55 protein-coding genes and 1 pseudogene are annotated in these 52622 nt (G+C 70.9%); 38 read left to right on the top strand and 18 right to left on the bottom strand.

The window, feature by feature from the left end; genetic code table 11:
* The first annotated feature begins 326 nt into the window (after positions 1-326).
* Positions 327-779 carry a VOC family protein gene (locus tag G6039_RS15780; RefSeq protein WP_029546253.1) on the top strand — a complete coding sequence of 151 codons (453 nt, stop codon included), beginning with the start codon at positions 327-329 and terminating at the stop codon, positions 777-779.
* Between the two features lie 9 nt (positions 780-788).
* Here G6039_RS15780 and G6039_RS15785 read toward each other — a convergent pair whose 3' ends face one another.
* Positions 789-1784 (bottom strand): sigma-70 family RNA polymerase sigma factor, encoded by a 996-nt coding sequence (locus tag G6039_RS15785; RefSeq protein ID WP_006947344.1) that lies wholly within the window; start codon positions 1782-1784, stop codon positions 789-791.
* A gap of 168 nt (positions 1785-1952) precedes the next feature.
* Here G6039_RS15785 and G6039_RS15790 point away from each other — a divergent pair, with 168 nt between their 5' ends.
* Positions 1953-3353 (top strand): ABC1 kinase family protein, encoded by a 1401-nt coding sequence (locus tag G6039_RS15790; protein WP_006947345.1) that lies wholly within the window; start codon positions 1953-1955, stop codon positions 3351-3353.
* A 127-nt stretch (positions 3354-3480) separates the two neighbouring features.
* Here the strand turns inward: G6039_RS15790 and G6039_RS15795 are convergent, their stop codons facing one another.
* Positions 3481-4179, bottom strand: coding sequence for an SDR family NAD(P)-dependent oxidoreductase (locus G6039_RS15795; RefSeq protein WP_029546250.1), 699 nt, complete (start codon positions 4177-4179; stop codon positions 3481-3483).
* A 180-nt stretch (positions 4180-4359) separates the two neighbouring features.
* The gene (gene thiD / locus G6039_RS15800) at positions 4360-5172 is read right to left on the bottom strand and encodes a bifunctional hydroxymethylpyrimidine kinase/phosphomethylpyrimidine kinase (RefSeq protein ID WP_029546248.1); all 813 of its coding nucleotides are present in this window, start codon (positions 5170-5172) and stop codon (positions 4360-4362) included.
* A gap of 260 nt (positions 5173-5432) precedes the next feature.
* Between thiD and G6039_RS15805 the strand changes: the two genes are divergently transcribed.
* Positions 5433-6140, top strand: a complete 708-nt coding sequence (locus G6039_RS15805; protein WP_029546246.1) for an SOS response-associated peptidase — start codon at positions 5433-5435, stop codon at positions 6138-6140.
* A 98-nt stretch (positions 6141-6238) separates the two neighbouring features.
* Entirely contained in the window at positions 6239-6472 is a 234-nt protein-coding gene (locus tag G6039_RS15810) for an alpha/beta fold hydrolase (RefSeq protein ID WP_029546243.1), read from the top strand.
* Positions 6473-6511: 39 nt separating this feature from the next.
* Here the strand turns inward: G6039_RS15810 and G6039_RS15815 are convergent, their stop codons facing one another.
* Positions 6512-6988 (bottom strand): hypothetical protein, encoded by a 477-nt coding sequence (locus G6039_RS15815; RefSeq protein WP_029546241.1) that lies wholly within the window; start codon positions 6986-6988, stop codon positions 6512-6514.
* 54 nt (positions 6989-7042) lie between these two features.
* Positions 7043-7381: a hypothetical protein gene (locus tag G6039_RS15820; RefSeq protein ID WP_029546239.1), complete on the bottom strand. Its 339-nt coding sequence runs from the start codon at positions 7379-7381 to the stop codon at positions 7043-7045.
* A 210-nt stretch (positions 7382-7591) separates the two neighbouring features.
* Here G6039_RS15820 and G6039_RS15825 point away from each other — a divergent pair, with 210 nt between their 5' ends.
* From G6039_RS15825 to G6039_RS15900, 16 genes are all read left to right on the top strand, one after another.
* Positions 7592-8050, top strand: coding sequence for a hypothetical protein (locus G6039_RS15825; RefSeq protein ID WP_029546237.1), 459 nt, complete (start codon positions 7592-7594; stop codon positions 8048-8050).
* A gap of 96 nt (positions 8051-8146) precedes the next feature.
* Positions 8147-8398: a hypothetical protein gene (locus G6039_RS15830; RefSeq protein WP_006947358.1), complete on the top strand. Its 252-nt coding sequence runs from the start codon at positions 8147-8149 to the stop codon at positions 8396-8398.
* A gap of 142 nt (positions 8399-8540) precedes the next feature.
* Positions 8541-8903, top strand: coding sequence for a PadR family transcriptional regulator (locus tag G6039_RS15835; RefSeq protein WP_006947362.1), 363 nt, complete (start codon positions 8541-8543; stop codon positions 8901-8903).
* Entirely contained in the window at positions 8903-10246 is a 1344-nt protein-coding gene (locus G6039_RS15840) for a permease prefix domain 1-containing protein (RefSeq protein ID WP_043802752.1), read from the top strand. The genes G6039_RS15835 and G6039_RS15840 overlap by 1 nt, the downstream gene beginning before the upstream one ends.
* Before the next feature lie 129 nt (positions 10247-10375).
* Positions 10376-11185 carry a crotonase/enoyl-CoA hydratase family protein gene (locus G6039_RS15845; RefSeq protein ID WP_006947364.1) on the top strand — a complete coding sequence of 270 codons (810 nt, stop codon included), beginning with the start codon at positions 10376-10378 and terminating at the stop codon, positions 11183-11185.
* A 46-nt stretch (positions 11186-11231) separates the two neighbouring features.
* Positions 11232-12389 (top strand): acyl-CoA dehydrogenase family protein, encoded by a 1158-nt coding sequence (locus G6039_RS15850; RefSeq protein ID WP_043802748.1) that lies wholly within the window; start codon positions 11232-11234, stop codon positions 12387-12389.
* Positions 12390-12421: 32 nt separating this feature from the next.
* Complete coding sequence (locus tag G6039_RS15855) at positions 12422-13972, top strand: acyl-CoA synthetase (protein ID WP_029546230.1); 1551 nt, start codon at positions 12422-12424, stop codon at positions 13970-13972.
* Positions 13969-14592, top strand: a complete 624-nt coding sequence (locus tag G6039_RS15860) for a TetR/AcrR family transcriptional regulator (protein WP_043802744.1) — start codon at positions 13969-13971, stop codon at positions 14590-14592. Before G6039_RS15855 ends, G6039_RS15860 begins: the two co-directional genes overlap by 4 nt.
* A 23-nt stretch (positions 14593-14615) precedes the next feature.
* Positions 14616-15764 (top strand): acyl-CoA dehydrogenase family protein, encoded by a 1149-nt coding sequence (locus G6039_RS15865; RefSeq protein ID WP_006947369.1) that lies wholly within the window; start codon positions 14616-14618, stop codon positions 15762-15764.
* Complete coding sequence (locus G6039_RS15870) at positions 15764-16840, top strand: acyl-CoA dehydrogenase family protein (protein ID WP_043802741.1); 1077 nt, start codon at positions 15764-15766, stop codon at positions 16838-16840. The genes G6039_RS15865 and G6039_RS15870 overlap by 1 nt, the downstream gene beginning before the upstream one ends.
* A 96-nt stretch (positions 16841-16936) precedes the next feature.
* Entirely contained in the window at positions 16937-17716 is a 780-nt protein-coding gene (locus G6039_RS15875) for a tyrosine-protein phosphatase (RefSeq protein WP_037201173.1), read from the top strand.
* A complete protein-coding gene (locus G6039_RS15880; RefSeq protein WP_006947372.1) occupies positions 17713-18930 on the top strand; it encodes a CaiB/BaiF CoA transferase family protein in 1218 nt (405 codons plus the stop codon). The genes G6039_RS15875 and G6039_RS15880 overlap by 4 nt, the downstream gene beginning before the upstream one ends.
* Before the next feature lie 44 nt (positions 18931-18974).
* A complete protein-coding gene (locus G6039_RS15885; protein ID WP_029546220.1) occupies positions 18975-19619 on the top strand; it encodes an FMN-dependent NADH-azoreductase in 645 nt (214 codons plus the stop codon).
* A 420-nt stretch (positions 19620-20039) separates the two neighbouring features.
* Complete coding sequence (locus G6039_RS15890) at positions 20040-20183, top strand: hypothetical protein (RefSeq protein WP_006947375.1); 144 nt, start codon at positions 20040-20042, stop codon at positions 20181-20183.
* Position 20184: 1 nt separating this feature from the next.
* On the top strand, positions 20185-21111 hold the full coding sequence (locus tag G6039_RS15895) for an ATP-binding cassette domain-containing protein (RefSeq protein ID WP_029546218.1): 927 nt from the start codon (positions 20185-20187) through the stop codon (positions 21109-21111).
* Complete coding sequence (locus tag G6039_RS15900) at positions 21108-21920, top strand: ABC transporter permease (protein WP_029546215.1); 813 nt, start codon at positions 21108-21110, stop codon at positions 21918-21920. Before G6039_RS15895 ends, G6039_RS15900 begins: the two co-directional genes overlap by 4 nt.
* Positions 21921-22101: 181 nt before the next feature.
* Here G6039_RS15900 and G6039_RS15905 read toward each other — a convergent pair whose 3' ends face one another.
* Both G6039_RS15905 and G6039_RS15910 read right to left on the bottom strand, forming a co-directional pair.
* On the bottom strand, positions 22102-23496 hold the full coding sequence (locus tag G6039_RS15905) for an amidohydrolase family protein (protein WP_043802737.1): 1395 nt from the start codon (positions 23494-23496) through the stop codon (positions 22102-22104).
* Positions 23493-24719: a CoA transferase gene (locus G6039_RS15910; RefSeq protein WP_043802734.1), complete on the bottom strand. Its 1227-nt coding sequence runs from the start codon at positions 24717-24719 to the stop codon at positions 23493-23495. Before G6039_RS15910 ends, G6039_RS15905 begins: the two co-directional genes overlap by 4 nt.
* A gap of 44 nt (positions 24720-24763) precedes the next feature.
* On the opposite strand from G6039_RS15910, the gene G6039_RS15915 reads away from it, so the two are divergent.
* Positions 24764-25834, top strand: coding sequence for an enoyl-CoA hydratase/isomerase family protein (locus tag G6039_RS15915; RefSeq protein WP_043802732.1), 1071 nt, complete (start codon positions 24764-24766; stop codon positions 25832-25834).
* A 101-nt stretch (positions 25835-25935) separates the two neighbouring features.
* On the opposite strand, the gene G6039_RS15920 is transcribed toward G6039_RS15915, so the two are convergent.
* The 3 genes from G6039_RS15920 to G6039_RS15930 are packed head-to-tail and all read right to left on the bottom strand — an operon-like array spanning position 25936 to position 28127.
* The gene (locus G6039_RS15920; protein ID WP_043802729.1) at positions 25936-26277 is read right to left on the bottom strand and encodes a WhiB family transcriptional regulator; all 342 of its coding nucleotides are present in this window, start codon (positions 26275-26277) and stop codon (positions 25936-25938) included.
* A 13-nt stretch (positions 26278-26290) separates the two neighbouring features.
* On the bottom strand, positions 26291-27298 hold the full coding sequence (locus G6039_RS15925; RefSeq protein ID WP_043802726.1) for a MaoC family dehydratase: 1008 nt from the start codon (positions 27296-27298) through the stop codon (positions 26291-26293).
* 1 nt (position 27299) lies between these two features.
* Positions 27300-28127 carry an HpcH/HpaI aldolase/citrate lyase family protein gene (locus G6039_RS15930; protein WP_037201171.1) on the bottom strand — a complete coding sequence of 276 codons (828 nt, stop codon included), beginning with the start codon at positions 28125-28127 and terminating at the stop codon, positions 27300-27302.
* Between the two features lie 259 nt (positions 28128-28386).
* Between G6039_RS15930 and G6039_RS15935 the strand changes: the two genes are divergently transcribed.
* Genes G6039_RS15935 through G6039_RS15945 form a run of 3 tightly spaced genes read left to right on the top strand, consistent with a single transcriptional unit; the run spans position 28387 to position 30792 of the window.
* On the top strand, positions 28387-29538 hold the full coding sequence (locus G6039_RS15935; protein ID WP_006941441.1) for an acyl-CoA dehydrogenase family protein: 1152 nt from the start codon (positions 28387-28389) through the stop codon (positions 29536-29538).
* 19 nt (positions 29539-29557) lie between these two features.
* Positions 29558-30322, top strand: a complete 765-nt coding sequence (locus G6039_RS15940) for a GntR family transcriptional regulator (protein ID WP_029546198.1) — start codon at positions 29558-29560, stop codon at positions 30320-30322.
* A 17-nt stretch (positions 30323-30339) separates the two neighbouring features.
* Positions 30340-30792, top strand: a complete 453-nt coding sequence (locus G6039_RS15945; protein WP_043802723.1) for a MaoC family dehydratase — start codon at positions 30340-30342, stop codon at positions 30790-30792.
* Here G6039_RS15945 and G6039_RS15950 read toward each other — a convergent pair.
* Positions 30720-31415: a pyridoxamine 5'-phosphate oxidase family protein gene (locus tag G6039_RS15950; protein ID WP_043802719.1), complete on the bottom strand. Its 696-nt coding sequence runs from the start codon at positions 31413-31415 to the stop codon at positions 30720-30722. The genes G6039_RS15945 and G6039_RS15950 overlap by 73 nt on opposite strands.
* Positions 31416-31434: 19 nt before the next feature.
* Here G6039_RS15950 and pdxR point away from each other — a divergent pair, with 19 nt between their 5' ends.
* Positions 31435-32937 (top strand): MocR-like pyridoxine biosynthesis transcription factor PdxR, encoded by a 1503-nt coding sequence (pdxR, locus tag G6039_RS15955; RefSeq protein ID WP_206531093.1) that lies wholly within the window; start codon positions 31435-31437, stop codon positions 32935-32937.
* 32 nt (positions 32938-32969) lie between these two features.
* Here pdxR and G6039_RS15960 read toward each other — a convergent pair whose 3' ends face one another.
* Positions 32970-34040 (bottom strand): alanine racemase, encoded by a 1071-nt coding sequence (locus G6039_RS15960; RefSeq protein WP_043802717.1) that lies wholly within the window; start codon positions 34038-34040, stop codon positions 32970-32972.
* A 117-nt stretch (positions 34041-34157) separates the two neighbouring features.
* Here G6039_RS15960 and G6039_RS15965 point away from each other — a divergent pair, with 117 nt between their 5' ends.
* The 5 genes from G6039_RS15965 (at position 34158) to G6039_RS15985 (ending at position 38545) form a co-directional block, all read left to right on the top strand.
* The gene (locus G6039_RS15965) at positions 34158-35963 is read left to right on the top strand and encodes an N-acyl-D-amino-acid deacylase family protein (protein ID WP_029546190.1); all 1806 of its coding nucleotides are present in this window, start codon (positions 34158-34160) and stop codon (positions 35961-35963) included.
* Entirely contained in the window at positions 35960-36592 is a 633-nt protein-coding gene (locus G6039_RS15970; RefSeq protein ID WP_006941449.1) for a TetR/AcrR family transcriptional regulator, read from the top strand. Before G6039_RS15965 ends, G6039_RS15970 begins: the two co-directional genes overlap by 4 nt.
* Positions 36593-36612: 20 nt before the next feature.
* Complete coding sequence (locus G6039_RS15975; protein WP_043802714.1) at positions 36613-37491, top strand: alpha/beta fold hydrolase; 879 nt, start codon at positions 36613-36615, stop codon at positions 37489-37491.
* Positions 37492-37505: 14 nt separating this feature from the next.
* Entirely contained in the window at positions 37506-37961 is a 456-nt protein-coding gene (locus G6039_RS15980) for a nitroreductase/quinone reductase family protein (protein WP_231772428.1), read from the top strand.
* A gap of 86 nt (positions 37962-38047) precedes the next feature.
* Positions 38048-38545, top strand: coding sequence for a GNAT family N-acetyltransferase (locus G6039_RS15985; protein WP_231385953.1), 498 nt, complete (start codon positions 38048-38050; stop codon positions 38543-38545).
* 141 nt (positions 38546-38686) lie between these two features.
* Here the strand turns inward: G6039_RS15985 and G6039_RS31270 are convergent, their stop codons facing one another.
* From G6039_RS31270 to G6039_RS16010, 4 genes are all read right to left on the bottom strand, one after another.
* Positions 38687-39673 (bottom strand): monooxygenase family protein, encoded by a 987-nt coding sequence (locus G6039_RS31270; RefSeq protein WP_308936529.1) that lies wholly within the window; start codon positions 39671-39673, stop codon positions 38687-38689.
* Positions 39674-39908: 235 nt separating this feature from the next.
* Positions 39909-40538: an antibiotic biosynthesis monooxygenase gene (locus G6039_RS16000; RefSeq protein ID WP_006941464.1), complete on the bottom strand. Its 630-nt coding sequence runs from the start codon at positions 40536-40538 to the stop codon at positions 39909-39911.
* Between the two features lie 421 nt (positions 40539-40959).
* Complete coding sequence (locus G6039_RS16005; RefSeq protein WP_043802819.1) at positions 40960-42642, bottom strand: PHA/PHB synthase family protein; 1683 nt, start codon at positions 42640-42642, stop codon at positions 40960-40962.
* A gap of 88 nt (positions 42643-42730) precedes the next feature.
* A complete protein-coding gene (locus G6039_RS16010) occupies positions 42731-42955 on the bottom strand; it encodes a hypothetical protein (protein WP_043802711.1) in 225 nt (74 codons plus the stop codon).
* A gap of 650 nt (positions 42956-43605) precedes the next feature.
* On the opposite strand from G6039_RS16010, the gene G6039_RS16015 reads away from it, so the two are divergent.
* The 4 genes from G6039_RS16015 to G6039_RS30280 all read left to right on the top strand — a co-directional run bounded on the left by G6039_RS16015 (position 43606) and on the right by G6039_RS30280 (position 46909).
* Positions 43606-44328, top strand: coding sequence for a GNAT family N-acetyltransferase (locus G6039_RS16015; RefSeq protein WP_043802706.1), 723 nt, complete (start codon positions 43606-43608; stop codon positions 44326-44328).
* Positions 44329-44537: 209 nt separating this feature from the next.
* Complete coding sequence (locus G6039_RS16020; protein WP_235194122.1) at positions 44538-45338, top strand: extensin family protein; 801 nt, start codon at positions 44538-44540, stop codon at positions 45336-45338.
* Positions 45339-45781: 443 nt separating this feature from the next.
* Positions 45782-46480, top strand: coding sequence for a UPF0158 family protein (locus tag G6039_RS16025; RefSeq protein WP_152103870.1), 699 nt, complete (start codon positions 45782-45784; stop codon positions 46478-46480).
* A gap of 258 nt (positions 46481-46738) precedes the next feature.
* Positions 46739-46909: a hypothetical protein gene (locus G6039_RS30280; protein ID WP_174824758.1), complete on the top strand. Its 171-nt coding sequence runs from the start codon at positions 46739-46741 to the stop codon at positions 46907-46909.
* Positions 46910-47536: 627 nt separating this feature from the next.
* On the opposite strand, the gene G6039_RS16035 is transcribed toward G6039_RS30280, so the two are convergent.
* Positions 47537-48412, bottom strand: a complete 876-nt coding sequence (locus tag G6039_RS16035; RefSeq protein WP_006941478.1) for a hypothetical protein — start codon at positions 48410-48412, stop codon at positions 47537-47539.
* A gap of 326 nt (positions 48413-48738) precedes the next feature.
* On the opposite strand from G6039_RS16035, the gene G6039_RS16040 reads away from it, so the two are divergent.
* Together G6039_RS16040 and G6039_RS30650 are read left to right on the top strand one after the other, a co-directional pair.
* Positions 48739-49020 carry a hypothetical protein gene (locus G6039_RS16040; RefSeq protein ID WP_146034368.1) on the top strand — a complete coding sequence of 94 codons (282 nt, stop codon included), beginning with the start codon at positions 48739-48741 and terminating at the stop codon, positions 49018-49020.
* Positions 49021-49208: 188 nt separating this feature from the next.
* Positions 49209-49611: pseudogene (locus G6039_RS30650) on the top strand (dihydrofolate reductase family protein); the annotation flags it as partial.
* A gap of 168 nt (positions 49612-49779) precedes the next feature.
* Here G6039_RS30650 and G6039_RS16045 read toward each other — a convergent pair.
* On the bottom strand, positions 49780-50178 hold the full coding sequence (locus G6039_RS16045; RefSeq protein WP_029546168.1) for a DUF5313 family protein: 399 nt from the start codon (positions 50176-50178) through the stop codon (positions 49780-49782).
* Positions 50179-50324: 146 nt separating this feature from the next.
* Here G6039_RS16045 and G6039_RS16050 point away from each other — a divergent pair, with 146 nt between their 5' ends.
* Both G6039_RS16050 and G6039_RS16055 read left to right on the top strand, forming a co-directional pair.
* Positions 50325-51551: an acyl-CoA dehydrogenase family protein gene (locus G6039_RS16050; RefSeq protein WP_029546166.1), complete on the top strand. Its 1227-nt coding sequence runs from the start codon at positions 50325-50327 to the stop codon at positions 51549-51551.
* A gap of 91 nt (positions 51552-51642) precedes the next feature.
* The gene (locus tag G6039_RS16055) at positions 51643-52620 is read left to right on the top strand and encodes an alpha/beta hydrolase (protein ID WP_043802701.1); all 978 of its coding nucleotides are present in this window, start codon (positions 51643-51645) and stop codon (positions 52618-52620) included.
* Positions 52621-52622 lie beyond the last annotated feature (2 nt).

The following is a 52622-nucleotide window of genomic DNA, read 5'->3' on the forward strand; positions in this document are numbered from 1 at the left end:
TCCCCTCCCCTCGGGCAGGGGGTCCGCGCCGGGCGCGTGACGCCCGGCGCCACGTCCCGCCTACGGGGGGAGGGAGGTGGGACGCGGTGTCTGTGACGGCCGATCGTCTCCGTCGGCCGGATGAAGCCAGGATACATACCCGCTGGGGTATGGTCCATCGCCTCGGTGCGCTGAGCACCGGCCGCAGAGCATAGTTCCTCGCACGGCTCTGCGCCGGGATTTCGGCGATCCCGGGCGGGCGATGAGTTTCCCGCTGCCGGGTGGTCTACCTGCTCGACACCCTCACCCGAGGTACCGTCCGCCCGCTCACACGCAAGGAGTTGAAGATGTCCCGCATGCTCTTCGCCAACCTGGCCGTCAAGGATGTCGCCGCCACCCGCACGTTCTTCGACGCTCTCGGCTTCACCTTCAACGAGATGTTCTGCGACGCCAACACCGCCTGCCTCGAGATCAACGAACAGACCTACGTGATGCTCCTCGAGGAGCCGCGCTTCCGCGATTTCATCACCGGCGACATCTGCGACACCGCCACGGCCCGTGAGGTGCTCATGAGCGTGTCCGCCGAGAGCCGCGACGAGGTCGACCGGCTCGTCGACGCCGCGCTCGCCGCCGGTGGCAGCGACTGGATCACCGCCGGCTCGGAGGAGATGAAGACCGACTTCATGTACGGCCGGGCCTTCCGCGACCTCGACGGGCACGTCTGGGAGGTCATGTGGATGGACGTCGAGGCCGCGGCCGCCGCGATGGGACCCCAGGCCGAGACGTCCGTGCAGACGTAGCGGCCGGCGTCAGGGGTGCTCGGGCAGCCCGAACAGGGCGAACAGCTCGGTGTCGAAGAACACCGTCACATGCACCACCCGGTCGCCCACGACATCGAGCACCTGCAGCTGAAACGGATGGTGCTGCCCGTCCTCGCCTCTCATGTAGAGGCCGAGGGCGGGCTGCCCGTTCGCCACCGTCGGCAGCAGAACCTGGTCTCCCGGCCCGCTCGCCGGGCAATGCGTCCGGATGAGGGTCCCGATCGCCTCGGCGCCGCGGTACCAGCCCTCGAACGGCGGCATCTCCCAGACCGCCTCCTGGGTGAGCATCTCGACGATCGAATCGATGTCGTACTTCTCGAACCCCTCGACCCAGCGCCGCACCAGCGCCTGCGCCTCCGGGCTCTCCGGCTCGACCAGATTCTCCTTCGTCACCTGCGCCTGCTGCAGCTGCGCGCGGGCCCGCTGGAGCAGGCTGTTCACCGCGGCCGTCGAGGTGTCCAGCGCGGTGGCCACCTCCGTCGCCCGCCACTGCAGCACGTCCCTCAGCAGCAGCACTGCCCGCTGCCGCGCCGACAGATGCTGCAGCGCCGCCACGAACGCCAGACGGATGGACTCGCGCGAGGTCACGATCGCCGCCGGGTCCGTCGGGTCGTCCGGCCGACCGTCGTCGCCGAGGGATCCGCCGGGAATCGGCTCGAGCCACGGCACTTCCCCGCGCTCGACGAGGTCGTCGACCGGATCCGAACTCGGCGCCCCCAGCCCCGTCGGCAGCGGCCGGCGCGATCGGCCCTCCAGCGCGGTCAGGCACACGTTGGTCGCGATGCGGTGCAGCCACGTCCGCAGCGACGAGCGGCCGCCGAAGTTGGCGTAGCCGCGCCAGGCGCGCAGGTACGTCTCCTGCACGAGGTCCTCCGCGTCGTGGATCGAGCCACTCATCCGGTAACAGTGCGCCAGCAGCTCACGCCGGTACGGACCGGCGAGCGTCAGAAAGTCGTCCTGCGAATCGAGAACCTGCTCCGTCATGGTGTGCCCCCGCCTGCCCGTCGGTCCGAAGTGCAGTTACGAGCGTGAGCGTAGCCCTGGGGGCCGACAGGAAACAGGGTCTCGAACTATCTGTGCACTCCGGGTACCGTCCAGTAACTGCCCCCGGCCGACAGCCCCGCCGGCAGGCAGCAAGGACGAGGGGGACGCGTGCCCGACATCGCGCCACGACCGACAGGCCCGTACGCCGGGGGACCGCCCGCGTCGGCCCTGCACGTCGACATGCCCCCGCTCGAGCGTTTCGGTCTGCGCGAAGCCGGCCGCACGGTCGTCGTCGCCGTGGTGCTCGTCGTCAGCGTGCTGCTGAAGCTGCTGGCCTGGCCGCTGCGACCCGACGGGCGCGGCCCGGCCGACGCCGCCGCCGAGGGCACCGTCGACGCATTCGAGATCCTCGGCCCCACGTTCGTCAAGCTCGGCCAGCTCATGGCGTCGTCGTCCGGTGTGTTCCCCAAGCCGCTGGCCGACGCGTGCCTGCGCTGCCTGGACGACGTCGCGCCCGTCTCCGCGGACCAGGCCCGCGCCGTGATCGAGGAAGACCTCGGGCATCCCGTCGGCGAACTGTTCGCCCGGTTCGACGACCTGCCGCTGGCCGCCGCGTCCGTCGGCCAGGTGCACGCGTGCGTGCTGCACGACGGGCGGGAGGCGGTCGTGAAGGTGCAGCGGCCCGGCATCGCCCACCGCATGCTCATCGACCTGCGTGCGGCCTACCTCGGCGCGCGCCTGCTGCAGGCCTTCGAGTTCTTCCGCATCGCGAACGCCACCGCCATCATCCGCGACCTGCACTCGTCCACGATGACCGAACTCAACAGTGCGGTCGAGGCGGACCGGCAGAGCCGGTTCCGGGAGTGCATCGGCGCGTTCGGGGACAACACGGCCGTCACCACGCCGCAGGTGTACTGGGACTACTGCGGGCCGCGCGTGATCTGCATGGAACGCCTTCGCGGTGTGCCCATGGACCGCGTGCCCGCCGACGCCGGCATCGACACCCGCCTGCTCATCCGCCGCGGGGTGAAGGTATGGATCGAATCGGTCGTCCTGCACGGGCCGTTCCACGGCGACGTGCACGCCGGGAACCTGTGGCTGCTCGACGACGGCCGCCTCGCCTTCCTGGACTTCGGCATCGTCGGCGAGCTGCCCGAGCACTGGCGCGCCATCCTGCGCGACCTGTTCCGCGCGACCGCCATCGACGGGGACTTCGCCCGCGTGGCGCAAGGCATCCGCGCACTCGGCTACACCAGCGGACTCGATGCCGACGACGCCGAGATCGGCCGGCAGGTGGCGCAGGCCCTCGCTCCGCTCCTCGGCCGCGACCTCGGACAGCTCCGGCTCAGCGAACTCATCGTCGCGCTGATCCGGCTCGGCAAGCAATGGGGGATCGCCAGCCCGGAGGAACTGGTGCTGTTCGGCAAGCAGCTCGGCTACTTCGAGCGCTACGCCACCGCCCTCGCCCCCGGCTGGGTCATCGGCCAGGACCTGTACCTGCTGCGCAACGTCTTCCCGGAGGAGGTGGCGCGCCGCGCCGGCGAGCAGGGGCTCGAGCTACCCGCGTAGCGCGGGCGCGGGCGCGGGGGGCGCGGGGGCGAGCGAATGTATCGTTCAGCTCCTCACGTCGACAGCATGGTCCATTCGCTCGGTTCGAGCCGGAGCGGCCCGACGGGTGCGGAGTGCGCCGGGCGCGTCAGCCCACATGCGTGACGGGTATCGAAGCCCCGGTGACGGCGGCGCCGTCGTCGGAGAGCAGGAACCGGATCACGCGCGCGATCTCGGCGGGCTGCGACCACGAGCGCCGGTTCGCGTCGGGCATCGCCGCCCGGTTCGCGGGCGTGTCGATGACGACGGGCAGCAGCGCGTTGACCCGGACGCCGTCGGCGGCGTACTCGACGGCCAGGGTCTCGACCAGTGCGGTCACGGCGGCCTTCGACGCGACGTAGGCGGCGCCCCCGGCGAACGGCCGCTTCGTCGCCGCGGTCGACATGCAGACCACCGACCCACCGCTGCCCGCGAGCAGGTGCGGCAGCGCCGCGCGGGTCACGGCGTAGGCGGTGCGCACGTTGAGATCCAGCTGGGCGTCGAGGACCTCGATCGGAGTCTCGTGCACCCGCGGCCCCGAGGTGAACCCGCCCACCAGATTCACCACACCGAACAGGGGCGCGGATTCCTCGGCCGCCGCGAGCGAGACGGCCTGCCGCAGCTGCGCCTCGTCGGACAGGTCCGCCTCCACGAGATGCAGACGCGGATGGTCCGCGAGCCGGCCGAGTTCGGTACGAGCCACCCAGGGGACCACGACCCGCCAGCCGGTCTCGAGCAGATGCGTCGTGACGGCGGCACCGAGCCCGCCGGTGCCGCCGGTGACGAGCGCGGTCCGGATCGCGGTCATGGGAATCCTCTCGGCCGAGCGGACGGATGCCCGTCCACGATAGGCGTCGGACGTGCCCGCGCATCGCGATACCGAGCCACACGCGCCGGTTCCGGACATCGACAACCGTCCCGGCGGTTGTCGATGTCCGAAACATGCACTCCGATAGGCGAATCCGGATCGCCGACGGACGGGGTGGTCCTATGCCGTGCGCGACGCCGCGTACGCGCCCTGCCACACCGTGTCGAACGGCGTGTGCGCCCCGACCCGGCCCTCGATGCCGGCGGTGACGAAGTCCTTCGCCAGCGCGACGGCGGCGGGCACGTCGGCGCCCTTGGCGAGTTCGGCGGTCACGGCCGCGGCGAGCGTGCAGCCGGCGCCGGAGACCCGTTCCCGGCCGACCTTCGGCGCGGAGAACACGGTGACCTCCACACCGTCGAAGAGCACGTCGACGGCGTCGTCGCCGGCCAGCTCCACGCCGCCCTTGGCCAGGACGTACCGCGGGCCGAGGGCGTGGATGCGGCGGGCGGCCTCGACGAGGTCGTCGACGCTCTCGATGCGGTCCATCCCCGCCAGGGTGCGGGCCTCGAACAGGTTGGGGGTGACCACCGTGGCCAGGGGCAGCACGGCCTCGCGCAGCGCGTTGTCGGTGTCGAGCGCGGCGCCGGGCTCCTGACCCTTGCAGATCAGCACCGGGTCCAGGACGACGTGCCGCCACGACCGGCGACGCAGGCCCTCGGCGACCACCTCGATGGTCGAGGGGGTGCCGAGCATGCCGATCTTGACGACGTCGAGGTCGTGGGCCGCGGTGGCGGCCTCGATCTGGTCCGCGATGACCTCGGGCGCGATCGGGACGAAGCGGTGCGACCAGTCGTTCCGCGGGTCGAACGAGACGATGCAGGTGGTGGTGCCGACGCCGTAGACGCCCAGCTCCTGGAATGTCTTCAGATCCACCTGCAACCCTGCGCCGCCGGTGGCTTCGGACCCGGCGATGACATAGGCGAGGTCGACCACGATGTACTCCAATCCGATGGGGGACAGACTGCGTGCCGGACCCGGAAGGTACCGGCACGTCGGGGGAGACCGCGGCTGCCCGCGACGTCGTCGCCGGGTTCGCACGATCGGTCCCGGCACCAGGCTAGCGCGCCCGGCCGTGCGTCCCGGCCGGACGACCTGCGCCGATGACCGGCGTCACATACGGTCCGGCGCATGTCGGTGCGGTGCGGCACCATGGGAATCGACCGGTCGAGGCACGACGACAGAAGGTGGGCGGCATGTGCGGTCGGTATGCGAGCACGGTCACCGATCAGGAACTGCGCTCCCTGTTCGACGTGGTGGAGACGGTGGGCGAGCCGCTGCCCCCGTCGTACAACGTCGCGCCGACGCAGACGGTGCGGGTGGTGCTCGAGCGCGCCCCGAAGGACGATCCGGGCGTGGAGGCGGTGCGTCAGCTCCGGTCCGCCCGGTGGGGGCTGGTGCCGTCGTGGGCCAAGGACCCGAAGATCGGCAACCGGCTGATCAATGCCCGCTGCGAGACGATCACCGAGAAACCGTCGTTCAAGGCCGCGGCCGCCCGGCGACGGTGCATCCTGCCGGCCGACGGGTACTTCGAGTGGCAGAAGCGCGAGGACGGCACCAAGGTGCCGTACTTCCTGCACGGCGACGGCGTGCTCGGAATGGCCGGCCTGTACGAGCTGTGGCCGGATCCGAGCCTGCCGGACGACCATCCCGACAAGTGGCTGTGGACCGTCACGGTGCTGACGACGGAGGCCACCGACGCCGCCGGGCAGATCCACGAGCGGTGCCCGCTGGTGCTGCCGCCGTCCTTCCACGACGTGTGGCTCGATCCGGCCCTCACCGACCGCGACGACGTCGACGCGCTGATCGCCTCCGTCCCCGAACCCCACCTGGAGCCCTACGAGGTCGGCACCGCGGTCAACAACCCTCGCAACAACCGCCCGGAACTGCTCGAGCCGGTGTGAGTGGCGCAGGGCCACCGGGGCTCGGGTGGCCCTGCCGTGGCGCGCCTCGCGATCCGAATCACTTTCCATGAAGGGAGGATTCGCGGAATCGGGGGGCGATGCTGTGGAACGCCGTGCCGACGGACGTGCCGACGGGTCTCGACCGGATCGCGTGCCCCGTCACCCTCGCGCAGGGCGTACTCGACGTCGTCGCCTCCGCGCAGACGGTGCGGTACGTCCCGCTGGTTCCCGGGGCCCGGTTCGTGCCGCTGCCGTGGGCCGGGCATGCGCCGCAGTGGGCTGTCCCCGAGGCGATCGTCGACCTGGTCCGGCGGGCCGCGGCGGAGGCATGATTCCGGCGAGCGGGTGCCGGCTGCACTTCCGCTGGTGGCTCAGCCGATCCGGACGCCGTCCGTGACGACCCAGATTCCGTCGGCGCTCTCCCGGACGGGCCGGCGCAGCTGGAGCACCACGATGCTGCCGTCCGCCCGGTTGGTCACCTCGACGGTGTGCGGGTCGGCCGCGCGTGCGTCGGTGTCGCTCCATCCGAATCGGTCCGCCACGAACGCCTGCGCGACGAGGGACGGATCCAGCCGCCACGGCTGGCTACCCTCGTCGACCGCGCGCTGAAGCGCTTCGGCCTGCTCCGGGGTGAGGTCTTCTCCGGGAAAGGACGACCCGGCCGGTGGCGTCGCGTCCTCGCTCGTCGCGGCCGGCGACGTCTCCGGCGAGGAGGACGCGGGGGCGCTCTCGGCCGTCGTCGCCGGTGCCGGTGCCGACGCGGGAACGGACGCGCTCATGGTCGATTGCGCACCCGGCGTGGTGTCGCCGTCGCCGCACGACGTGACCAATCCTACCGAGACGGCCACTGCAGCAACAGTTTTCCACAATCGTACCCGCACGGAATCCTCCTCGCGATCCGGTCACCGAGGCCGGGTGAACCGGAACTCCCACGGTTGCTGCCCGTTACCGGTCTGCACCCAGTGATCGTCCTCGATGTGCCGGAGCACCTCGGCGAGGCTTCGGTTCATCTCCGGCGCCCACGCCTCCTGCGGCGGGATGTCCCCCCACGTCCGGGGGACCGGGAAGGTGGGACCGACATAGCGGCGTTCCTCGTCCACCCGGCCGACGAACCGCTTGTACGCGTTGCCGTACTGCGAACTCAGCGTCGCGAGCAGGGAGGCCCACCACGACGTGCCGCCCGCGTCCTCCAGCTCCACGGTCAGCGTCTCCGCGTCCCCGGTTCCCGAGCTCTCGCCCATGTCTACTCCCCACCTCGTCCTTCGCGGTGTCCGTCACCGGCGACGGGAGTCGACCTTTTCTCGCTCACCAGCCCCTCGATGTGCTGGAAGAGGTCGTTCTCGCCCATGGGAAGGCCCCCTCGCCGTGGTCGTGCCCCGGGCATAGACGGTATCCGGGGCAGACAAACCCGTCCGCGTTTCGCGGTCCCACGGCTCGGGTACCTCGCAGCCATGAGTATCGAAGACGGTCCCGGCGACACGCTCAGCCCGAGCGAGGGCCTCGATTCCGACGAAGTCCGCAACGACGACGGCGACGAGGTCGTGGACCCGCCGGAGGGCTGGAGCGGGGCCGACCGGTTCGGCACCACGCAGCGGGAGGAGCAGGAAGGCGAGTCGCTGGACCAGCGCCTCGCCGAGGAGGAACCCGACGTGGCGCCCCCGGAGCCGCTCGAGCGGCCGGTTGCGGCCATGCCGGACGACGAGCTGACCGAGGACATCGTCGACGAGGTCTACGACGGCGGAGGCGACACAGCCGTCTACGACGGCGGAGGCGACACAGCCGTCGTCGACGGCGGACGTAAGCACGCAGAGCTGGTCGAGGGTGTCATCGTCGAGGACTCGCGGGTCGATCGAGGTCAGATCGGCGGCAGCCCCGAGGACGGCGAGTCCCTCTTCCCGGTGGTCGAGTGAGATGGGCGCCGCCGGTGACGCGCAGGTGCCGACACGGAGGCGGTCCTGCCGTGGTAGGGGTGTCCGGAAGAGCGATCGATGCAATGATCATTTGTCATGAGTGACAACTCGGGAGTTGCAGGCAGGGGCGGGCTCACCGTCGGCTCGCGGGTGGTGGTGCGTCGTGGCGACGACAAGAGCCGACTGCCCGGAGTGGTGGTCGAGGACTATGCGAGCGAAGCCGCCCGGGCCGGCGAGCAGCTCGGGCGGGACTGGGCGCCGGTGCGCCGGTGGGCCGTCGCGCTGGACGACGGCCGGCTCGTCTTCGCCGACGACGACGAGGTCGAGGCGGAGCCGAAGAAGTCCTGACCGCTGTCCGTACGCCCCGGACCCTCGCGATCAACCCCGCCGGCGTGCCGGCCTTGGACGAACCGGGCGCATCGAGAAGTGCGGTTGGCTCATGCCTGAATCTGCTAGGTTGATACCTAGCTGATCTAGGCATAGGAGTTCTATGTACCTCGACAAGGACCTGGTGGCGGCCTCGGCGACCCCGCTTGTGCTCGGAATCCTCGCCGACGGCGACTCCTACGGGTACGCCATCCTCAAACGAGTCAAGGATCTGTCCGGTGGACGGATCCAATGGACCGACGGAATGCTGTACCCGCTGCTGCATCGCCTGGAACGGTCCGGATACGTGTCGGCGTCGTGGGGAAGTTCCGACAGTGGGCGACGGCGCAAGCACTACGCGATCACCGACGCAGGCCGGAGCGTGCTCGCGGAACGGCGCAGTCAGTGGGACGTCGTGGCGGACGCGCTGGACCAGGTCTGGCGCTGCGCCGAGGTGCCCGCGACCCCCGCCGGAGGATGGTCGTGATGGACACCGATGCCGCGCTGGAGTCGCAGATCGGTCAGTGGCGCGGCTACGTCGAGCGTCGTCGCGCGATATCCGCCGCCGACGCCGACGAGATGGAAGACCACCTGCGTGACCAGATCTCGGATCTGTCCGCCGCCGGACTGGGGACCGACGAGGCCTTCCTGGTCGCGGTCAAACGCATGGGCAGCGTGGACGACATCTCCCGCGAGTTCGCGCGGGAGCATTCCGAGCGCCTGTGGAAGCAACTCGTGCTGATGCCCGCACCGGACGACGGTGCCACGCGGCCCACACGTGAGCTGTTCGTCGTGCTCGCGCTCGCCGTCGGCGCGGCGGTCGCCCTGAAGGCCGGACTGGCGACACTGGACGAGGGCGTCGTCGTGCGCAACGTCAGCCTGCTCGTGCTTCCGTTCCTCGCCGGGTACTTCGCCTGGAAGCGCCGCGTGACGCCCCGCGGCGCCGCGGCGCTGCTGGTGCCGTTCGCCCTGGTGGCGGTCGTGACGAACGCGTTTCCCTTCGTCCCGAACGGATCGACCGAGGTGATCGCCGCGATCCATGCCCCGATCGCGTTGTGGTTCGTCGTCGGCCTCGCCTATGTCGGAGGCGAGTGGCGGTCCGACCGGCGGTGGATGGACTTCGTCCGATTCACCGGCGAATGGGTCGTCTATCTCACCCTGCTCGCCCTCGGCGGCGGCGTCCTCGTGGGCCTGACGATCGGCGCGTTCGACGCGCTCGGCACGGATGCCGAGTGGGTCGTCGAGGATTGGGTGCTGCCGTTCGGTGCGGCGGGCGCGGTCGTCGTCGCCGCCTGGCTCGTGGAGGCGAAGCAGAACGTGGTGGAGAACATCGCGCCCGTCCTCACCCGCGTGTTCACCCCCCTCACAATCCTCATGTTGCTGGTGCTGCTCGCGGCGTTCGCGACCACCGGTAGCGTCGTCGACGTCGACCGAAACCTGTTGATCCTGATGGACCTCATCCTCGTCGTCGTCCTGGGGCTGCTGCTGTATGCGATCTCCGCCCGCGAACCTCACCTGCCGCCCGACCTGTTCGACCGTCTCCAGCTCGTCCTCGTCGTCCTCGCTCTCGCGGTCGACCTGCTCATGCTCACAGCCATGCTCACCCGGATCGCGGAGTTCGGCTTCACCCCCAACAAGGTGGCCGCTCTCGGGATGAACCTGGTCCTACTGGTCAATCTTGCCTGGTCGGCCCGGCTCGTCCTCGGGTTCGTCCGTGGCCGCCGCGGGTTCGGCTCCCTCGAACGCTGGCAGACCCGCTACCTGCCCGTCTTCGGCATCTGGGCGGCGCTGGTCGTCTGCCTCCTCCCGCCGATGTTCGACTTCGCGTGACCGTCGGTCACCGAACAACGGCAGTCGATCCGTCCATGCCTTTACAACCGGTCCGCAAGGCAGTAATTTGAACGATCGTTCGACCTAATCTGCTGCCTGCCGCCGATCGCCGGCCGAAAGGACCTCCGCATGAGCGCACCCGAGGACGTCGTACTCTCCCGCCGGGAAGGCCACGTCACGACGTGGACGATCAACCTGCCCGAGGCGCGCAATCCGATCTCCGGCGACGACGTCGTCGAGCGGCTGGTGCAGCTGGTGGAGGAGGCGAACGCGGACTACGAGACCCGCGTGGTGATCCTCACCGGCGCCGGCAGCGCGTTCTCGGCCGGCGGCAACGTCAAGGACATGGCCGACCGCGCCGGGATGTTCGGTGGTGCCCCGCATCAGCTGCGTGAGGGCTACCGTCGCGGAATCCAGCGGCTGCCCAAGGCGATCTACCACTGCGAGGTGCCGATCATCGCCGCCGTCAACGGACCCGCGGTCGGCGCCGGCTGCGACCTGGCCATGATGTGCGACATGCGGATCGCTTCGAGCACCGCATTCTTCGCCGAGAGCTTCGTCAAGCTCGGCATCATCCCCGGCGACGGCGGCGCGTGGCTGCTGCCCCGCGCCATCGGTGCGGCGCGGGCCGCGGAGATGGCCTTCACCGGCGACCGGGTCGACGCGGCGACCGCGCTGGACTGGGGCATGGTCTCCCGCGTCGTCGAACCCGAGCAGCTGCTGGTCACCGCGAACGAACTCGCCGCCCGCGTCGCGGTGAATCCGCCGCACGCGCTGCGCATGACCAAGAAGCTGATGCGCGAGGGGCAGCGCCAGGATCTCGACAGCATCCTCGAGCTCTCCGCCGCGTTCCAGGCCCTCTCGCACCACACCGCCGACCACGGTGAGGCACTCTCGGCGTTCCTCGAACGCCGCACCGGGAACTTCACCGGCAACTGACCGCCCCGGCCCCCGAGCCGCCGCACACAACGAAGGAGAGACGGCCGTGGAGCGGACGATCTTCACTCAGGAACACGACGAATTCCGTTCCATGCTGCGGGATTTCATCGACCGCGAGGTTCTGCCGCATCAGGCGGAGTGGGATGCGCTGGGCCGGCCGCCGCGCGAGTTCTTCCACCGTCTCGGTGAGCTCGGCGTCCTCGGTATCCAGGTGCCCGAGGAGTTCGGCGGCGGCGGCGAATCGAGCTTCAAGTACAACGCCATCGTGTTCGAGGAGGTGGCCCGGGCCGGCGTGTCGTTCGGTTCCTACACCGTGCACTCCTGCCTGATCCTGCCGTACCTGCTCGAGTACGGCAGCGACGAGCAGCGGAAGCGCTGGCTGCCGGACTTCGCGTCCGGCCGGATGATGACCGCCATCGCGATGACCGAGCCCGGCACCGGCTCGGACCTGGCCAACATCGCCACCACCGCCAAGCTGTCCGCCGACGGCTCGCACTACGTCGTCAACGGCGCGAAGACGTTCATCACCGGCGGCGTCACCGCCGACCTGGTCCTCACCGTCTGCCGGACGGCGCCGTTCGACCCGGAGGACCGCCGTGCCGGCCTGTCGATCCTCTGCGTGCCCACCGATGCCGAGGGGTTCTCCGTCGGTCGCAAGCTGGACAAGATCGGGCTGCACCAGCAGGACACCGCCGAGCTGTCGTACCAGGATGTGCGGGTTCCGGTGGAGAATCTCCTCGGCGAGGAGGGCAAGGCCTTCGGCTACCTCGCCCACAACCTGCCCCAGGAACGCCTGAGCATCGCGCTCAACCAGGTCGGCCAGGCCGCGGCCGCGATCGAGCATGCCGTCGCATACACCAAGGACCGCAAGGTGTTCGGCAAGCCGGTGGCCTCCTTCCAGAACACCAAGTTCGTTCTCGCGGAATGCTCCGCCGAGGTGCAGGCGGCGCGAGTCTTCGCCGACCACTGCCTCGAGCTGCTCGACCGGGGCGAGCTGTCGGTGGCGGACGCCGCCCGTGCCAAGCTGTACTGCACCGAGGTCGCCGGCCGCGTGATCGACAAGTGCCTGCAGTTGCACGGTGGCTACGGCTACATCACCGAAGACCCGATCGCCCGCCTCTACGCCGACACCCGCGTCAGCCGGATCTACGGCGGCACCAGCGAAGTCATGAAGACGATCATCGCCAAGGACCTCGGCCTCTAGACGTCCCGGTGGGACCGGCAGAAGGAGCACGAATGTATCCAGGACGCTATGCCTCGATCACCCCGGACAAGCCGGCGGCGATCGAGGCGGCCACGGGGCGCGAGATCAGTTACCGCGAGCTCGAGGACCGTTCGGTGCAGTTCGCGCACTGGCTCCGCGCCCACGGCCTCGGCGCGGGCGACCACCTCGCCGTGCTGTCGGTCAACGACGTGACCGTCTTCGAACTGTACTGGGCTGCAGTGCGTTCCGGCATGTACGTGACGTTCGTGAACACGCATCTCGCCCCGCCCGAGGTCGCCTACATCGTGGACGATTGTGACGCCGCGGCTCTCGTGGTGTCCGCGCCGCTCGTGGACCTCGCGGTCGCCGTGGCCGGCGACACGCCGAAGGTGCGGCACCGCCTGGCGTTCGGCGGCGACGTTCCCGGCCACCTCGGATACGAGGCCGAGATCGCCGCGATGAGCACCACCGCGCCGGTCGACCAGCCCGGCGGGACGGACATGCTCTACTCGTCGGGCACGACCGGCCGGCCGAAGGGGATCAAGCCCGCGCTCAGCGGAGCGCAGGTCGGTGAGCAGGCGGCCTCCAACGCGGTCGGGCTGCTGCAGAGCTTCGGCTTCGACGACGACTGCGTGTACTACGCGCCCGCCCCGATCTACCATGCCGCGCCCCTGCGGTTCGGCGCCGCGGCGCAGGCACTCGGCGGCACAGCGATCGTCGCGGGCAGGTTCGACGCCGAGACCTGCCTCGCCGACCTCGAGCGCTACCGCGTGACCCACAGTCAGTGGGTGCCCACGCATTTCGTCCGGCTCCTGAAGCTGCCCGAGCAGGTCCGCGGCCGCTACGACCTGTCCGCGATGCGCGCCGCCATCCACTCCGCCGCGCCGTGCCCCGTCGAGGTCAAGCAGGCGATGATCGACTGGTGGGGCGAGGTGATCTACGAGTACTACTCGTCCACCGAATCCGTGGGCAGCACCATCGTCTCGCCGCAGGAATGGCTCCGGAAGCCCGGCACCGTCGGCCGCACCGGACACGGCCATGCCAGCCTCGCGCACATCTGTGCCGAGGACGGAACGGAGTTGCCGCACGGACAGATCGGGTTGATCTACTTCGAACGTCCCGGCTACAGCTTCGAGTATCACAACGACCCGGAGAAGACGGCCGAGTCCCGCAACCCGCTCCACCCCACCTGGGCGACGACCGGGGACATCGGATACCTGGACGAGGACGACTACCTCTTCCTCACCGACCGGGCGAAGTTCACCATCATCTCCGGCGGGGTGAACATCTATCCGCAGGAGATCGAGAACGCCCTCGCCTTGCACCCCAAGGTGTTCGACGTGGCAGTGATCGGTGTGCCGGATGCCGAGATGGGCGAATCGGTCAAGGCGGTCGTCCAGCCGGCGGCGGGCGTCGCCGGCGACGACGCGCTCGCCGCGGAGCTGATCGCCTACTGCCGCGACCGCATCGCCGGGTACAAGTGCCCGCGCAGCGTCGACTTCGTCGACGCGCTGCCCCGGACACCCACCGGCAAGCTCGTCAAGGGGGCGCTGCGCCCCGCGACCGCCGGAGGAAACGGATGAGTGTTCGACGGGGAACATACGCACGACAGGGCGACACCGTGGCGCCGTCGGAGCGGCAACGGGTGTTCATCGAGGCGGCGCGTCGCGAGTTCGTCCGCAACGGATACGGTGCGTCGTCGATCCGGACGATCGCCCAGGAGGCGGGCGTGAGCCTGTCGGCGCTGTACTACCACTACAAGAACAAGCAGGACCTGCTGCTGGCCATCCTCATCGACGGCGTGAACGCCTTCGACGCGATGTGCGACGAGGAGCTGTCACGCGTCGGTGACGACCCGGTGGAGCGGCTCCGGGCCCTGGTGGTCGCCCTGGTCCGGTTCCGGACCATCTGCCAGGAACAGAGCCTGATGATCGGCACCGAGGTTCGCAACCTGGAACCGGAGAACGCGGCCGTCTACGAGCAGCGGCGGCGTTCCGGAAACGAGTTGCTGGGCAGCATCATCGACGACGGGATGCGATCCGGAGCGTTCACCACCCCCTACCCGGAGGACTGTCGCCGCTCGATCCTGGCGATGACGACCTCGATCGCGAACTGGTACGACCCGGACGGTCCGGACACCCCCGCCGACATCGCGGCCCGGTACGGCGATCTGGCCCTGCTGTTGCTGCAGCCGCGACCCTGACCCCCTCACGGAAGAAGACGACCATGCGTACATCACTGGTACCGTCCGCCGGTGCCCCCGACCCGAGTCTCGCAGCGTTGCGGGCCGAGGTGCGCGCCTTCCTGCGCGAGCAGATCGAGGCCGGCGTGTTCACCCCGGGCGTGGACACCTGGCTCGCCCGCTGGAACACCGACTTCACCAAGGCCCTGGCCGCCCGCGGCTGGGTCGGCATGACCATCCCCACCGAGTACGGCGGGCACGGCCGCACCTTCATGGAGCGTTTCGTCGTCACCGAGGAACTCCTCGCGGTCGGCGCGCCGGTCGCCGCCCAGTGGGTGGCGGACCGGCAGGCCGCGCCCTCGCTGCTCAAGTACGGCACCGAGGAGCAGAAGCGACGGTTCCTTCCCGGCATCGCCCGCGGCGAGATCTGCTGGGCCATCGGCATGAGCGAGCCCGAGTCCGGATCCGACCTGGCGAGCGTGAAGACCAAGGCCGTGCAGGTCGACGGCGGCTGGCGCATCACCGGCACCAAGCTGTGGACCTCCGGCGCCCACCACGCCGACGCCTTCTTCGGGCTGGCCCGCTCCGCCCCGCTCGACCCGGCGCACCGGCACGCCGGGCTGAGCCAGTTCATCGTCCTGCTCGACTCGCCCGGCGTGGAGATCCGGCCCGTGCTGTCGATGTCCGGTGAGCACCACTTCAACGAGGTCGTCCTCGACGACGTGTTCGTGCCCGACGACCTCGTGCTCGGCACGATCGGCGACGGCTGGGCGCAGGTCACCTCCGAACTCGGCTACGAGCGCAGCGGCCCGGAACGCTTCATGTCCACCTTCGGTGTGCTCGCCGGCGCGGTGGACGAGGCAGCCGCCGGCCGCCTGCCGGCCGACCCCCGCATCGGCGCGTTCGTCGGCCGGATCTTCGGCCTGCACCACATGTCCCGCGGGGTGTCCGAGGCGCTGCAGCGGCACGAGAACGCGGAGGTCGCCGCCTCGGTGGTCAAGGTGCTCGGCACGCAGGCCGAGGGCGACATCGCCGACCTCGCCGACGAGCTGGCCGGCGAGAGCGACACCGCTGGTGACGAGTTCGCCGAGCTGGTGCGGTCGGGTGTCATGCAGCGTCCCGGATTCACCCTCCGAGGCGGCACGAGTGAGATTCTGCGCGGGGTCATCGCGCGGGGATTGGGGATGCGCTGATGAGCAACGCGACGAACGGCACGTCGACCGATAACGACGTGGAGATGCGCGAATTCGCGCAGATGCTCGAACAGGTCTTCGGCGAGCGCCGCGGCGACGATCACCGCCTCACCGGGCCGCTGCGCCTCGACCGCGAATTGTGGTCCACTCTGGTCGAACTCGGTCTCTCCCGGCTCACCGGTCCGGAGGCGGACGGGGGCAGCGAGGCGGGCTGGGCCGAGGCCGCATATCTGCTCGGCGCCGCGGGCGCCGGGGCCGCCGCAGTGCCGGTGGCCGAGAACGACCTCCTCGCGGGCTGGCTGCTGCAGCTGTCCGGCTGCAAGCGCGCGGTGACCGATCCGGCGGCGGCACGCACCGCCGCCGTGCTGACCGCCGACGGCTCGGCCCGGCACGTGCCGTGGGCCCGCGACGTCGACGCCGTGGTCGTGCTGTGGGAGGCGGACGGCACGTGGCGGGTCGCCGACGTCGCCCGCGCCGACGTCGAGGTCACCGAGGCGGTCGACGTCGCGTCCGAGCCGCGCGACCACATCCGTGTCGACGTCGCCGCGCTGTCCGGCGCCGAAGTTCCGGCGGGCACCGCGGAGGAGTTCCTGCGCCGGGGGGCGCTCGCCCGGGCTCTCGCGATGAGCGGCGCGATGGAGCGGGTGCTCGACCTGGTCGTCGAGCACACCACCACGCGTGTGCAGTTCGGCCGTGCCCTGGGCAAGTTCCAGGCCGTGCAGCACCTGGTATCGGACATCGCCGCCGAGGGCGCGCTCGCGCGTGCCGCCGCGCAGGCAGCCGTGACGATCGCCGAGGATTCCGGATTCGGCAGCGACGAAGCGGGATTCGCGATCGCTGCCGCGAAGTCCTGCGCGGGGCACGCCGCGTCGGTGGTCGTGCGCAACGCCCACCAGAGCCTCGGCGCGATCGGCTTCACCATGGAGCACGAGCTGCACCGGCACGCGAACCGGCTGCTGTCGTGGCGCAGGGAGTTCGGCTCCGTGCGGTTCTGGGACGAGGTGCTCACCGCGGCGGCCGTCGACGCCGGGTCCCGGGGGCTGTGGCCGTTGATCGCGGACGGCCGACCGGAATAGGGCATCCGCCGCGGCCCGCTGGACAGGTACCACCGGCCCGGTATGAACTGTGGGGTGACGGCGCGTGTTCCGGCGGTGCCGGACCGACGAGGAGAGGTGCGAGTGCAGGACGAGCAACAGCGCGTGCCCGGACCGGTGAATCTGCGAGATCTCGGCGGACTGCCGCTGACCGACGGCGGTCGCACCGCGCCCGGCGTGCTGTATCGGGGCGACGCCTGCTACACCGGCGACGTGGTGCGCGGCATCCTCTCCGACCGGCCGCCCACGACGGTGGTGGACCTGCGATCCGACGCCGAACGCGGGCACCGCGCCTTCACCTGGCCGGACGGCACGCACGTGCATCGCCTGTCGCTGCACGCGGACGCCGCGCCGGCCGGGCGCACCGGCCTCGGCCTCGCCGAACTCTACGGCCGGGTGTTCGACGTGGCCGCGCCGCTGTTCGCCGGGCTCGTGCCGGTCGTCGCGCGGGCCGCGGGCCCGGTCCTCGTGCACTGCACCGCCGGCAAGGACCGCACCGGTCTCGCGGTCGCCGTCCTGCTGCTCGCCGCAGGCGTGGAACCGCAGGCCGTCGTCGACGACTACGCGGCCACCGACACGAACATGCCCCTGCTCCTCCGTCGCTGGGAGGCCGTCGGGCTGCGCGTGGGCGGCTCGTCCCCGGGCGGCGACCGGGCGGTGCCGTCCGACCTGTTCCGCGCCCCGGCCGAGGCGATCTCCCCGATCGTCGAACGCCTCGTCGCGCATCCCGGAGGGCCGGGGGCGTGGCTGATCGACCACGGGGCGGGGGAGGACGACGTGCGGCGGTGGCGCGCACGTGCCCGAGGAGAAGACGTGGCTGCAACGGTATACGGAGACAGGAAGGCACCGACGCGATGAGCGAGAACAGCGAGCCGAAAGCCGGGGGATCGGCGGGACTGCCGCTGGAAGGCATCACCGTCGTCAGCCTCGAGCAGGCGGTCGCCGCCCCCATCGCGACCCGCCATCTCGCCGATCTCGGCGCCCGTGTCATCAAGGTCGAACGCATCGGGGAGGGCGACTTCGCCCGCAACTACGACGCCGCCGTGCACGGGCTGGCATCGCATTTCGTGTGGCTCAACCGCGGCAAGGAGTCGATCTGCGTCGACCTCAAGGCCACCGAGGGCGTCGCCGCGGTGCGCCGGCTCGTCGGCGAGGCCGACGTGGTGATCCAGAACTTCGCGCCCGGCGCGGCGGCGCGGCTCGGGCTCGGCGCCGACGAGCTGCGGCGCGAGCGGCCCGAGCTGATCGTGGTGAACATGACCGGTTACGGCACCGAAGGCCCGCTGCGCGAGCGCAAGGCCTACGACATGCTGGTCCAGGCCGAGACCGGGCTGTGCTCGATCACCGGCACCCCGGAGACCGCCACCAAGACCGGCATCCCGACCTCCGACATCGCGGCCGGCATGTACGCGCTCACCTCGATCCAGGCGGCGCTGTTCCGGCGCGAACGCACCGGCGCGGGGGCGACGATCGACGTGTCGATGTTCGACGCGACCGTCGAGTGGCTCGGCCACCCGATGTACCTGCAGATGTACCAGGACACGCAGGTGCAGCGGATGGGGCTGAGCCACGCGTCGATCGCGCCCTACGACGCGTACCCGACCGTCGACGGAAAGATCCTCATCGGCGTGCAGAACGACCGGGGCTGGCGGGCGCTGGTCACCGAGGTGTTCGGCCGCCCGGATCTCGCCGGGCACCCGAAGTTCGCGACGAACATCCTGCGGGTGCAACACCGCGCCGAGACCGACGCGGTCGTCGCCGAGAACACACGCCGCTTCGAGACCGCCGAACTGGACAAACGTCTCGCCGCGGCCGGTGTTCCGGCCGCCCGCCTGAACGACATGAAGCACCTGATCGAGCATCCCCAGCTCGCCGAGCGCGACCGCTGGCGGGAGGTCGGCACCGAGGCCGGCGCGGTGCGGGCGGTGCTGCCGCCCATGACCTTCTCCGATGTCGAGATGCGCATGGGTGCGGTACCGGCGCTGGGACAGCACACCGACGCAGTGCTCGCCGAACTCGGCCTCACCGACGAGCAGGTCGCCGGGCTGCGTGCCGCCGGCATCGTGCAGTAGCCGGTAGCCGACCGGCGCAGTACCCGAACCCGAAGGAGCCCGACGTGCCCCAGCTGCTGCAGCTCGATTCGTCCGCGAACCGGCAGACGTCCGTCACGCGCGAACTGACCCGCCTGTTCGCCGACACGTGGCGCCGCCGCGGACCCGGCTACACCGTGGTCGAGCGGGACCTGCACCGAGACCCGGTCCCGCATCTCGCGGACGCGGAACTGCACTATGCGCCCCGGCTGCGGGTTTCCGGCGTCGCCGTCGATCCTGCGGCCGAGGCGGTGCAGACCGAGCTGGTCGCCGAGGTCGCCGTCGCCGACGTCGTCGTGATCGGCGCCCCGATGTACAACTGGTCGCTGCCGTCGACGCTGAAGGCGTGGATCGACCACGTCCACGTGCTCGGCACCACCGTGCCGTTCGACGCGCCGGACCAGCCGTTCGCGGGCACGCCCGTCGTGGTGATCTCGAGCCGTGGGCTGGCCTACGGGCCCGGCGATCCGGACGAGGGCCTCGACCACACCGTGCCGCCGCTGCAGCAGGTGCTCGGCACGTCACTGGGCATGGACGTCACGGTCGTGACCGCCGAATACACTCTCGCGTCCCGTATTCCGGCGCTGGCGCCGATGAACGAGCGCTCCACGGCGAGCCTGGACGCGGCGCGCGAGCGGGTGCAACGGCTCGCGCACGACCTCGGCGCCTGACCGGCGCGCCCGTCCGCCCGTTTGGTTCTCAGGCGAATTCGGCGTCGGCTCCGCACTCGTCAAGGTAGTCCGCGCCAGGGACACCGAGTTCCCCTGGTAGCCGGTCAAGCTCCACATGGAGGCGGCCGGGGCGAGCAGCTCGGCCTGCTGCACCGAGCCCGCGGGTGCGCGGGCAGTCAGGTCGTCGAAGACCTGTGCGACCTGCGGGAGACGGCCCGGGCCCTTCCGCCGTTCGCATCTGCCCCGGGAGATGCGCCGGTTCTGGTGGGCCGATCGGGCTCCCCACCACGATCCCTTCGTTCGGCCCTGCCGCGCCGCGCTCGAGCGGACGCTGTCGATGTGATGCGTCCACATCGCGGGTCGCTCGTCAGAAGAGTCAAGTTCCCCACCCAGGGGAGCGCGTCTCGGAAGGACCCTCAGATGATGACCAGCCGTGTCCACATCGCGCTCGACGTCGACGACACCAACGCACCGCCCCTCCCTGTGGGGGTGCCCCACCGTCCGGGCCGGCGACATCGCGGCGCGCCGGCGGTGCACGTGCCCGGCACCGGTTCGGAGGCGTGAGATGAACACCCCTGCAGTAGTTGTGGAAGATCTCCATGTCGCCTACGACAAGACGTGGGCGCTCGACGGCCTCGACCTCGAGGTGGGGGCGGGCACGACGCTCGGCGTGCTCGGCCACAACGGCGCCGGTAAGACGACCTTGATTCGCGTGCTCACCACGCTGGTGCGGCCGACCGTCGGCCGGGCGCTGGTCGAGGGCCTCGACGTCGTCACCGATGCGATGGACGTCCGCCGCCGGATCGGGGTCACCGGCCAGTACGCCGGCCTCGACGAGTTCCTCACTACCCGAGAGAATGTGGAACTGATCGGCCGCCTCGCCGGCCTGCGTGGTCGGGCACGGGCTCGGGCCGATACCCTGATCGACCGGCTCGGATTGCACGACCTCGCGTCGCGGCGGGTCGGTGAGCTCTCCGGCGGTTCACGACGTCGGGTCGACCTGGCCGCCAGCCTGGTCGGATCTCCGTCGGTACTGTTCCTCGACGAGCCGACCACCGGCCTGGATCCCATCGCCCGCAACGCGCTGTGGGACGTCGTCGACGAACTCACCACCAACGGCACCACCGTCGTGCTCACGACCCAGTACCTCGAAGAGGCCGACCGGCTTGCCGACCACATTGTCGTGCTCAGCCAGGGGCGGGTCGCCGCCCGCGGCACTCCCGCCGAGCTGAAGCGGATTGTCGGCGGCAAGGTGGTGACCGCCACGATCCCCACGCACCAGCTCGGCGGCCTGCCGTTCCGCCCCGACGCCGAAAATCCCGTCGAGGACGGCCGGGTCCGTGTCGCACTCACCGTGGGCGACGCGATGACCGCTGCCGAACTCGTCGCCCAGCTCACCCGGGACCGCGTCGGCATCAGCGACCTCGATGTCACTTCGCCCAGCCTCGACGACGTCTTCACCCACCTCACCCACAACGGAGCCACCCGATGAACGCCATGCTCACCACCGGACCCGGGCGCTCACCCGCCGCGGACCAGCTCGCCGCTCTCGTGGTCCGCAATCTGCGCACGAGTGCCCGCGTCCCGCAGTTGCTGATGTTCTCGCTGACCATGCCGATGGCGATGTTGGTCCTGTTCAGTCAGGTGTTCCGCAGTGTGGCGGCCGGACCCGGCTTCCCTCCCGGGGTCAGCTACATCGACTTCCTCACCCCCGCCATGCTGGCAGTCTCCACCGTGATGGCCGGCACCAACGCGGGGGTGTCCGCGGCGATCGATCACACCAACGGCCTGCACGATCGCTTCGCCGCGCTACCCCTGCGGGCGGCGCTGCCCGGTGTGGCGCGCACGCTCAACGAAGCCGCATTCACGCTCGCCCGGGCCGCGCTCCTCGGTGTCGCCGCCGTCGTACTCGGATTCGAGTTCCATGGCACCGTCGTCGACGCCCTGGCCGGGATCGTCGTTCTCGCCGTGCTGGCCGCGGCGATGAGTGCCCTGTTCGGGCTCATCGGTGACCGACTCCGCCGTCCCGACGTGGTGCAGTTCGCCGGGATGATGGTGATGATGCCGCTGATGTTCGTTTCGAGCGCCTTCGCCCCGATCGAGACCATGCCCGGTTGGATGCAGGCCGCCGCGACGCTCAACCCGGTCGCGCACGCCACCGATGCCCTGCGCGGCCACGAGCTCGGCACCGCCACGTTCGGCGACACGGCCACTGCCGTCGTCGCCGCGGTCGCGCTGGGGGCGGTGGTGACGCTCCTGCCCGGCATCGCGCGCCGGGTGCGCGCATTGGTCGCGCGTTGAGGCAGCCCACCTGGGCGGTGCGCCGCGCTGGAGACGAAGATCGCGACCCACCGGGACGACCTCGTCGTGCAGCGCGGACGCACTCCTCGACCAAGGAACAGGTATTCATGACGGTGGTGCGGGCGTGACCCGCGAACGGGTGCAGCAGCCCGGGCAGGACCTCGTCCGACCGGGCCCGGGCTCAGCGGCGATACCGGATCTCGCCGCGGATCACGGTGCAGCGCACTGCTTCCGCGGTCGGCTCCGCAAGCGCATCGGTGAGCGGGTGGTCGAGCAGCACCAGATCCGCCGGCGCGCCCACCCGCACCCTGCGCGGCTCGGCACCGGGGTCGTCGAGGGGGGACAGGTAGCGGTCGAGGGCGGCGGCGGCGGTGATCCGCTCCTGTGGACCGACGACGTCGCCGGTGGGGGCGCGACGGTTCGTCGCGGCCGCGATCACCGCCCACGGGTCGAGCGGCCCGTACGGGGCGTCGCTCGACAGGGCGACGGGCACGCCGCCGTCGAGCAGGGACCGGCAGCGGTACAGGTCCGGCAGATCCCGGGTATCGACCCGCTCGAGGTAGTCGTCGCCGCGGTGCGCGAGGAAGCCGGGCTGGGTCACCACGCACACCCGGCGACGACGCAGCTCGCCGATCGACTCGGCCGGGACCAGCGCCCCGTGCTCGATCCGGTCTCCGGGACGGGTGCCGGCCTCCTCGAACACCGCGAGCAGCAACAGCAGCGCCTCGCGGCTGACGCAGTGCACCGCCACCGGCCGGCCGCGGGCGTGGGCGCGACGGACGGTGCCGGCCAGGGCCTCGAAGTCGGGCAGTCCCGAGTCGGCGAGAACGATCTTGTACGGGCCGGTCGTCACGGTCGCCGGTCGATCCTCGGGTTCGTCGCCGAGGGGCACCCCCAGCAGGTGCACTCGCTGCGGCAGCGCGCCGGAGACGTGTGCGTCGATCAGCGCGGCCAGCGAGTCCGGCGCCAGATCGGGGGTGGCGTCGGTGATCCCGGTGATCCCGAGGCGGGTCAGGTCCGCGCCCACGGCATCGAGCGGGGGCGGCCCGGTGGCGGGCAGCCGCTCGCGCAGCCAGGCGTCCGCCCGCCACACCCGCCCGGTGGGGCGACCGGCGTCGTCGCGCTCCACCCCGGGATGGTCGGCCGAGTCCAGTCCGGCCAGGATCGTCGCCGCCGAGTTGAGCACCCACATCGCGCCGCTGCGGTGCTGCACCCGCACCGGCCGCCGCGCGTGCAGCCGGTCCAGCGCCGCGGCGTCGAGCAGGCCCGCGACCGTCTCGACGTAGCCGACGCCGCGGACCCAGCCGTCGCCGGGCGCGGCGTCCAGCGCCCGGGCCAGGTCGCCGGGTGTGCGCACGTGCGGGGGCCCGCACCGGACCGAGGTGGCGTCCGCGGCGATCGCGTGCAGGTGCAGGTGGTGATCGTGCAGTCCCGGCAGCAGCGCCCCACCGCGGCCGTCGATCACCTCGCCCTCGGTTTCGAGGCCGACCCCGATCGCCGTGATCCGGCCGTCGCGGACCGCGACGTCGCACCGGCCGGCCGGCAGCGCGACGTCGCGCAGCAGCAGGCCGGTCACCGCGCCGACCCCAGTTCGGCGAGCACCGCGGCGGTGTCGCGACCCGGTTCGGCGAGGTCGCCGCGCGGGGCGCGTGGTTGCGGCGTCTCGATCTGCGCGGTGCCCGTCGCGGTGTCGACGTACCACTCGTGGCCTCGCCGGTATGCCTGCGCCGCAGCGGTTTCGGCTCCGTCCAGGGTGGCGGCCACCGTCGCCGACATCGAGATGTCCCACAACACCCCGTCACCGTCGCCGGGTGTGGACATCGCCAGCGCCGCCGCGGTCAGACCCGTGAGTGGATCGGCGATCGCGTCGCCGACGAACATCGGCCCGTCGCCGTCGCGGGCGACCAGTCCCGCGGCCGCGGCGATGTCGTCGCCGAAACCGATCCGGTTCGAGGCGCGTCCGTGCGCGGTGATCGAGATCCAGGTCCCGCCGGTGGCGACGAATTTGTCTGCGTGCAGGCCGAATCCGGCCAGCGCGCGCGGGCGGGACGCCTCGATCACGATGTCGGCGGCCGCGACGAGCGCGGCGAGGGCTGCGCGTTCGTGGGGGAGGGCGGGATCGAGGGTCACGGCCTCGTGGCCGCCGTGCAGCAGGCGATAGAAGTCGGGATTGCCGCGGCGGGCGCCGTCCGGCCGGGACGGTGTCTCCACCTTGATCACCCGCGCCCCCGCCAGGCCCAGCACGTGCGCGCACAGCGGTCCCGCCCACAGCGCACTGAAGTCGACGACGAGCAACCCGTCGACGGGGCGCGGCGCCGGCGGTCGCAGGGGGGCAGGAGCGTGCGCAGGGGTGACGGGTCCGGCCGCGACGCCGAGCAGGTCGGCGCGCTCGGCCAGGTCGGCGCCGGTGTGCTCGCGCAGCCAGGCCTCGACCGCGGGCCACGGGTCGTCCCCGACGTCGGCGCCGACGAGGGCGCCGAGCAGCAGGGGATCGTCGGGCCGGGCGCAGGAGACGGCGGCCCAGCCGTCGGCCGTCGGCAGCAGCCGGCACGAACCGCCGGCCGACGTCGCGCCGCCGCGGCGATGCCCGGTGAAGGAGGCGCGCTCGGCGAGCATGCGCGCCCCGTCGAGCTGCACCGCTCCGCCGGTGACGTCGGCGATCCAGGCGGTGCGTTCCCGCGCGACGGTCGCCGCGCGACCGGGGGGAATCAGGGGTGGCCCGTCGGGACGGCCGGTGAGAGAAGCGATTCCGCTCTCGGCCCAGTCCCGCACCACATCCGGGCGCGCGGAGGTCGACACGCTGCCGATGCTACAGTCCGCGAAACGACCTCAGGACGGCGGACATGGGCACAGGCGTACGAACCCTCACGGTGGCGGACCTCGCGGGCGGCGCCGCGGACACACCGGTTCTCGGCGACGGCGCCGCCCTGTGCGAACCCGTGCTGATCGTCGACCTCGACGACGCCGACGCATCGATGGTCGAGGCCGTGGCCGCCCGGGTGCCGGCACTGGATCGGTTGCTCGTCGGGCGCTGCACTGGCGCCGTCCCGGCCGCCCTGGCGCCGCTGACCGCCGCGCTGGACCTCACGTACGTCGCGGGGCCCGATCCGGCGGACCGGGCGGTGGTCGGCACCGAGGACGTCGACGCGGCGCTCGCCGAGTTCGTCCGGGCGATGGGGCGGTATCCGCAGTCGGCCCTCGTCGCCGGGCAGGTGCTGCGGATCACCGAGGCGCTGCCGGTGCCCGAGGCGATCGACGTCGAATCGCTCGCCTACTCCACCCTGCAGGGCGGCGCCGAGTTCGGTGGCTGGCTCGACGAGCGTCGCAGGCTCGGGCGGCCGCTGCCGCCGCCGCCCGTCGCGGATCCGGTGCTGATCCACCGCGACGGCGACACCCTGCACCTCACCCTCAACCGGCCCGAACGCCGCAACGCCTACGGCACCGCGCTGCGCGACGCCCTGGTCGAGGCGCTGCGCCTGCCGCTGCTCGACGACACCGTCGCGCGGGTGGTGCTCGACGGCGCCGGGCCGTCGTTCTGCGCCGGCGGTGACCTCGACGAGTTCGGCCACACCCCGGACACCGCGACCGCGCACCTGATCCGCACCCGCGGCGGCGCCGGACGGCTGATCGCCGCGCTCGCGGACCGCACCGAGGTGCGCGTGCACGGGCACTGCGTCGGCGCCGGCATCGAGGTCCCGGCGTTCGCACACCGGATCGTCGCCGCCCCCGACACGCTCTTCCGGCTGCCCGAGGTGACGATGGGCCTGATCCCCGGCGCGGGCGGCACCGTGAGCGTGCCCCGCCGCATCGGCCGCTGGCGCGCGCTGCACCTGTTCGTCACCGGCGTCGCGCTCGAGGCACCGCGGGCGCTCGAGTGGGGGCTGATCGACGAGATCGCCGTCCGCGGGGAGTGAGCGAAGGGGAGTGAGCGAAGGGGAGTGAGCGAATGTATCGCCCACTCGATCAGATCGAGTGGGCGATACATTCGCTCGGCCCCGAGCGCATGCGAGGGAGGTCAGCCGGCCGCCGACGTACCCGCCCCACGAGTCGCAGAACCGTCCGGCAGCCAGCGGACATACCGCAGTCCGCGGCGTTCCCTTTCGGTCAGTCCGCCCCAGATCCCGTGCTGTTCCTTGTTCTTCACGGCATCGTCGCGGCACGGGATGCGGACCGGGCAGGCCGCGCAGATGTCCCGGGCCGCTCGTTCCCGGCGTTGCCGCTCGCCCCAGGTCTCGTCCTCGGGGGCGTAGAAGGTGTCCGGTCCGATGAACCGGCAGCGGGCGTGCAGACGCCAGTGGTGCCCGTCGTGTGGGTCCGGGACTTCGGTGGGGCTCGGGGCGAAGGCGGGGAGTGTCATGTCGGTTCCGGGGTCAGGCCATGAGGGCGGTGAAGCGCCAGTCCAGCACGGGTGCCGGCGCGTCGGTGCCGCGGTGGGCGTGGACGATCGAGCGCAGTTCGAGGACGCCCCCGCCGCCGTCGAGGGGCTGGGCGGAGTCGATGTGCAGGTCGCTGGTGAGGGTGTCGCCCTCGTGGACCGGGCCGGTGTGGTCGCACGAGTGCCAGCCGAGGACGGTGACGAGGTTGGGCAGCGCGCGGGTGGCCTGGGCCAGGGCGAGGCCGATGGTGTGGCCCCCGTACACCAGTCGTCCTGCGGCGCCGACGCGTTCGTCGTGGTGGGTGGCGGCGATGTTGAGGGTCAGGCGCGCGAGTTCGGGTGCGCTGGAGACGACGTCGCCGCTGGACCGCAGCACCGCACCGGCGAGCGACGGATCGAAATGCGGTCCCGGAACGCGGGTCCGGTAGGTGGCGAGGTCCCAGTCGGCGGGGGCGGACCACCGCGGCGGTTCCTGCGGGCCGATCGCGGACAGATCGTCGGCGGGCACGACGCGCGCGGGATCGGGATTCTCGCTCAGCGGCAGCATCGCGCACCGGTAGAAGTCGAGGACGGTGTGCCCGTTCTGGTCGACGGTGTTCATGCGCAGCGCCGCCAGCCCGGTGGGCTTGCGGCCGGGCTTGGCCGAATTCTCCTTCAGGCCCACCACTTCGGTGGTGATGTAGAGGGTGTCGCCGATATGGGGGAAGCGGTGGAAGCGCAGGCCGCGGTAGAACAGATTGGCCTTGACGTGGTGGGTGACCAGGGTGGACTGGCCGATCGCCAGGTCGGTGACGAGGCCGGCGTGCGCGACGGGCCCACCGGCGACGGCCGCCGACAGGTGCGCATCGAGGGGCAGGCGCAGCCGGTCGCCGAGGATCGCCTGGTGGGCGGCGGCGAGGCCGTCGGTGATCGTGACGGCCGGGGCGGTGTCGAAGACCTGGCCGACGGTGAGCTCGTCGAAGTAGGGTCCGCCGACCTCGGTGGCGGTGCGTGCGGTGGTCATCTCACTTGTCTCCGATCAGGGCGAGGGTGCGGCGGGCGGCGACGGCGACCGCCTCGTCGAGCATCTGTCCGTCGAGCTGGGCGGCTCCGGCGCCGCGGGCCTCGGCCTCGGCCAGGGCGGCCAGCACCCGTCGGGCCTGCTCGGCCTGCGCGTCGTCGGGGGTGAAGGCCGCTGCGGCCGAGTCGATCTGGGCCGGGTGGATGACCCACTTGCCGTCGAAGCCGAGGTCGGCGGTCCAGCGGGCGGCGCGACGGAAGTCTTCGTCGTCGGTGATGGACAGGAACGGTCCGTCGATCGCCTGCACGCCCGCGGCGCGGGCGGCGTGCAGGAGGCGGTCCTGCACGTACAGCCAGTGCTCGGGGGCGGCGGTGCGGGCGCGGCCGAGCGCGGCGCCGAGGTCGGCGTAGCCGAGGATCACCGCGGCCAGCCGGGGGCCGGTGACGATCTCGTCGAGGCGGGTCACCCCGGCCGGGGTCTCGATCAGTGCCTGCACCACGAGGTCGGCATCGCCCGCCTCGGTGAGGATCCGGTCGGTCTCGGCGAGGTCGGCCGGGCCCTCCACCTTGGGCACCACGATCGACGACAGGGCCGGTCCGAGGGCGGCGCAGGCGCGCAGGTCGTCGGCGAACCACGGCGTGCCGGGACCGTTGACGCGGACCGCGATCGCGCGGCCGGTGCCGCGGGTGGACACCAGATCGGCGACGAGGTCGCGGGCGGTGTCCTTGAGGGCGGTGGCGACGGCGTCCTCGAGGTCGAGGACCACCTCGTCGGCCGAGGAGGCCAGCGCCTTGCCGGCCTTGCGTTCGTCGGAGCCGGGGGCGACGAGCACGGCTCGCCGGCGGCGGGGCTGCGCAGGATTCACGGATCAACCTCTGCTGTGGGGCGGTCGGGAACGGGATAAATGTACGGCCATTGTCCGGTCCGGCGCTACCCGGCGCCGACTCATAAGCGAGGACTGGGGCGACACATAGGCCGTTCAGGGGGTGTCTCGCGCCCAGAGGTATTGACATCGCGAGGGCGTGAGGCCAAAAATGGCCGTACAAATGACGGGTGGGATCGCAGGTCCCGTGTCGATTCGAGGATTTTCCGTGAGCTACCTGAGCGACGAAGAGACCTTCCTGGTCAAGACGGTGCGCGAGTTCATCGACCGGGAGGTCAAGCCGTCGGTGCAGGAGGTCGAGCACGCAAACGAGTACCCCGAGAAGTGGATCGAGCAGATGAAGCAGATCGGGATCTACGGGCTGGCGGTGCCGGAGGAGTACGGCGGGATGCCGGTGTCGATGCCGTGCTACGCGCAGGTCACCGAGGAACTCGCCCGCGGCTGGATGTCGCTGGCCGGCGCGATGGGCGGGCACACCGTCGTCGCCAAGCTGCTGTCGCTGTTCGGCACCGAGGAGCAGAAGCGCACGTACCTGCCCCGCCTGGCCACCGGCGAGGTGCGGGCGACGATGGCGCTGACCGAGCCCGGCGGCGGCTCGGACCTGCAGGCGATGACCACCACCGCCCGCCGGGACGGCGACGACCTGGTCATCAACGGCGCCAAGACGTGGATCACCAACGCCCGCCGCGCCGGGCTGATCGCGCTGCTGTGCAAGACCGACCCGGCCGCCACCCCGCGGCACAAGGGCATCTCCATCGTCCTGGTCGAGCACGGGCCCGGCCTGACCGTCTCGCGGGATCTGCCCAAGCTCGGCTACAAGGGCGTCGAGAGCTGTGAGCTGAGCTTCGACGGCTACCGTGCCCCGGCGACGGCGATCCTCGGCGGTGAGCCCGGCCGGGGCTTCGCGCAGATGATGAAGGGTCTCGAGACCGGCCGCATCCAGGTCGCGTGCCGCGCCCTCGGTGTCGCAGCGGCCGCGCTCGAGGACTCCCTCGCCTACGCGCAGCAGCGCGAGAGCTTCGGGCAGCCGATCTGGAAGCACCAGTCGATCGGCAACTACCTGGCGGAGATGGCCACCAAGCTCACCGCGGCGCGGCAGCTGACCCGCTACGCGGCGGAGAAGTTCGACAGCGGCGAGCGGTGCGACATGGAGGCCGGCATGGCCAAGCTGTACTGCTCGGAGATCGCGATGGAGATCGCGCTGAACGCGGTGCGCATCCACGGCGGCTACGGCTACTCCACCGAGTACGACGTCGAACGCTACTTCCGCGACGCCCCGCTGATGATCGTCGGCGAGGGCACCAACGAGATCCAGAAGGGCGTCATCGCGTCCCAACTGGTGGCCCGCGGCGGCCTGTGACCAGCCGTCACTAGGATTCATGGTCGTCATGGGCGAACGCGACACGGAACCGGCGTACGCGCAGCTGTCGCGACGGCTGCGCGAGGCCGTCGACGCCGGTGAGTACCGCGGCGGCGTCCGCCTGCCCACCGAGGCCGAACTCGCGCAGCGTTACGGGCTGAGCCGGCAGACGGTGCGGCGCGCGTTCCAGGACCTCGTCGCCGACGGCGTCGTCTACCGGGTGCCCGGCCGCGGCACGTTCGCCAACGAGGACGGGCGGCGCTACCGGCGCCAGCTCGGCTCCATCGAGGACCTGCTCGACCTCGCCGCCGACACCACGATGGAGATCGTCGCGCCGCTGCGCCGCGGCGTGCACATCGAGGCCGCGAGCCGGCTGCGCCTGGACACCGATCTGGTGCACGCGGTGGTGCTGCGCCGCGTGCACGACGGGATCCCGTTCGCGCTGACCACCGTGTACCTGCCCGATCACGTGGCCGCGCACGTGCAGGGCGCCCCGGAGCTCGCGGCCGGGGCGTCGAGCCGGAACACGGTGATGGGCCTGCTCGAGCCGTACCTCGAGCACCCCATCGTCGAGGCGGCCCAGACGATCACCGTCGCGCGGGCCACGGAAGAGGTTGCGCGCGAGCTGAACTGCGGGCCCGGACATCCGCTGCTGCGGGTGGACCGGCTGTACTCGAACGATGCGGGCGAACCGACCGAGCTGTCCGTCAGCTACTTCCTGCCCGAGCACTACACGTATCGCGTCACCCTCCGCCGCGCCGGGCACCGGCCACTGCGGCCCTGACACAGGAGAAATGGAACATGCGGACCTTCAACGGAATCGACGAGATCGAGGCGGCCGTCGGCGAGGACCTCGGCCACAGCGACTGGCTCGAGATCACCCAGAAACGGGTGAATCAGTTCGCCGATGCCACGGGCGACCATCAGTGGATCCACGTCGACCCCGAGCGGGCGAAGTCCGGGCCCTTCGGCCGGACCATCGCCCACGGCTACCTCACCCTCTCGCTGCTGCCCGTCCTCGGCTCGCAGATCTTCGCCATCGAGGGCCTGAAGATGAAGATCAACTACGGCGCCAACAAGGTTCGCTTCCCGTCGCCCGTCCCGGTGGGTTCGAAGGTGCGGGCGACCGCGAAGTTCGCGTCCCTCGAGCGCACCGCCAAGGGCGCGAACCTTACCGTCACCTACACCGTCGAGGCCGAAGGCGCCGAGAAGCCGGCGCTGGTCGCGGAAACCATCGTCGTGCTCGTCGCGTAGCGGTCCACCAGCCTGCGGACGGACGCGGGTACAGGCACGTCGTCCGCGACCCACGGCGCGGCGACCGGCCGGCCCGCGACCGTCCGCAACGGGACCACGCCCGCCCAGGAGCCGTCGCTCATGTCGGGCGCGGACGGGGGTGCGTCGCGGATCTTGACCGTCCACTGCCCCGGCCGGATGGGCAGCGCCAGGGTGGCCGTGGCCGCCAGTTCCTTCCTGGTGTGTGCCCGGGTTTCGGCGCTGCGCCCCGGTATCAGGCCGTCCGACAGGACGTCCAGTGCGCCGGCGGACTCCTCTGCGGACAGGACGGTGACTTCGCCTCGGACCACTGCGGATCGGAAGTTCGCGGACGAGTGGAACAGGTCCTGCGCCACGACGACGCCGTCGAGGATCGACACGCACACGGCCACCGGCGCCCCGGACGTCCCCAGGCGCAGCGCGCCCGCTCCGGTGGAGCCGTGCAGGAGAAGCCGGTCGCCGTCGCGCGCGTAGAGCATCGGTACGACCCACGGCAGGCCGTCGACGACGGTGGTGAACGTGCACGTGACCGCCGCGTCCAGTACCGCGTCGAGGTCGGCCCGCCGGGTCCGGGCCCGTTCGGGATAGCGCCTGATGTTGTCCATGCAGGCGAGCCTCGTCGATATGCGGACCGATGAACAGATCCACAAGACCCGCCGAATCCAGGACCAGTATTGTCGTGCCGTGCCCCGCGTCGCGCCCGTCGTCCATCTGACCTTCGAGCTGCCCGACACCGGCGCCCCCTTGCGGCAGCGTCTCGCCGAGGCCGTCGTCGACCGGATCCGGTGCGGTCACATCCGGGTCGGCGATCTCCTGCCGTCGACCCGCACGCTGGCCGCGGAGCTCGGGGTGTCCCGCGGCTGCGTGGTCGAGGCGTACGACGAGCTGTGCGCCTCGGGCTTCGCTGTGGCCCGGGCGGGCTCGGGTACGCGCATCGCGGCCGGCGCGGACGTGGCGGCCCGGGCGCACGCCGCATCACACCCGGTCGTGGCCGCCGCGCCGCCGTCGGAGCCGGACCGGGCTCGTCGCGCGCCCGTACTGGACCTGCGGCCGGGCATTCCGGACCCGGCGCTGGTCTCGGACGCGGAGTGGCGCCGGGCCTGGCGTGCGGCCGCCGCGGCACCACGCACCCTCGGCGTCGCCGATCCGGATGCGCATCCGGAGCTGCGCCGGGCGTTGGCCGATCACCTCCGGCGGACGCGGGGCCTCGCCTGCGGCCCGGACGAGATCGTCGTGCTGCCGGGCGTCGCCGCCGCGATCCGGGTGCTCGCGATCGCCGCGACGCTGCGGGACCGCGACGTCGCGTTCGAGGACCCGGGATACGGCCGTGCGCGACGGGCGCTCGTCGGCGAGGGCGCCCGGCCGCGGCCGATCCCGGTGGGGGAGGACGGTCTGGATCCCGACCTGGTGCGGGAGACCGACGCCGCGGTGTACTGCACACCCGCTCATCAGTATCCGATGGGGGCGCGCATGCCGGTGTCCCGTCGGGCACGGCTCGTCGCCCGTGCCGCCGAGACCGGGACTGTCGTCGTCGAGGACGACTACGACGGCGAGTTCCGATACGACGTGTCCGCACTCCCGGCGCTGCGCAGCATCGACGGCGGGCGCGAGTGCGTCGCCTACGTGGGGACCGCCTCGAAGATCCTGTCGCCGGATCTGCGGCTCGCGTGGCTGATACCGCCGGTCCCGCTGCGTTCGCGGATCGCGGCAGCCGTGACCGAGAGCGGGGAGGTGGCGTGTTCGGTCACCGCGTCCGCGCTGGCCCGGCTGATCGAGTCGGGGGCGCTGTCGCGGCATCTGGCGCGTGCGTCCCGCACGTACCGCGCCCGGCGGTCCGCGTTCGTCGGTGCGCTACGCGATCTCGAGCGGTTCGGCGTGTCGGTGACCGGTATCGAAGCGGGTTTGCATGTGGTGCTGCGTTTTCCGGAGGACGTCGACGACGTGGCGGTCGCCGCCGCAGCACGACGGCTCGGGGTGGAGAGCGCGCCGCTCAGCACGTACAGCGCGGCCCCCGGCGGTCCGCGCGGACTCGTGTGCGGGTACGCGCGGTTGCCGGAATCCCGGGCGGTGGACGCGGCCGACGCGATCGGGGCGGCCCTGCGCGGTGTGTCCTTCGGGCTGTCCTAGCCGCCCAAAGGACGCACCGGCGGCGGAGCCGCCTACGTGTTGCAGCCGCGGGCGGCGACGGGCCACCGGTCGACGACCGTGTCCCCGGCGACGACGATCAGGTCGTCGGCGAGATTGACCGTGGTGCACACGTGATTGGGGATCACCCGGACCCGGGTGCCGAGCGCGGGGCGATCGGCGGCGTCCGGCCACTGCACGCTGGCGTGGTGCTCGGACAGCGCGACGATCCGCGCGTCCGGTGCGCCCAGGATGCGGCCGTAGCCCGTCGCCCAGGCGGCGCGATCGGCGCCGAGCACCTTGCTGCCGGCGTCGAGCACCACCGTGTCGTCACGCGCCGACACCACCGTCGACAGCGCCGTCAGCGCGATCGCGTCCGCACCGGCCGTGCCCAGCTCGACCTGCTGCGCGTCGCCGAAGACGTACACGCCCGGCCGCAGCTCGGTGGCAGCCGGCACGTCGAGGTGCGCGGTGGGGGTCGAGCCGCCGCTGACCACGCTCGCGTCGTGTCCGGTGGCCGCCACCGCCGCCACCGCCCGGCTCAGTGCCGTCGCCTCGTCCGCCGCCGCGGCGGCCGGCCGACCGGGCCCGTAGGAGTGCCCCGGGAACGTGAACACGCCGCGCACCTCGAGCCCGACCGAGGCGGCCGCGACGGCGACCGACCCGGCCCGCTCCGGGGCGACCCCGGTGCGGTGGTGACCGCTGTCGACCTCGACGAGCACGTGCAGGCCCGGTCGGGCGTGCTCGGCGAGTGCCCGCGCGCCCTCGGCCGAGTCCACCCCGACGGTCAGGCGGACCTCCGCGGCGAGCGCACGCAGCCGGGCCCCGCGCGCGGCGTCCGTCCACAGGGGATACGCGATGAACAGGTCGCGGAAACCGACATCGGCGAAGACCTCGGCCTCGGAGACCGTCGCGACGGTCAGCCCGACGGCGCCGGCGGCGATCTGGCGACGGGCGATCTCGACGCACTTGTGCGTCTTGGCATGCGGGCGCAGGGTCACGCCACGAATGCGTGCCGCGTCGGCCATCCGCGCGATGTTTCGGTCGAGGACGTCACGGTCGACGAGCAGAGCGGGGGTGGCGGGGACGGCCGGGAACGCGGGCATGGCCGCACTCTATTCGTGGCCCCGACCGGTCCGGCGCCTGCCCGGCGAGTTACCGAAAATAGAGAGCGGTCGTCCTCTTTCTCGCTATGCTCGGTGCATCGACGTGAGGGAGGTCACATGGACACGACACCGGCGCCCGCCGAGTTCGACCTGGTTGTCCGCGGAGGTCTGTGGTTCGACGGCACCGGCGCACCCGGCGTCGTCCGCGACCTCGGTATCCGGGACGGCGTGGTGGCGGCGGCGAGCGCCGAACCGCTGCCCATCGGGCCGGACACCGAGGTGATCGAGGCGGAAGGCCGGTGGGTGATGCCCGGCTTCGTGGACCCCCACACCCACTACGACGCCGAGGTGCTCGTCTCGCCCGGCCTGCCCGAGTCGGTGCGGCATGGCGTCACCACCGTCCTCATGGGCAACTGCTCGCTCTCGACGGTGTTCGTGCCGCCGCTCGACGCCGCGGACCTGTTCAGCCGGGTCGAGGCGCTGCCCCGCGAACACGTGCTCGCCGCGCTCGAGCAGGGCAGGACCTGGTCGTCGCCCCGGGAATACGTCGCCGCGCTCGACGCCCTGCCGCTCGGCCCGAACGTCGCCGCGTTCATCGGGCATTCCGACGTCCGGGCCGCCGTCCTGGGGCTCGGCCGCTCCACCGATCCCGCCAGCGCTCCGAGCCGTGCCGAACTCGCCGCGATCGAGGCCGGTATCGAGGACGCCCTCGACGCCGGATTCCTCGGCGTGTCCACCATGACGAATCCCTGGGACAAACTCGACGGCGATCGCTACCGCTCCCGCACGCTGCCCTCGACCCACGCCTCGTGGTCCGAGTTCCGCCGGATACACCGCATCCTGCGCCGCCGCGGCCGCGTCCTGCAGGCCGTGCCGAACCTCAACACCAAGTACGACGTGGCGTTCTTCGCCCTCGCCACCACCGGCCTGGGCCGCAAGCCGATGAAGGCCGCCGTGCTCGCCGCCGCCGACACCAAGGCCGAACGCTGGGTGCACCGCATCTTCGCTCCGATCGCCTTCGCCGCCAACCGGATCGGCCGCGGCGCCTTCCGCTGGCAGCACCTGCCCACCACGTTCGAGGTGTACTCCGACGGGATCGACCTCGTGGTGTTCGAGGAGTTCGGCTCGGGGCGGGCCGCCCTGCACCTGAAGGAGGAGGTCGCCCGCAACGAGCTGCTGCGCGACGAGGCGTACCGCCGCTGGTTCCGGCAGGACTTCGACAAGAAGTTCTCGCCGCGCGTGTGGCACCGCGACTTCGACGACACCACCATCGTGGAGTGCCCCGACGCGTCGCTCGTCGGCCGCTCCATCGGCGACGTGGCGCGCGAACGCGGTGTGCACCCGGTGGACACCTTCCTGGACCTCGTCGTCGAACACGGACGGAAGTTCCGCTGGCACACGGTGATCGCGAACGATCGGCCGGAGGTGGCCAACCGGCTCCTGCGGCAGCCCGGCGTGACCGTCGGCTTCTCCGACGCCGGCGCGCACCTGCGCAACATGGCGTTCTACAACTACGGCATCTGCATGCTGCGCCGCATCCACGAGTACGCCGGGCGCGGAAAGCCCGTCATGCCGCTGGAATCGGCGATCCACAAGCTCACCGGTGAACTCGGCGACTTCTACGGCATCGACGCCGGGCACCTGCGCATCGGCGACCGCGCCGACCTCGTGGTGGTCGACCCGGCCGGTCTGAACGAGGACACCGACGCCTACCACGAGGCGCCCATGCCCGAGTTCGGCGGACTGAGCCGCATGGTCAACCGCAACGACGCCGCCGTCACCGCGACCGCGGTGGCCGGGCGCGTGGTGTTCCGTGCGGGCGAGTTCGTGCCCGGCTACGGCGCCACCGTCGGCACCGGGCGCTTCCTGCGCGCGGGCGTCGACGCGCGTGGACCCGTGCCGGCGCGGAGCGGCACCCGATGACGGAAGCGCCGGAGCGAGAACGACACCCGGTCGCGGGGCGGCGCACCCAGCAGCAGCGCCGCACGGCCACGATCGAGCGGATCCTCGACGCGACCGTCGAGGCCCTCGGTGAACTCGGCTACACCGCCACCACCATCGGGGAGGTGTGCCGCCGCTCCGGGGTGTCCTCCGGTGGGGTGTTCCGGCACTTCCCGGCCCGGCTCGATCTGATGGTCGCCGCCGCCGACGCCGTCCGCGAGCGGCAGTTCGCGAACTTCCGGCTCGGGCTCGAACAACTCGGTGGGCCCGGCGACAGCCCCGAGTCGGTCCGCGAGTGCCTGCGGCTGCTGCGGGCCGCGTGCCGCGCCCCGATCAACGCCGCCTGGTACGAACTGCTCGGCGCGGCGCGCACCGATCCCGCGCTGCGCGCCCGTCTCGCTCCGATGGCGCAGCGGTACCACGCCCAGATCGCCGAGTTCGGCCGCACCCTGCCGATCGCCTCCCGGTTCGAACCGGCGGAATTCGACACGCTGCTGTTCACGATCGTGCACCTGCTGGACGGGGAGGCCGTCGCCGCGGTGGTCCACCCGCAGCCCGAGCAGGAGGAGCCGCGTCTCGCTCTGGTGGCCCAGCTGGTGACCGGAAGGTGAGAGCGAAGTAGGTTCGGGTAATGAGCATCGACAACGAATCGGCGCCGAAGTGGTTCGTCGAGGCACTTGCCGCGCCGGTGGAGACCGGCAACGTCGAGGTCGACGGCGTCTCGATCGCCTACCGCGCGTGGGGTGAGGAGGGCTGTCCCGGCATCGTGCTGGTGCACGGCGGGATGGCGCACTCGCGCTGGTGGGATCACGTCGCACCCCAGCTCGCCGAGGGCCGGCGCGTCGTCGCGCTGGACATGAGCGGGCACGGGGACAGCGGCCACCGCGACGGCTACTCCCTCGAACTGTGGGCCGCGGAGGTGCTCGCGGTGGCGCAGGCCGGCGGGATCGCCGGGCCCCCGGTGCTGGTCGGCCACAGCATGGGCGGGATCGTCTCCTTCGCGGCCTCCCATCTGTACGGCGACCGGCTGGACGGGGTGGTGATTCTCGACTCCCCGATCCGGGACCTGACGCCCGAGGAGATCGAGATGCGGGCGCAGGCCGCGCGGGAGCGCAGTGGCACGAAGGTGTATCCGACGGCGGAGGAGGCGATGGCGCGGTTCCGGCTGGTCCCGCCCCAGGAGACCGCCGAGCCGTACGTGCTCGAGCACATCGCGCGGCAGTCCATGCGGCAGGTGCCCGGGGGGTGGAGCTGGAAGTTCGACGCCCTGCGGATGACCAAGGACCGGCGCACCAGCCTCGAGAGCTTCGAGGCGAAGTGCCGCATCGCCTACTTCCGCTCGGAGAACGGCATCGTCGGTCCCAACCTGCTGGCCCGGATGCGGCCCCAGTTCGGTCCGGACGCGCTGGTGACGGATCTGCCGGTCGCGGGACATCACCCGGTCATCGACCAGCCGCTGGCGGTGGTCACCGCCGTGCGCACGGTCCTGGCGGCCTGGTCGCCGGCGTGAATCCGATCCGGCCGGTGGCGGTGAAACTGGGGAGCCAGCCGTGGCTGCCGCGGTTCGGCAAGCAGATCGTCACCGTCGACCACACCATCCAGCGGGTCACGTTCGGCCGCGTCACCCTGCTCACCCTGGCCGGCCTGCCGGAGCTCGTCCTCACGGTCCGCGGCCGCAAGAGCGGGGTCGAGCGGAGCACGCCGCTGCTGGGCGTTCCGCACGACGACGCCTGGCTCGTCGCCGGCTCGAACTGGGGGATGCCGGAGCTGCCCGGCTGGGCCCGCAATCTCGACGCCGCCGACGAGGCCCGGGTCACCTACCGCGGCCGCGAGACCGTGGTGGTACCGCGACGCTCGGAGGGCAGCGAGCGGGCGATCCACTGGGAGGTGCTGGTGGAGGTGTGGCCCAACTACGAGGTGTACGCCCGGCGCACCGAGCGGGAGATCCCGATCTACGTCCTCGCGCCGTACGAGGACTGACAGGGCTCGCCGAATCGGTCAGGGTCGGCATCGGCCCTCCGACGAGCCCTGCGTGCGGTATCTGCCCGCATTGCTAGTCTCGAACCGTGCGGGAGGCTTCGGAGTTCCACGTGCGGGCGCCCGGACCGGCCGACGCCGATGCGATCGCTCGGGTGCTGATCGTCACCTGGCGCGCCACGTACGGGCACCTTCTCCCGAGTTCCTTCTTCGACGACGACGCGCTCGAACAGCGGACGGCCATGTGGCGCTCCATGCTGAACGGGCCGCGGCGGCCGCCGCGACTACGCGTTGCAGAGGCTCACGGGGAGATTGTCGGGTTCGCTTCTGCAGGCATACCGATAGACGACGAGGACCCCGTCCGAGATCTTCAGCTCTACACCCTCTATCTCCTGCCCGAACACCACGGGAGTGGTGCGGGGCAGGCACTTCTCGACGCGGTTCTGGCCGGGGACCGTGCGCAACTCTGGGTCGCCGAGGACAATCCCCGCGCGCACAGCTTCTATCGCCGCAACGGCTTCCTGCCCGACGGAGCGGAGAAGAACTACCCTGGCACGGCTCTCGTCGAAGTCAGACTCGTCCGATAACCGGCACCCTGTGACAACCACCGCGAGCGACGGGTATCCCTGTCTGCAGCGCCGGGGCCGGGCGGAACCGCAGTCGGGGCCCGGCGGCGGCTACTTTCCCGGACCGGTCGCCGCGCCCACTCGGAACACCCGGGAGCAAGGTCAGCGCGTCTCCGGTTCGTCGGCGTAGTAGTCGCTCTCCAAGACCACGGGCGCGACCGTTGCCGGCGTCGTGTCGCCCGCGCGCCGTCGTGCGGAGAACATCGCTCCGAGGGCCGGCACGTGTGGGGCAACCCGCGCGAGACCGGTCGGCTCGGCCATGTCGTCGTAGATCGCCTCGACGCCGCCGCGCATGAAGTAGGTCTCGTGCCAGAACCCGGTGCCGCCGGAGTCGCGCAGGAACGTGCGCCACCAGAGCCGATGCGGGTCGGAGCGGGTCCAGCGTTCCAGACTGTCCAGGTCGCGCCAGTATTGCCGCATCCCGGCGTGGGGCGGAAGCAGGGACCAGATGAAGTCCTCGTGCAGCAGCAGCCCGTCGGGCTTGTCCTTCCACGATCGGTTGATCTGCGGTCCGAGCCCCAGCATCCGCAGCAAGCCGCGAGGACGATTCACGCGCATTCCGAGGTAGACGACGACCAGGTCCGGGTAGCCGGACAGGTCGATGGTCGAACGGTCGACACGCATGACACGGTCCTTCGTCGGCAGGTGGCCGTCGGCCTTCGTTTCGAGCAGGCCCTTGAGGTTCTCCAGGTTCACGGCAAATTCCCGTCGGAGGCCGGCAACAACCAGCGGGTCACCGAGCTTGAAGAGGCCCCTCTGCTCCATCCGCATGCGGCACGTCACCCGGGTCCCGTCGGCCGTCGTGTCGGTCAGATACGCCGCCTCGAAACTGCTCGGTCCCGAAGCCCCGGTGAAGGTGATCTTCGTGTTCGGCTCGTAGTGGACGTACTCGTTGGTCAGCTCGAGCTTGCGTCCCATGAATCTACGGACAGCGACATGCCTGGTACCTACTCCCGGCGGTCCGTCGGTGATCCGGCGTACTTCCAGCAATCCGTCTTGCCATCGGGGAGCGTTGGTCTGGTCCGCGACAAAGGTGAACACTTCGCCGATCGGGCGCGCGATGACAATGCTGTCCTCGACTTCGATCATGGCGGCCTCCTATCCGGCCTCGCACCGCCGCGCCCCCACCGGGTGTGAGTGATGGTGACCGGTCTCCGGTCCCTGAATCTACGTCTTCGGACACGGCATTCATGTCTTCGGACACGGTTTCGGTGCGTAGACCGCTCCCCCTTGCTCGAGCACATATTCGATCTTCGAATGACGGCCGGTCGCTGCGGCAGCCGGCGCAACCGGCCGGGGTCGTCCTTCTCGAAAGTTGATCAGCTCACGCCATCTCGGGGACGTGCAGGTGCGCGATGGCGAGCTCGAACTCGCAGGTATCGAGCACCTCGGCGCCCGCCGCGCGAGCCACTTCGGCCCGGATGCTGTCGACGCGTTCTCTGCTGCGTTCCATCGCCTCGGCGCTGTCGAACGTCAGCGACGACACCCCGCGACCCGCGGCGCGGTCGAGCATCAGGCTGGCGCTGCAGAAGCCCTCGAGTTCCTCCATCTGGGGCAGTGCGGCCATCTTCCACATGTCCACGCCGCGGTCCATGTGGGCCGGCTCGGTCTTGACCCAGGTGACGCGGCACCAGGCCCCGCGCTCGGAATGGTGGTCGCGATGCATGACAGCGATCTCCCACCGCGAGACCTCCGTGGTGCCGTGGAAGATCTCGGCGGCGGCGTCACGCAGCGTCCGCACCGGGCCCTCGCTGGCGCGTAGCGATTCCTCGTCCCGCCACGAACTGGTCGCGATGCACCGGCCCGAGCCGCGATCGATCAGCAGGGACATTCCGAGGCAGCCCTCGATGTCCGCCAGCGCGGGCATCACGGTGTCGCGTACGTGCTTGATCCCGGCATCGATGTACGACGGATGCGCGTGAATTGTGGTGGAGCGTGCGAACATGATCGGCACCCTTCTCCTCAGGGCGGCGCCGACGCGGCGTCGCCGGTCATTCCCCCGTGCTTCACCCTGCTCCCTCAATCCGCCGGAGGCAATGGGCGGTGACCGATTCTCTCCGCGGCCAGGAGCGGTCGCAGTCGTCGCGGGCTCGCGGGGTCTCGTGTTTTCCGAGGTGCATGCCCTCGGTGTCCACAGCAGAATGCTGCGCCGGTGTTGTGTCACCACGCCGTCGGGTGCGTCTGCGCGTTGTCCGACGGGTACGGGAGGCGCCCGTTCCATGGGTCGATGCAACGATCGGAAGGCGTTGCAAACCCGAGACGTCTCCAAGGTGCCGGAGAGCGGGTCTCCAGCAGGAGTAGAGCGGTCGTCACTACCGCTGTGGTGGGACACCCGTCCGGGTCCGGGTCCGGACGGGTCGCCGGGGGACGGGCGGTCAGCCGGCGGGCAGGTCGCGCACGTACCGGCCGGGAGCGGCGTCGAGCGCGGGATGCTGCGCACTGCCGGGTGCGTCCGGCGCGGCGGTTTCCTCCCCGCCGCGGGCGAGCACCCAGTCGGCCCAGGCCTGCCACCAGCTGCCCTGCTGCCGCTCGGCGTTCTCGAGCCAGGCATCCGGGTCCGGGCCGGGTGTGCCCCCGGTCCAGTAGTGTGCCTTCGGATTGCCCGGCGGGTTGACCAGGCTGGCGATGTGCCCGGAGAAGCTGAGCGCGAATTCTGTTTCTCCACCGAGCAATTGGGTGGTGCGGTAGCAGTTGCGCCACGCGGTCAGATGGTCGGCGACGGCGCCCGAGACGAACGTGGGCACGGTGATCGACTTCAGGTCGACGGGCGTGCCCAGCACGGCGAGCCGGCCGGGCTCGACGAGCACGTTGTCACGGAAGATGTCGAGGAACTGACCGTGCAGGGCGCCGGGCAGGTTGGTGCCGTCGTCGTTCCAGGCGAGGATGTCGAAGGCCGGTGGGGTGCGACCCATGAGGTAGTTGTTGACGACGTAGTTGAACACCAGGTCGTTCGGGCGCATCCAGGTGAACGCGGACCCCATGTCGCGGGCGCTGATGATGCCCTTGCGGCGGGACCGGCCCTTGGCGAACCGGATCAGGCCGGGCCGGGCGAACGCGCCGAGCAGTGCCGGATCGCCGAAGTCCAGCATCGTCACCGCATAGGCCATGCTGTGCACTCGGGTGTCGCCCTGCGCGGCAAGGTGATTGAGCACCGTGGTGGCGATGATCCCGCCGGCGCAGAAACCGATCAGGTTCACGTCGTCGCTGCCGGTGATCTCCCGCACCTCGTCGATCGCCCGGATCACCCGGCCCGCGTACGTGTCGAAGTCCCAGTCGCCCTGCTCGGCGGTGGGATTGCGCCACGACAGCAGGAAGGTCTGCAGGCCCCGGCTCACGCTGTACTCGACGAAGCTGCGTCCCGGCCGCAGGTCCAGGAAGTAGTACCGGCCGATCGGCGGGGGCACCACGAGCACCGGCCGGCGGCGGACCGTCTCCGTGGTCGGGGTGTACTGCAGCACCTCGGCGACCTCGTCGCGGGAGATCACCGCACCCGGGGTCACCGCAAGGTCCTTCCCGACGGTGAAGGCGCCGCGCTGGACCATCGACGGCATGCCCCGGTTCTCGATCAGATCGGAGACGAAGTGCTTGGTGCCGCGTGCGAGGCTCAGTCCGGCGGTGTCGAACGCCTCCTTCAGCGCCGCAGGGTTGGTCCACAGGTAGTTCGTCGGGGCCAGGGCCGCGGTGAGGATGTCGGCGGCGAACCTGGCCTCGGCCGTGCGTCGCGGGCCGATCGCGCGACCGACCTCGTCGACGACTCCGTCGACGGCCTCGGTTGCCGCCAGGTAGGTCTGCCCGAGCCGGCGGTAGGCGGGGTTCGCACTCCACGCCGAGTCGGCGAACCGGCGGTCTCCCTTTGCCGGAGCCACCGTCGACCGGCCGACGGCGATCTTCGCCAGTTCCCTGCCGAACGACACGCCGTGCCGGGCCACCGCCCGACCGTGACCGAACACGTCGGCCAGGGCGCCGACGGCCGGCCCGAGCCTCGGTGGCGCGACGTCCTCGCCACCCCCGATCGACTCCTCGACGCTCTCACCGATCACGGTTCGTGCCTGGACCATCATGCGCCTCCCTTCGACTCCTGGATTGTCTCACCGAATTGATGCTGTGACGTCCAACAGTATCGAATTACATTAGGCGGTAAGACATTCAGGCGGTATGTATCCATCTCGGCATGACGCGGCCGCTCAGGGGCCGGCGCCGGCGAACCGGGACGAGCGTCCAGTTCCACGCCCGCGAGCCGGAGGTGACGGTCGAGACCGCCGCGGACGAGTTCGCTCGGGTGGCGGACACCGCGCCCCCTGCGGCCCTGAGGCCGCAGCCCAGGCTCGTCGGCTCGACCAGGTCCCGGAGATGGTCGTCGATGCCGTGCATCTGCTCGAGGATGTTCCGTCGAGGAGATCGAGGTGGTGCTCGATTACGACCTGAGGCTACCGCCGTCCCGTCGCTGTCCTGACAGCCGAGTCCGGCAGCCGCGTTTCGGCCCAGCCGTGGTTTCCGGCGAGGGTCCGCTCCGTGAGACGCCCGGCTCGGGTCTCGAGCAGATTCCTCGGAAACGCGGGCGAAGCCCTACCGCCAGGGGCACACTCGAGACAGGACTCCGTCTTCCCCGGTCCGGACCGGGGAAGAGGGTTGAGGGCAGGCCGTCGTCCGTGAGGAGCAGCACCCTGTTCGGGTAAGACCACACCGTCAACTACGCCACGTGCTTGTGAGCCCGCGGGAGGAGCCGGGACGCGCGTCGCCCTCCTCGTGGCGGCGCGATCGCTCGGGTTCCGCCATCTCACGGCCCGGACCACCCCAGTTGCGGCGCAGAAGACTCCGCGCCCAGTGATCGGCGCAATGCTGTCCGGCCTTGCGTCGGAGATTCGGCGGCCGTATCGAGAGATGCGACGTCGAGAAATGACCACGGCATGCCCGGCCTGACCTGACCGCAGAAGGGGAACCGGTTCGTGTACCGACCGACGTTGCGTCGCCGTCGCCCGCGGTGCCGTGCCCGACCGGCGCCTTCTCCACGGCCCGGTCCGTTGACCGCGAACGATCTCGTCCTGCGAGGCACCACTGCCGCCGATCTCGACGCCACAGCGCAACTGCACATCGAGCAGCTGCCTGTCGGGTTCTTCCCCGCTCTGGGGCCGCGTTTCATGCGTCGCTGGCACAGGACATTCCTCGACTCACCGCATGCAGTGGCGTTCGTCGCGGAGCGTCGGTGCGACTCCGGCGAGGACGTGTGCGCCTTCCTGTTCGGATCGACCGACGAATCGGCACACATGCGGGCAGTGCTGGCCGACCGCCGCTGCATGCTGGCCCTGGCCTCGACCGCAGCCTTGTCGCTGCTGCATCACCCACCACTGGCGGTGCGGTTCCTGCGCACACGGGCGGGGCCGTGGACCCGACGCCTTCTTCGCACGATCACCTCACGGCCTGCCGCGCACTCGGCCCAGATCGATCCCGTGCCGGTAGCTCTGCTGGCCGCGGTCGCCGTCCGGCCGCCGCTGCGGGGTAGCGGCGTCGGTGCGTGCCTGGTCGAGCTGTTTCTCACCCGTGCGCACGAGCGGGGCGCTGCAACAGCCGAGCTGCTCACCAGCGCCGGCCCGGACGGCGCCGGCGCGTTCTACGAACACCTGGGATGGAGCCCGGTGCGAGAACACCTCACCCGCGACGGCGTCGCCGTACGCAGCTATCGCCACCCCGTCGTGCCTCCGGCCCGCCCCGACAGTTTCTGCGACCGGTGCGGGACAGATCCCTGATGAATCTGACCCGGCGTCAGCTGTTGACGTTGCTGACCGCGGGCTCGGCCGCCGCAGTGGCATCGTGCGCCGTCGAGTCGACCCCGTCCGAACCTGCGCACCCGGCAACCACGCCGACACCGCAGCAACCTCACCCTGGTCCCGGAGCCGGCCCACTTCGTTCTCCGTTGTCCGCCGACGCGAGTCGCTGGCGGCCGGCCCCAGGCGAAGTGTCCCCGGAGATCAAGCGCACCGCGGCGGCGTTTCTGGAAACCGCCGGCAACTGGAGCGACGACGGGACGGCCGTCGACAACCTCGTCCGGGCCGGCGCGTCACCGGCGGCGGCAGCGACCGCGTCCGTCCTCCAACCGTCCACCGCCCGCGCCGGGGAACTGACCGTGGTCTATCCGCAGTACGGCGGGCTGGCCCGCGACACCGCGGCGGTGATCGCCTTGGTCGGTCAGAACCTGCGCACCGTCTCGGGGCCCTGGATCCGAGAACTCGTCGTGGACGTGCGGCTGGCCCGAGAACCCGGCGGCAACTGGACCGTCGAGCGACTCGTCCCACCGACCTCGCTGGGTTCGCCGCTGCCGTTGACCGACACGGCCGCAGCGGTGCTCGCCGACCCGAAGATCGTCCTGCCGGACCCCGCCCGGAGCGACGTCCGCACCGGCAGGATCGACACCCAGCTGCTGGCGATACTTCACGCACTGTCCCGGGAGTTCACCCTGACGATCCAGGTGATGCATACCGGCCATATCCAGACGGTGTTTCCGACCGCGCGGGTGTCCAACCACGCCGTCGGACGAGCCGTGGACATCCGCGAGATCGACGGTCGGCCGGTGGTCGCCCCGGCCGGTGACGATCGACCGCTTCGGCTGATGCGGCGAGCCGCCGAGTTGGGGGCCACCGAGGTCGGTGGACCTGTCGACCTCAACGGAGTACGCAAGGGCTTCTTCTCCGACCGCGTCCACCACGATCACATCCACCTCGGTATCACCCCCGGCGACCCGCCGGCGCACCTGCGGTAGGGTGCTCGTCCCTGCAGGAGCTGCACCAGGTCACCGCATCGGGCATCCACAACAGCGGCTTCTGCTTTGCCCGCAGATGGTGGTAGGTCGGACCGTCGTTCCATCGCCGAAGCACGCCAGGCGCGCACCCGGGTCGAAGCAGCCGCTCGCGCGCAGGAGCAGGCTGCGCGGGCGGCGGTGGTGCATCTGCGCCGCCCTGGGCTGTCGGTGCGGGATATCGCAGTGATCCTCGGTGTCAGTCCGCAACGGGATTCGCAGCTCGACCGTGAGGCGGTCCGAAAAGCGAGTTTCTCGCTTTCATGTCGGTGCGAGGGAGCCATGGGCCGTATGGTCCTGGGCGCTCGTCGTATCGGACGGTGCGGCTGTCGCCAGCGGCAGGGAGGTGGTCGACCGGAAGGCCGAAACGATGCCGGTCGGGCCGGAGCGATTATCGTCGGCACTCGATGGACACCGTCTGGGACGAACACGCGGTGCGGGCGCTGCGTGCCGCTCTGCACACGAGTACCGACACGGTCCTCGATCTGGTGCGGGGACGACCCGCCGATGCGGTCTTGCAGTTGATCGGAGACGCGCTCGTCGCGGCCGTCGACGATCGGCTGCCCGGAGCGCGGGAGGTGGCCGCCCGGTGCGCCGCGGCGCTGCACGTGCGTGGCTGGACCGGAGACGCGGAGCTCGCCGACCAGCTCGAGGCCGCACTGGCCCGGGCCACTCCGATGCTCCGGCCACTGGCGGTCGATCTCGACGAGCTGTCCTCGCTGCTCGAAGGCGATGTCGTCTACGGCGGCGGCCGTCTCGACCTCGAGACCGGGCACACGTGGCCGGCCATGGTCATCGACGAGATGTCCGACGACGACGCGGACGGCGACCCCGACCGCTGGTTGTTCGTCGAGTGCGTCGGATCGCGCCCCGGTTACCGCGACATGGAGGTGTTCCTCGACTCGGTGGCCGATCCCGCCCTGGCCGAGCAGCTGCGCATCGCGCTCGGCGGACGAGGCGCTTTCCGCCGCTTCAAGGACGTGCTCTCGCAGTCGCCCAACGAGTTTCACCGGTATCGGCTGTTCTCGGACGAACGCAGAGCTGGTCGCGCCCGCCCATGGCTCACAGACCAGGGGTATCGGGTACGTCCCCGCCATATCGGATAGGTACCGGGCTCGCGGAGCACGAGACGGGCCCGGAGTCGAGTCCTCTGACAGCGTGCTCGTCGGCGATCTGCGTCATTTCCTCGAGCTGCCGGACGAGGCTCCCGGCCCGGCGCGCCGTCTCGCCGAGCAGTTGGGTGCGCCGGTGCGGGCCGCCGCCGCCGGGAATCGGGGTCCGCTGGGTCAGTGCGCTGCCGTGCCGAGGAGCCCGGTGCACCACCTCCGGATCCCGGACGAGGTGGCCACGACACTGTGGAGCTCATGCTGCTCGATACCGACTGCGAACGGGCCGTCTTCCGCGCGTACGTCCGCGGCATCACGACGCGCCACCCGACGATCGTCGAACGACGCGCCCCCTGGCGCGCCGACGTCGGACCGGGATGGACCCGGCCTGCCCGTCGCGCGGCTTCGGTATACGGCGACACCGGATAAAGTGTTTGACTGCAGAGCATTACAGCACTTTTCCTATCGTCCTTCTGGGGCCGGTTGAGCGTAACCCGGAAAACGCCCACCACCGTTCGTCCGGGCCGGCGGCCGAGCTCAACCACACCGGCACGCCCCCGCGCCGTCGGCGGCGTGCACGGGTAAGCGCTGTTCATCCGGAAGAGAACCGATTTGCGTTCCATCTCAACGGGTTTGGTGTATCGCCCGGATGTGGTCGGTCAGTGCACCTCACGGACGTTCACCGAGGCACGGACCGAATCGGGCATCGCCGGCTCGATCGGTGGCGTCAAGGACGCCCTCGACAACGCGATGAGGGAACCGACCGTAGGGCTCTACAAGATCGAATTGATCCACCGGGACCGATTGTGGTCCGTGCGGACGCAAGCGGAGAAGTGGAGACGGAAACCGCGGAGCGGGTGCGCTGGTCAACGCGGACCGGCTGCATTCGTCGATCGGATACCGCTCGCCGATCGACTACGAGACACGCTCTCGCGAACCCCGTCCCACCGCCGCCTCAGGCCTCGAGGTGGCCTGAACGAGGTCTCCACTCGATCCAGGCCGGTTCATCGTGCCGTCGGCAGCTACTTCTCGCGGGCCCGAGTGCGACGGGCTACCTCAGGCGCCGGCGCTCGGCCCGCGGAGGTATCTGCCGAGGTAACTCTCGTCGAGGGCGAGTGCTTTGGTGATCGTCGCGGCACCCACGATCACCATCGACAGCGCGAACAGCCAGCTGATCGAGGTGAACACCACCCCCAGGGGACCGAACTTCGTCTCTGCTGTGGCTGTAAGCTTCGGCAGCACGATCCGACCTGCGGCACGGACCACCGTGAGGCCTGACGCGGTGAGCATCCCGGTGGCCCACAGCACGCGACCGGACAACGCGCCCCTGGTGAGCAGATACGGGCACACGGTCCACACGACCGCCCACACCGCCAGTTCGCCGAGGATCGCCAGCGACCTGCCGACGAAGTGCGGACCGGACACCTGCCGTATCACGCCGATCAGCGCAGCCGACGCAGCGACCAAGAGGAGGACCACCAGCCACCGCCAGGCATCGCGGGCGCTGATCGGCGGCACGTTCCAGATCTTTGCGTAGATCCGTGCCAGGGTCCGGGTGAATGATGTGCCGCTGATGGCGACCAGCAGCAATCCGAGGACACCGAATGCCGCGAAGGTCGGGTCGGTGGCGTCGTATTCGCTGGTCCAGGCCGACAGGTCGGTCGAGTCGATACCGAGTTGTTCCTCGATTGCGTGGGTGGCCAGATCCCAGTCACTGAAGATCGAGGCGGCTATGATCAGCGGCAGTACCGAGGTGAAGATCTTGGCTGCGAGGCTCATCGATCGGTCGGCGAGCTCGATGTCGATGAGTCCGTCGATGACACGCCGGACCGTCCGTCCCGGTGGTGTTCCCTGCAACCAGCCGTTCGCGGATTCGGTACGCGCGGCGAGGGCTTCTCGGCCCAGGGCGACTGACAGTTTGGTTGGACGCACAGAGTCGACTCAACTCCACGATCAGGCGTTTGTCACCGCATCACCCGGCTCGGACTCCGGGATCCGAAACCGGGGTGGTGTGAGGGCGGTGTGCCACCTCCCGCGGTCGAATCGACGTCCACCCAGGGGCGATCTCGGGCGCCTGCATCCCCCGGACCGCCGACCCGGTCCCGCCGGCCGGCGACCCCGTCTCGTCGCGGCGGCAGTCTGCGACACCGGGCACGTCACCGACGGTGATCTCCTTGTTCCAGGCGTGACGCCGTGGGCCTGCGGGGCGGATAATGGCGGCGGGTGATCGGTGCTGGGCCGAGTCGAGGGCGGTCGGCATGCAGTGGCAGCAGCGTTGGGCGGTCGAGGGTGTACAGACCGGGGTTCTCATCGTGCGGTCTCTGGTCGCGGAGGCGCTCGAGGAGGTCCCCGCGGGAGTCGCACTGCGCGATGTTGCGCTGACCGACGATCTTCGGTGCCGCTACGAGCGTGCCCGCCGGTTGTTGGCCCGTGCGGTGGCCGAGGCGCGGGCGCTCGGTGTGGTGGTGGCCCCGGTAGCCGAACTCGACCCGGACCGGCTTTTTCGGACGCTGCGACCGGATGAGTCGGGGACGAATTAGAGCACCCGCCGGTCGGCCGGAGCCGACGGCGGCGCCCGTGCCGAGCCGGGCGGCGAGCAGCGCACCCGTGGGGACCACCGGCGCCGGAAGGACGCCGAGGGCTGGTCTTCCCTAGCGCATCCCGGTCACCGTGGAGCGGTGGTCCGTCGGTGGCATCCGGGCGGCCGGACTTCTGGAGTCCGACGGCGATGAGTTCGGCCGTGGTTTCAGTCTGTATCCACACCCGATCACCCGCTCTCGAGGAGAGCATCAGGACCGCTACCTCCACCTTCGACGTCTTTTCCAGCCCGGACGGCTACGGCTCCCACCGCGGCAACCGGGGCAAGCAGGGCCCCGCGCTGCTCGACCACCGCCTCGCCCTGTACGACGCGGAGCGGGCGGATGGTCCTCGGAGCCACTACCTATCGGCAATTCGTGCGACTGCCGGCCTCGAGGACCGAGGAGTCCGGCGCGAACGACTCATGGGTCACCCGGATGAGGAGCATGCCGCACGGTGTGTCGACCATACTGGAAGGGGCCCTCGACGGGCCGAACGCGACCGTCGTGAGCGGTGACGCCGTCGACGTCGTCGCGCGGCTCGAGGAGGAGACGATCGGTGCCGTCTTCTGCCGTTGGTGGAGGCGATCGGCACGCCGCTGCCGTATCAGCTGTGAGAAACCGGATCTCGGGCTGAAAGGCCACACCGACGGCTGGTCGTCCTGTGGTGAAGCTTCCTCGGACCCACCTCTGCAACGTCAACTCGGCAGAGATGACTGCGCCTTACCCCCGCGTCCGCAGGTCGGCGCGCATCGTGGAGTGGAGCCGCTCGTAGGCGGCCTTCTCGGCGTCGCGCTCCCGGACGCGCCGGGGATTCTCGAGGTCTCCCGGCAGGCCGTTGCGCTCGAGCCGGCGCCGGCGGTTCTGCGCCATGTAAGCGGCGGAGAAGAACAGCGCGAGGGCGACGCCGAGCCCCATCGTCGACAGGCGCAGCCACACCGGGCCGGGCAGGAGCAGGAACGCGGCGTACAGCGGGAGGAACGGGACCTGGCTGCGGATCATGTGGCGGGCGACGGCGTGGTCGCCGATCAGGTCGTTGCGCACCCACTCGCGCATCGAGGCGGGCAGGGGGCGGCCGACGGCGTAGGCGAGCCACTGGAACGGGCCGGGACGGGTGCGCATCTCTCGGGCCTTTCGTGCGGGGGCGACACCAGGAGTCTACGCAAATAGATCGTGCATTAACTAATCGTAGGCTAAATATGCCCGATGTCACTGCCGGTTCCGTGGATCCGTATACGTACACGAGAACGTGTTCTATATTTCGAGGCATGTACGAGTGGTCCGACACCGATCTCATGTTCCGTGACGCGCTGCGCGGATTCATCGACAAGGAGATCCGCCCCCACGTGGATCGGCTCGAGAGCGGTGAGCTGCCGCCCTACGACATCATCCGCAGACTGTTCGCCGCCTTCGGCATCGACGAGCTGGCCCGCGACGGCCTCAACAAGGCCCTCGCCCGGGAGGAGGCCGGCGAGGCGTCGACTGCCAAGCCGGGCGGCGGCATGGGCTCCGGCGGTATGGCGGCCCTGCTCAACAGCGAGATCGCCGGGGTCAGCCTCGGGCTCGTCGCTTCGATGGGCGTCAGCCTCGGCCTCACCGCGGGCACCATCCGCAGCCGCGGCACGCTCGCCCAGAAGAAGCGGTGGCTGCCCGAGCTGGTGACCTTCGAGAAGGTCGGCGCCTGGGCCATCACCGAACCCGACTCCGGGTCGGACGCCTTCGGTGGAATGAAGTCCACCGTCCGGCGCGACGGCGACGACTACATCCTCAACGGGCAGAAGACCTTCATCACCAACGGTCCCTACGCCGACGTCCTCATCGTGTACGCCAAGCTCGACGAGGGCGACCCGAGCATCGACCGCCGGGACCGCAAGGTGCTCGCATTCGTGCTCGAGAAGGGCATGGAGGGACTGACCCAGAGCCCGCCGTTCAAGAAGATGGGGATGAACTCCTCGCCCACCGGCGAGCTGTTCTTCGACAACGTCCGCATCACCCGCGACCGGCTGCTCGGCGAGACCGAGGAGGGTGGCCGCAGCGACGGCAAGGAGAGCGCGCGCGAATCCTTCGCCGCCGAGCGGATCGGCATCGCCTACCTGGCCCTCGGCATCATCGAGGAATGTCTGCGCCTGTGCAAGGACTACGCCCGCACCCGCAAGCTGTGGGGAGCGGAGATCTCCCGGTTCCAGCTGATCCAGCTCAAGCTCGCCGAGATGGAGATCGCCCGCATCAACGTCCGCAACATGGTGTTCAGCGCCATCGAACGCACGGAGGCCGGCAAGCCCGTCGGCCTGGCCGAGGCCTCGGCCATGAAGCTGTACTCCTCGCGCGCGGCCACCGACGTGGCGATGGAGGCGGTGCAGCTCTTCGGCGGCAACGGCTACATGGCCGAGTACCGCGTCGAGCAGCTCGCGCGGGACGCGAAATCGCTGATGATCTACGCGGGCAGCAACGAGATCCAGGTGACGCACATCGCCAAGGGCCTGCTCGCCGAGTGACCGGGACCCCGGGCCGGGCCGCGCGGTCCGGGGTCCCGGTACCCGGGACCGGTATCTGCACCTGCGCTGCAGATTCCACTATCGTGTCGCCATGACCGAGATCATGCCAGTCTCGACCGACGTCGATCCCGAACTGGCCGACGCGGTGACGACCCTCCCCGACCTCGATCTCGCCGACGTGGACGGAGGCCGTCGCACCCTCGACTCGATCGTTGCGGCCGCCGGCCCCGCCGACACCACCGGTGTCACCGTCGAGGAGTGGCTCGTCCCCGGCGCGCCCGGCGGCCCCGAGGTGCCCGTGCGGATCCACACGCCCGACATGTGTCCCGACGGCAACCCCGCGGGCCGGCCCGTCGTTCTCGAAATCCACGGCGGAGGATTCGTCCTCGGCAGCGCCGCCCACAGCGAAGCCTTCGCCGCCGCCGTCGCCCGCGCGACCGGTGCCGTCGTCATCTCCGTCGACTACCGGCTCGCCCCCGAGCACCCCTATCCCGCTGCCGCCGACGACTGTTACGCGGTCCTCGAGTGGATCGCTTCCGGCGCAGCATGTCTCGACATCGATCCGGACCGCGTCGTCGTCCTCGGCGATTCCGCGGGCGGCGCCCTCGCTGCGACCGTCGCGCTGCGGGCCCGGGACGAGGGCGGCCCGCGCATTGCGCTGCAGGCCCTGCTCGAACCCGCCCTCGACGACCGGCTCGAGACCGCCTCCATGCGCGGCGGCGGCGCCACCGCCGTGTGGGACAACCGCAAGGCCGCCCAGAGCTGGCGGCACTACCTCGGCGGGCAGGAGCCCACCGAGCAGTCCGTGCCCGCGCGCCGGGCCGACCTGACCGGACTGCCGCCCACCTACCTCACCGTCAACGAACTCGACCCGCTCCGCGACGAGGGGCTCGTCTACGCCCAGCGTCTCCTGCAGGCCGGGGTACGCGTCGAACTGCACTGCTGGCCGGGCGTATTCCACGGATTCACCCTCGTCCGAGGGGCCGGCGCCACGCGTCGCGCCGCTCGCTCGCTGTACGACGCGATCGTCCGGGCCACCGCCCGCACCCCCGTCCTCGACCACGACTGACC

Origin of the sequence: Rhodococcus aetherivorans (assembly GCF_011058165.1) — a bacterium.
Lineage (GTDB): Bacteria > Actinomycetota > Actinomycetes > Mycobacteriales > Mycobacteriaceae > Rhodococcus > Rhodococcus aetherivorans.

Bases quoted from the DNA above. Each gene is read 5' to 3' on its own strand.
- G6039_RS15950 (WP_043802719.1), bottom strand. From the start codon at position 31,415: ATGGACAACATCAGGCGCTATCCCGAACGGGCCCGGACCCGGCGGGCC.
- G6039_RS16025 (WP_152103870.1), top strand. From the start codon at position 45,782: ATGGACACCGTCTGGGACGAACACGCGGTGCGGGCGCTGCGTGCCGCT.
- G6039_RS15970 (WP_006941449.1), top strand. From the start codon at position 35,960: ATGACGGAAGCGCCGGAGCGAGAACGACACCCGGTCGCGGGGCGGCGC.
- G6039_RS15945 (WP_043802723.1), top strand. From the start codon at position 30,340: ATGCGGACCTTCAACGGAATCGACGAGATCGAGGCGGCCGTCGGCGAG.
- G6039_RS16050 (WP_029546166.1), top strand. From the start codon at position 50,325: ATGTACGAGTGGTCCGACACCGATCTCATGTTCCGTGACGCGCTGCGC.
- G6039_RS15890 (WP_006947375.1), top strand. From the start codon at position 20,040: ATGATGACCAGCCGTGTCCACATCGCGCTCGACGTCGACGACACCAAC.
- G6039_RS16005 (WP_043802819.1), bottom strand. From the start codon at position 42,642: ATGGTCCAGGCACGAACCGTGATCGGTGAGAGCGTCGAGGAGTCGATC.
- G6039_RS15925 (WP_043802726.1), bottom strand. From the start codon at position 27,298: ATGACCACCGCACGCACCGCCACCGAGGTCGGCGGACCCTACTTCGAC.
- pdxR (WP_206531093.1), top strand. From the start codon at position 31,435: ATGCGGACCGATGAACAGATCCACAAGACCCGCCGAATCCAGGACCAG.
- G6039_RS15915 (WP_043802732.1), top strand. From the start codon at position 24,764: ATGGGCACAGGCGTACGAACCCTCACGGTGGCGGACCTCGCGGGCGGC.
- G6039_RS16045 (WP_029546168.1), bottom strand. From the start codon at position 50,178: ATGCGCACCCGTCCCGGCCCGTTCCAGTGGCTCGCCTACGCCGTCGGC.
- G6039_RS15845 (WP_006947364.1), top strand. From the start codon at position 10,376: ATGAGCGCACCCGAGGACGTCGTACTCTCCCGCCGGGAAGGCCACGTC.
- G6039_RS15880 (WP_006947372.1), top strand. From the start codon at position 17,713: ATGAGCGAGAACAGCGAGCCGAAAGCCGGGGGATCGGCGGGACTGCCG.
- G6039_RS15920 (WP_043802729.1), bottom strand. From the start codon at position 26,277: ATGACACTCCCCGCCTTCGCCCCGAGCCCCACCGAAGTCCCGGACCCA.
- G6039_RS15855 (WP_029546230.1), top strand. From the start codon at position 12,422: ATGTATCCAGGACGCTATGCCTCGATCACCCCGGACAAGCCGGCGGCG.
- G6039_RS15960 (WP_043802717.1), bottom strand. From the start codon at position 34,040: ATGCCCGCGTTCCCGGCCGTCCCCGCCACCCCCGCTCTGCTCGTCGAC.
- G6039_RS16055 (WP_043802701.1), top strand. From the start codon at position 51,643: ATGACCGAGATCATGCCAGTCTCGACCGACGTCGATCCCGAACTGGCC.
- G6039_RS15835 (WP_006947362.1), top strand. From the start codon at position 8,541: ATGTACCTCGACAAGGACCTGGTGGCGGCCTCGGCGACCCCGCTTGTG.
- G6039_RS15975 (WP_043802714.1), top strand. From the start codon at position 36,613: ATGAGCATCGACAACGAATCGGCGCCGAAGTGGTTCGTCGAGGCACTT.
- G6039_RS15820 (WP_029546239.1), bottom strand. From the start codon at position 7,381: ATGGGCGAGAGCTCGGGAACCGGGGACGCGGAGACGCTGACCGTGGAG.
- G6039_RS16040 (WP_146034368.1), top strand. From the start codon at position 48,739: ATGCAGTGGCAGCAGCGTTGGGCGGTCGAGGGTGTACAGACCGGGGTT.
- G6039_RS31270 (WP_308936529.1), bottom strand. From the start codon at position 39,673: ATGATCGAAGTCGAGGACAGCATTGTCATCGCGCGCCCGATCGGCGAA.
- G6039_RS15965 (WP_029546190.1), top strand. From the start codon at position 34,158: ATGGACACGACACCGGCGCCCGCCGAGTTCGACCTGGTTGTCCGCGGA.
- G6039_RS30280 (WP_174824758.1), top strand. From the start codon at position 46,739: ATGCTGCTCGATACCGACTGCGAACGGGCCGTCTTCCGCGCGTACGTC.
- G6039_RS15825 (WP_029546237.1), top strand. From the start codon at position 7,592: ATGAGTATCGAAGACGGTCCCGGCGACACGCTCAGCCCGAGCGAGGGC.
- G6039_RS15780 (WP_029546253.1), top strand. From the start codon at position 327: ATGTCCCGCATGCTCTTCGCCAACCTGGCCGTCAAGGATGTCGCCGCC.
- G6039_RS15940 (WP_029546198.1), top strand. From the start codon at position 29,558: ATGGTCGTCATGGGCGAACGCGACACGGAACCGGCGTACGCGCAGCTG.
- G6039_RS15795 (WP_029546250.1), bottom strand. From the start codon at position 4,179: ATGACCGCGATCCGGACCGCGCTCGTCACCGGCGGCACCGGCGGGCTC.
- G6039_RS15865 (WP_006947369.1), top strand. From the start codon at position 14,616: ATGCGTACATCACTGGTACCGTCCGCCGGTGCCCCCGACCCGAGTCTC.
- G6039_RS15870 (WP_043802741.1), top strand. From the start codon at position 15,764: ATGAGCAACGCGACGAACGGCACGTCGACCGATAACGACGTGGAGATG.
- G6039_RS15840 (WP_043802752.1), top strand. From the start codon at position 8,903: ATGGACACCGATGCCGCGCTGGAGTCGCAGATCGGTCAGTGGCGCGGC.
- G6039_RS16010 (WP_043802711.1), bottom strand. From the start codon at position 42,955: ATGCACGGCATCGACGACCATCTCCGGGACCTGGTCGAGCCGACGAGC.
- G6039_RS15810 (WP_029546243.1), top strand. From the start codon at position 6,239: ATGCTGTGGAACGCCGTGCCGACGGACGTGCCGACGGGTCTCGACCGG.
- G6039_RS15900 (WP_029546215.1), top strand. From the start codon at position 21,108: ATGAACGCCATGCTCACCACCGGACCCGGGCGCTCACCCGCCGCGGAC.
- G6039_RS15860 (WP_043802744.1), top strand. From the start codon at position 13,969: ATGAGTGTTCGACGGGGAACATACGCACGACAGGGCGACACCGTGGCG.
- G6039_RS15830 (WP_006947358.1), top strand. From the start codon at position 8,147: ATGAGTGACAACTCGGGAGTTGCAGGCAGGGGCGGGCTCACCGTCGGC.
- G6039_RS15785 (WP_006947344.1), bottom strand. From the start codon at position 1,784: ATGACGGAGCAGGTTCTCGATTCGCAGGACGACTTTCTGACGCTCGCC.
- G6039_RS15895 (WP_029546218.1), top strand. From the start codon at position 20,185: ATGAACACCCCTGCAGTAGTTGTGGAAGATCTCCATGTCGCCTACGAC.
- G6039_RS15805 (WP_029546246.1), top strand. From the start codon at position 5,433: ATGTGCGGTCGGTATGCGAGCACGGTCACCGATCAGGAACTGCGCTCC.